Source organism: Pantoea sp. F_5 (assembly GCF_008631595.1).
GTDB classification, from domain to species: Bacteria; Pseudomonadota; Gammaproteobacteria; order Enterobacterales; family Enterobacteriaceae; genus Pantoea; species Pantoea gossypiicola.
The window spans coordinates 1-56,965 of record NZ_VWUO01000019.1; the positions used below are offsets into that span (position 1 = coordinate 1).

At 53.7% G+C, this 56,965-nt stretch carries 56 protein-coding genes, 3 tRNA genes and 1 pseudogene (1 of these 60 cut by a window edge); 31 read left to right on the forward strand and 29 right to left on the reverse strand.

Annotated features, from left to right (window positions below):
* The 7 genes and pseudogenes from F3I44_RS24185 to F3I44_RS23790 all read right to left on the reverse strand — a co-directional run.
* Window positions 1-124, reverse strand: a pseudogene (locus F3I44_RS24185) (IS200/IS605 family transposase); the annotation flags it as partial.
* 220 nt (window positions 125-344) lie between these two features.
* On the reverse strand, window positions 345-2,021 hold the full coding sequence (fadD, locus tag F3I44_RS19770) for a long-chain-fatty-acid--CoA ligase FadD (protein WP_150019572.1): 1,677 nt from the start codon (window positions 2,019-2,021) through the stop codon (window positions 345-347).
* A gap of 206 nt (window positions 2,022-2,227) precedes the next feature.
* The gene (locus tag F3I44_RS19775; protein ID WP_150014934.1) at window positions 2,228-2,824 is read right to left on the reverse strand and encodes a Slp family lipoprotein; all 597 of its coding nucleotides are present in this window, start codon (window positions 2,822-2,824) and stop codon (window positions 2,228-2,230) included.
* A gap of 60 nt (window positions 2,825-2,884) precedes the next feature.
* Window positions 2,885-3,583, reverse strand: coding sequence for a tRNA (adenosine(37)-N6)-threonylcarbamoyltransferase complex dimerization subunit type 1 TsaB (gene tsaB / locus F3I44_RS19780; RefSeq protein WP_150014937.1), 699 nt, complete (start codon window positions 3,581-3,583; stop codon window positions 2,885-2,887).
* Between the two features lie 44 nt (window positions 3,584-3,627).
* Complete coding sequence (locus F3I44_RS19785; protein WP_150014940.1) at window positions 3,628-5,544, reverse strand: ATP-dependent DNA helicase; 1,917 nt, start codon at window positions 5,542-5,544, stop codon at window positions 3,628-3,630.
* Window positions 5,545-5,781: 237 nt separating this feature from the next.
* Window positions 5,782-6,519 carry a carbonic anhydrase gene (locus tag F3I44_RS19790; protein ID WP_150014943.1) on the reverse strand — a complete coding sequence of 246 codons (738 nt, stop codon included), beginning with the start codon at window positions 6,517-6,519 and terminating at the stop codon, window positions 5,782-5,784.
* Window positions 6,520-7,158: 639 nt separating this feature from the next.
* Window positions 7,159-7,326 carry a hypothetical protein gene (locus F3I44_RS23790; RefSeq protein ID WP_190285981.1) on the reverse strand — a complete coding sequence of 56 codons (168 nt, stop codon included), beginning with the start codon at window positions 7,324-7,326 and terminating at the stop codon, window positions 7,159-7,161.
* Window positions 7,327-7,761: 435 nt separating this feature from the next.
* On the opposite strand from F3I44_RS23790, the gene F3I44_RS19795 reads away from it, so the two are divergent.
* Window positions 7,762-8,028, forward strand: coding sequence for a hypothetical protein (locus F3I44_RS19795; protein ID WP_223812969.1), 267 nt, complete (start codon window positions 7,762-7,764; stop codon window positions 8,026-8,028).
* 76 nt (window positions 8,029-8,104) lie between these two features.
* On the forward strand, window positions 8,105-8,449 hold the full coding sequence (locus tag F3I44_RS19800) for a RidA family protein (RefSeq protein WP_150014949.1): 345 nt from the start codon (window positions 8,105-8,107) through the stop codon (window positions 8,447-8,449).
* Between the two features lie 12 nt (window positions 8,450-8,461).
* Here F3I44_RS19800 and F3I44_RS19805 read toward each other — a convergent pair whose 3' ends face one another.
* Window positions 8,462-8,656, reverse strand: a complete 195-nt coding sequence (locus F3I44_RS19805) for a YoaH family protein (RefSeq protein ID WP_150014952.1) — start codon at window positions 8,654-8,656, stop codon at window positions 8,462-8,464.
* Window positions 8,657-8,766: 110 nt separating this feature from the next.
* On the opposite strand from F3I44_RS19805, the gene pabB reads away from it, so the two are divergent.
* The 4 genes from pabB to F3I44_RS19825 all read left to right on the forward strand — a co-directional run bounded on the left by pabB (window position 8,767) and on the right by F3I44_RS19825 (window position 14,032).
* Window positions 8,767-10,146, forward strand: a complete 1,380-nt coding sequence (gene pabB / locus F3I44_RS19810) for an aminodeoxychorismate synthase component 1 (protein WP_150014955.1) — start codon at window positions 8,767-8,769, stop codon at window positions 10,144-10,146.
* Window positions 10,130-10,693: a CoA pyrophosphatase gene (locus F3I44_RS19815; RefSeq protein WP_150014958.1), complete on the forward strand. Its 564-nt coding sequence runs from the start codon at window positions 10,130-10,132 to the stop codon at window positions 10,691-10,693. The genes pabB and F3I44_RS19815 overlap by 17 nt, the downstream gene beginning before the upstream one ends.
* A gap of 186 nt (window positions 10,694-10,879) precedes the next feature.
* Window positions 10,880-12,244, forward strand: a complete 1,365-nt coding sequence (locus F3I44_RS19820; protein WP_150014961.1) for an L-serine ammonia-lyase — start codon at window positions 10,880-10,882, stop codon at window positions 12,242-12,244.
* Between the two features lie 225 nt (window positions 12,245-12,469).
* Window positions 12,470-14,032 carry an EAL domain-containing protein gene (locus F3I44_RS19825; RefSeq protein ID WP_150014964.1) on the forward strand — a complete coding sequence of 521 codons (1,563 nt, stop codon included), beginning with the start codon at window positions 12,470-12,472 and terminating at the stop codon, window positions 14,030-14,032.
* A 136-nt stretch (window positions 14,033-14,168) separates the two neighbouring features.
* On the opposite strand, the gene F3I44_RS19830 is transcribed toward F3I44_RS19825, so the two are convergent.
* Entirely contained in the window at window positions 14,169-15,761 is a 1,593-nt protein-coding gene (locus tag F3I44_RS19830) for a TerC family protein (protein ID WP_150014967.1), read from the reverse strand.
* Window positions 15,762-16,270: 509 nt separating this feature from the next.
* On the opposite strand from F3I44_RS19830, the gene manX reads away from it, so the two are divergent.
* The 4 genes from manX to F3I44_RS19850 all read left to right on the forward strand — a co-directional run bounded on the left by manX (window position 16,271) and on the right by F3I44_RS19850 (window position 19,508).
* The gene (gene manX, locus F3I44_RS19835; protein WP_150014970.1) at window positions 16,271-17,233 is read left to right on the forward strand and encodes a PTS mannose transporter subunit IIAB; all 963 of its coding nucleotides are present in this window, start codon (window positions 16,271-16,273) and stop codon (window positions 17,231-17,233) included.
* A 63-nt stretch (window positions 17,234-17,296) separates the two neighbouring features.
* Window positions 17,297-18,097 carry a PTS mannose/fructose/sorbose transporter subunit IIC gene (locus tag F3I44_RS19840; RefSeq protein WP_033733019.1) on the forward strand — a complete coding sequence of 267 codons (801 nt, stop codon included), beginning with the start codon at window positions 17,297-17,299 and terminating at the stop codon, window positions 18,095-18,097.
* A 15-nt stretch (window positions 18,098-18,112) separates the two neighbouring features.
* Entirely contained in the window at window positions 18,113-18,958 is an 846-nt protein-coding gene (locus F3I44_RS19845; protein ID WP_033783289.1) for a PTS mannose transporter subunit IID, read from the forward strand.
* A gap of 91 nt (window positions 18,959-19,049) precedes the next feature.
* Window positions 19,050-19,508, forward strand: a complete 459-nt coding sequence (locus F3I44_RS19850; protein ID WP_150014973.1) for a DUF986 family protein — start codon at window positions 19,050-19,052, stop codon at window positions 19,506-19,508.
* On the opposite strand, the gene rlmA is transcribed toward F3I44_RS19850, so the two are convergent.
* From rlmA to F3I44_RS19875, 4 genes are all read right to left on the reverse strand, one after another.
* Entirely contained in the window at window positions 19,505-20,314 is an 810-nt protein-coding gene (rlmA, locus tag F3I44_RS19855) for a 23S rRNA (guanine(745)-N(1))-methyltransferase (protein ID WP_150015097.1), read from the reverse strand. The two genes, F3I44_RS19850 and rlmA, sit on opposite strands and share 4 nt — an antisense overlap.
* A gap of 137 nt (window positions 20,315-20,451) precedes the next feature.
* Window positions 20,452-20,661, reverse strand: coding sequence for a transcription antiterminator/RNA stability regulator CspE (gene cspE, locus F3I44_RS19860; protein WP_003852684.1), 210 nt, complete (start codon window positions 20,659-20,661; stop codon window positions 20,452-20,454).
* Window positions 20,662-21,308: 647 nt separating this feature from the next.
* Window positions 21,309-22,313 (reverse strand): MBL fold metallo-hydrolase, encoded by a 1,005-nt coding sequence (locus F3I44_RS19870; RefSeq protein WP_150014976.1) that lies wholly within the window; start codon window positions 22,311-22,313, stop codon window positions 21,309-21,311.
* Window positions 22,314-22,331: 18 nt separating this feature from the next.
* The gene (locus F3I44_RS19875) at window positions 22,332-22,604 is read right to left on the reverse strand and encodes a YebO family protein (protein WP_150014979.1); all 273 of its coding nucleotides are present in this window, start codon (window positions 22,602-22,604) and stop codon (window positions 22,332-22,334) included.
* 212 nt (window positions 22,605-22,816) lie between these two features.
* Between F3I44_RS19875 and F3I44_RS19880 the strand changes: the two genes are divergently transcribed.
* Window positions 22,817-23,053, forward strand: a complete 237-nt coding sequence (locus F3I44_RS19880; protein WP_150014982.1) for a YobH family protein — start codon at window positions 22,817-22,819, stop codon at window positions 23,051-23,053.
* 30 nt (window positions 23,054-23,083) lie between these two features.
* Here F3I44_RS19880 and kdgR read toward each other — a convergent pair whose 3' ends face one another.
* A complete protein-coding gene (kdgR, locus tag F3I44_RS19885) occupies window positions 23,084-23,875 on the reverse strand; it encodes a DNA-binding transcriptional regulator KdgR (protein ID WP_150014985.1) in 792 nt (263 codons plus the stop codon).
* Window positions 23,876-24,062: 187 nt separating this feature from the next.
* Here kdgR and F3I44_RS19890 point away from each other — a divergent pair, with 187 nt between their 5' ends.
* Window positions 24,063-25,433, forward strand: a complete 1,371-nt coding sequence (locus F3I44_RS19890) for an MFS transporter (RefSeq protein ID WP_150014988.1) — start codon at window positions 24,063-24,065, stop codon at window positions 25,431-25,433.
* Window positions 25,434-25,772: 339 nt separating this feature from the next.
* On the opposite strand, the gene htpX is transcribed toward F3I44_RS19890, so the two are convergent.
* The 4 genes from htpX to F3I44_RS19910 form a co-directional block, all read right to left on the reverse strand.
* Window positions 25,773-26,654, reverse strand: a complete 882-nt coding sequence (htpX, locus tag F3I44_RS19895) for a protease HtpX (RefSeq protein ID WP_003852678.1) — start codon at window positions 26,652-26,654, stop codon at window positions 25,773-25,775.
* A gap of 243 nt (window positions 26,655-26,897) precedes the next feature.
* The gene (gene prc / locus F3I44_RS19900; protein WP_150014991.1) at window positions 26,898-28,937 is read right to left on the reverse strand and encodes a carboxy terminal-processing peptidase; all 2,040 of its coding nucleotides are present in this window, start codon (window positions 28,935-28,937) and stop codon (window positions 26,898-26,900) included.
* Between the two features lie 19 nt (window positions 28,938-28,956).
* Window positions 28,957-29,658, reverse strand: a complete 702-nt coding sequence (proQ, locus tag F3I44_RS19905) for an RNA chaperone ProQ (RefSeq protein ID WP_150014994.1) — start codon at window positions 29,656-29,658, stop codon at window positions 28,957-28,959.
* A gap of 96 nt (window positions 29,659-29,754) precedes the next feature.
* Entirely contained in the window at window positions 29,755-30,255 is a 501-nt protein-coding gene (locus F3I44_RS19910) for a GAF domain-containing protein (protein WP_150014997.1), read from the reverse strand.
* Between the two features lie 214 nt (window positions 30,256-30,469).
* Between F3I44_RS19910 and yebS the strand changes: the two genes are divergently transcribed.
* Genes yebS through rsmF form a run of 3 tightly spaced genes read left to right on the forward strand, consistent with a single transcriptional unit; the run spans window position 30,470 to window position 35,828 of the window.
* Window positions 30,470-31,714: a membrane integrity lipid transport subunit YebS gene (gene yebS / locus F3I44_RS19915; RefSeq protein ID WP_150015000.1), complete on the forward strand. Its 1,245-nt coding sequence runs from the start codon at window positions 30,470-30,472 to the stop codon at window positions 31,712-31,714.
* Window positions 31,683-34,316 (forward strand): PqiB family protein, encoded by a 2,634-nt coding sequence (locus F3I44_RS19920; protein WP_150015003.1) that lies wholly within the window; start codon window positions 31,683-31,685, stop codon window positions 34,314-34,316. Before yebS ends, F3I44_RS19920 begins: the two co-directional genes overlap by 32 nt.
* 45 nt (window positions 34,317-34,361) lie before the next feature.
* Entirely contained in the window at window positions 34,362-35,828 is a 1,467-nt protein-coding gene (gene rsmF, locus F3I44_RS19925) for a 16S rRNA (cytosine(1407)-C(5))-methyltransferase RsmF (protein WP_190285980.1), read from the forward strand.
* A gap of 1 nt (window position 35,829) precedes the next feature.
* Here rsmF and F3I44_RS19930 read toward each other — a convergent pair whose 3' ends face one another.
* From F3I44_RS19930 to F3I44_RS19945, 4 genes are all read right to left on the reverse strand, one after another.
* Window positions 35,830-36,477 carry a metallophosphoesterase gene (locus tag F3I44_RS19930; RefSeq protein WP_150015009.1) on the reverse strand — a complete coding sequence of 216 codons (648 nt, stop codon included), beginning with the start codon at window positions 36,475-36,477 and terminating at the stop codon, window positions 35,830-35,832.
* Between the two features lie 288 nt (window positions 36,478-36,765).
* Complete coding sequence (locus tag F3I44_RS19935) at window positions 36,766-36,978, reverse strand: DUF1272 domain-containing protein (protein ID WP_150015012.1); 213 nt, start codon at window positions 36,976-36,978, stop codon at window positions 36,766-36,768.
* A 146-nt stretch (window positions 36,979-37,124) separates the two neighbouring features.
* The gene (locus tag F3I44_RS19940; RefSeq protein WP_150019573.1) at window positions 37,125-38,486 is read right to left on the reverse strand and encodes an MFS transporter; all 1,362 of its coding nucleotides are present in this window, start codon (window positions 38,484-38,486) and stop codon (window positions 37,125-37,127) included.
* Window positions 38,487-38,620: 134 nt separating this feature from the next.
* Window positions 38,621-40,651, reverse strand: coding sequence for a choline transporter (locus F3I44_RS19945; RefSeq protein ID WP_150015016.1), 2,031 nt, complete (start codon window positions 40,649-40,651; stop codon window positions 38,621-38,623).
* Window positions 40,652-40,905: 254 nt separating this feature from the next.
* Here F3I44_RS19945 and betI point away from each other — a divergent pair, with 254 nt between their 5' ends.
* The 8 genes from betI to F3I44_RS19985 all read left to right on the forward strand — a co-directional run bounded on the left by betI (window position 40,906) and on the right by F3I44_RS19985 (window position 47,855).
* A complete protein-coding gene (betI, locus tag F3I44_RS19950) occupies window positions 40,906-41,499 on the forward strand; it encodes a transcriptional regulator BetI (RefSeq protein ID WP_150015018.1) in 594 nt (197 codons plus the stop codon).
* Window positions 41,500-41,513: 14 nt separating this feature from the next.
* Entirely contained in the window at window positions 41,514-42,986 is a 1,473-nt protein-coding gene (betB, locus tag F3I44_RS19955; protein ID WP_150015020.1) for a betaine-aldehyde dehydrogenase, read from the forward strand.
* A 23-nt stretch (window positions 42,987-43,009) separates the two neighbouring features.
* Window positions 43,010-44,692, forward strand: a complete 1,683-nt coding sequence (gene betA, locus F3I44_RS19960) for a choline dehydrogenase (protein WP_150015022.1) — start codon at window positions 43,010-43,012, stop codon at window positions 44,690-44,692.
* Window positions 44,693-45,120: 428 nt separating this feature from the next.
* On the forward strand, window positions 45,121-45,471 hold the full coding sequence (gene mdtJ, locus F3I44_RS19965) for a multidrug/spermidine efflux SMR transporter subunit MdtJ (RefSeq protein ID WP_150015024.1): 351 nt from the start codon (window positions 45,121-45,123) through the stop codon (window positions 45,469-45,471).
* Complete coding sequence (gene mdtI, locus F3I44_RS19970) at window positions 45,458-45,787, forward strand: multidrug/spermidine efflux SMR transporter subunit MdtI (protein ID WP_150015026.1); 330 nt, start codon at window positions 45,458-45,460, stop codon at window positions 45,785-45,787. The genes mdtJ and mdtI overlap by 14 nt, the downstream gene beginning before the upstream one ends.
* A gap of 200 nt (window positions 45,788-45,987) precedes the next feature.
* Window positions 45,988-47,130, forward strand: coding sequence for an acyltransferase (locus F3I44_RS19975; RefSeq protein ID WP_150015028.1), 1,143 nt, complete (start codon window positions 45,988-45,990; stop codon window positions 47,128-47,130).
* Between the two features lie 162 nt (window positions 47,131-47,292).
* Window positions 47,293-47,553, forward strand: a complete 261-nt coding sequence (locus F3I44_RS19980) for a hypothetical protein (protein WP_150015030.1) — start codon at window positions 47,293-47,295, stop codon at window positions 47,551-47,553.
* 116 nt (window positions 47,554-47,669) lie between these two features.
* Window positions 47,670-47,855, forward strand: coding sequence for a hypothetical protein (locus F3I44_RS19985; RefSeq protein WP_150015032.1), 186 nt, complete (start codon window positions 47,670-47,672; stop codon window positions 47,853-47,855).
* A 94-nt stretch (window positions 47,856-47,949) separates the two neighbouring features.
* On the opposite strand, the gene F3I44_RS23795 is transcribed toward F3I44_RS19985, so the two are convergent.
* The 5 genes from F3I44_RS23795 to F3I44_RS20005 form a co-directional block, all read right to left on the reverse strand.
* Complete coding sequence (locus tag F3I44_RS23795; protein ID WP_167493426.1) at window positions 47,950-48,087, reverse strand: hypothetical protein; 138 nt, start codon at window positions 48,085-48,087, stop codon at window positions 47,950-47,952.
* 215 nt (window positions 48,088-48,302) lie between these two features.
* On the reverse strand, window positions 48,303-49,325 hold the full coding sequence (gene adhP, locus F3I44_RS19990) for an alcohol dehydrogenase AdhP (RefSeq protein ID WP_150015034.1): 1,023 nt from the start codon (window positions 49,323-49,325) through the stop codon (window positions 48,303-48,305).
* Between the two features lie 289 nt (window positions 49,326-49,614).
* On the reverse strand, window positions 49,615-49,899 hold the full coding sequence (locus tag F3I44_RS19995) for a hypothetical protein (RefSeq protein ID WP_150015036.1): 285 nt from the start codon (window positions 49,897-49,899) through the stop codon (window positions 49,615-49,617).
* A gap of 819 nt (window positions 49,900-50,718) precedes the next feature.
* Window positions 50,719-51,159, reverse strand: coding sequence for a hypothetical protein (locus F3I44_RS20000; RefSeq protein ID WP_150015038.1), 441 nt, complete (start codon window positions 51,157-51,159; stop codon window positions 50,719-50,721).
* Between the two features lie 17 nt (window positions 51,160-51,176).
* On the reverse strand, window positions 51,177-51,851 hold the full coding sequence (locus F3I44_RS20005) for a hypothetical protein (RefSeq protein ID WP_223811716.1): 675 nt from the start codon (window positions 51,849-51,851) through the stop codon (window positions 51,177-51,179).
* Window positions 51,852-52,013: 162 nt separating this feature from the next.
* Here F3I44_RS20005 and F3I44_RS20010 point away from each other — a divergent pair, with 162 nt between their 5' ends.
* The 8 genes from F3I44_RS20010 (at window position 52,014) to F3I44_RS20045 (ending at window position 55,383) form a co-directional block, all read left to right on the forward strand.
* The gene (locus F3I44_RS20010) at window positions 52,014-52,220 is read left to right on the forward strand and encodes a hypothetical protein (RefSeq protein WP_150019574.1); all 207 of its coding nucleotides are present in this window, start codon (window positions 52,014-52,016) and stop codon (window positions 52,218-52,220) included.
* A 366-nt stretch (window positions 52,221-52,586) separates the two neighbouring features.
* Entirely contained in the window at window positions 52,587-52,814 is a 228-nt protein-coding gene (locus F3I44_RS20015; protein ID WP_150019575.1) for a DUF333 domain-containing protein, read from the forward strand.
* A gap of 317 nt (window positions 52,815-53,131) precedes the next feature.
* Window positions 53,132-53,207 (forward strand) — tRNA-Ile (locus F3I44_RS20020).
* Window position 53,208: 1 nt separating this feature from the next.
* A tRNA-Thr gene (locus F3I44_RS20025) sits at window positions 53,209-53,284 on the forward strand.
* A gap of 4 nt (window positions 53,285-53,288) precedes the next feature.
* Window positions 53,289-53,362: transfer RNA gene (locus F3I44_RS20030), tRNA-Gly, on the forward strand.
* Between the two features lie 343 nt (window positions 53,363-53,705).
* Entirely contained in the window at window positions 53,706-53,948 is a 243-nt protein-coding gene (locus tag F3I44_RS24350; protein ID WP_150015042.1) for a glycosyltransferase family 25 protein, read from the forward strand.
* Window positions 53,949-53,977: 29 nt separating this feature from the next.
* Entirely contained in the window at window positions 53,978-54,541 is a 564-nt protein-coding gene (locus F3I44_RS20040) for a hypothetical protein (protein WP_150015044.1), read from the forward strand.
* 296 nt (window positions 54,542-54,837) lie between these two features.
* A complete protein-coding gene (locus F3I44_RS20045) occupies window positions 54,838-55,383 on the forward strand; it encodes a Rha family transcriptional regulator (RefSeq protein ID WP_150015046.1) in 546 nt (181 codons plus the stop codon).
* A 116-nt stretch (window positions 55,384-55,499) separates the two neighbouring features.
* Here the strand turns inward: F3I44_RS20045 and F3I44_RS20050 are convergent, their stop codons facing one another.
* Entirely contained in the window at window positions 55,500-56,033 is a 534-nt protein-coding gene (locus F3I44_RS20050) for a tail fiber assembly protein (RefSeq protein ID WP_223813140.1), read from the reverse strand.
* On the reverse strand, window positions 56,033-56,965 hold the 3' portion of the coding sequence (locus F3I44_RS20055) for a phage tail protein (RefSeq protein ID WP_150019577.1). The gene runs 543 nt beyond the window's last position; only the last 933 of its 1,476 coding nucleotides appear in the window; its start codon lies beyond the right edge, outside the window — the gene reads right to left on this strand; its stop codon occupies window positions 56,033-56,035. The genes F3I44_RS20050 and F3I44_RS20055 overlap by 1 nt, the downstream gene beginning before the upstream one ends.

Here is a 56,965-nt window from a genome sequence, read left to right on the forward strand (position 1 = left end):
ACTGCACATTTAACTCAACTATCTGGATTTTAAGCTGTTCGCTTAAAATCCAGATTTGCCGATAAACCTCTTTACCAACATTTCCTTTTAATATCCTGAAGCGACACTTTGGCGTCCAGACTATATGCTATTGACAATGCCACAGCACGTGGGAAGCTTTTTGAAACCTGCTCATGTTGAATTTCCTTATTAGTTGTGGGGACAACAGATGAGGAGTTTGACATGGGCAGGTCTTTACAGGCAGAGCCAGAACCGAGGCGATAACCACGTCCATAGGACGTGGTTTTAAGTTGGCAATAAAAACGCCGGACATGCCGGCGATCAACCTCAATTCTTATACAGATTCAGTTCGCGCCGGGCTTCGCCTCGTCGCGCAGCTCACGTCGCAGGATCTTGCCCACATTGGTTTTCGGTAGCTCATCACGAAACTCAATGATTTTTGGCACCTTATAACCGGTCAGCTGGCGGCGACAGTGATCGAGCACCTCTTCTTTGGTCAGCGACGCCTCTTTTTTCACGATGCAGACTTTTACCGCTTCGCCTGACAGGTCGCTGGGCACGCCAATAGCCGCGGCTTCACGCACTTTCGGGTGCTGCATCAGCACATCTTCGATCTCATTCGGGTAAACATTAAAACCGGAGACCAGAATCATATCTTTTTTGCGGTCAACGATGCGAATGAACCCTTCCTGGTCAAAGGTAACAATATCACCGCTATGGAGCCAGCCATTTTTCAGCACCTCCGCTGTTGCTTCCGGATGCTGCCAGTAGCCCAGCATCACCTGCGGACCGCTGATACAGAGTTCGCCCGGCTCCCCCGGCGGCACTTCGTTTCCGGCATCATCCAGAATGCGTACGTCGGTCGAAGGAACCGGCAGGCCAATACTGCCCGTGTGGCAACTGATGTCATACGGATTGACTGATACCAGCGGCGAACATTCGGTCAGGCCGTAGCCTTCCAGCAGATAGTGTCCGGTAAGCTTTTCCCAGCGCTCAGCTACCACTTTCTGTACCGCCATTCCGCCACCCGCAGAGAGACGCAGCGTTGAAAAATCGAGTTTATTAAACTGCTCATCGTTGAGCAGCGCATTAAACAGCGTGTTTACGCCGGTAATCGCGGTAAACGGCACTTTACCCAGCTCTTTAACGAAGCCGGGAATATCGCGGGGATTCGTGATCAACAGATTCTGACCACCAAGCTCCAGGAAGAGCAGGCCATTCACGGTTAAAGCGAAGATGTGGTAAAGCGGCAGCGCGGTGACCACAAATTCTTTTCCGTCACGCAGCACCTTACCGTAGGTCGCGCGGGTCTGCTCCAGATTCGCCTGCATGTTGCGATGGGTCAGCATCGCTCCTTTTGCCACGCCGGTGGTGCCGCCGGTGTATTGCAGGAAGGCGAGGTCGTCATTCGAGACCGTTGGTCGCTGATAATTGAGAGTGGCACCCACTTCCAATACCTGACGAAATGAAATGGCACCTGGTAAATGGTATTTTGGCACCAGCTTCTTCACATACTTGACGACAAAGTTAACCAGCGTGGCTTTTATCGGTGCCAGCTGATCGCCCATCCGGGTCAGGATGACATGCCGCACAGCGGTCTCCGCCACCACTTTTTCCAGGGTATGCGCAAAATTTGAGACAATAACGATGGCGCTGGCACCGCTGTCATTGAGCTGATGCTTCAGCTCACGCGGCGTATAGAGCGGATTCACATTGACCACCACCATACCGGCACGCAGCACACCAAACAGGGCCACCGGATACTGCAGTAAGTTAGGCATCATCAGCGCCACCCGGTCACCTGCTTTCAGGCCCAGCTGATGCTGGAGATAAGCAGCAAAGGCACGGCTCTTCTCTTCCAGCTGACGATAACTCATCTTCTGACCCATGTTCAGAAATGCAGGTTGATCGGCGTAGCGTTTTGCTGCCTGCTCAAACAGATCCACCAGCGAGGTGTATCGATCTGCGCTTATTTCGGCAGGCACATCTGCCGGGTAGCGTTTCAGCCAAACCTTATTCAAGGATCCACCCCGATAATTATGTTGTATTTCCATCGCTGCCTCAGCCAATCCGGTTTGTTAACAATATTTTAACTGATTGTACCAGTTTGCCTGTTTCGGCATGTCGAGGTTGCGAAGTGCATCACTAAATTTCGTGCCGGGAAAACAGGCCAATAAAAAGCCCGGTAGCGAGCACCGCGACCGGGCTGGATAAATCATGTTTACACTTATTCGGTCAGGATGGTCTGCACCTCTGAGGGCCCGGTGTTGACCATTCCCCAGTAGGGATTAGGTCCCCAGTATCCGCCACGATGACGGGTCGGACCATACCAAATCCAGGGATCCATCGGCTGTGGCGGTGCTGTTACCTGCTGGGCAATGCGCCAGCGCTGATAACCGCGCACATCAATGACCACAAATTTGTAATCAGCCTCACCAATTTTACCCTGTTCCGTGCCCTTCAGCGTTCCCAGCACGGTAACGTACTGGTTTCTGACATCTACCGGATCAACAAAGCCGTGAATGTCAGCATAAATCCGGCCAACCGAGGCCGCACCGAGGCGCGGTCTCGCGCTCTCATCCAGCGGCTGTGCCGCAATCTCAAGCCGGGTTTTGCCGTTCAGGTTAGTGACATTCACCACCTTGCCGCCAAAGCGCGATTCCTGCCCGACAAAGAGCGAAGGATCGCTCATCACCCGCGACAGATCCTGCTGCGGCTGAGGTGAGCTGCCCTGCAGCGTGTCAGGAATTGAGACACAACCGGTTAACGCCAGCACACAGGTCAGCAGCAGCCCTGAAAGCCCTTTACCACACATTGACGACATAGACGATCTCCCGTTAGGTAAAGACTTAGACTGGACGCATAACAATAAGTTGCGTGTATTTTACCGGCCTGGTAATTTTTTCCAGGCAACGTCATTGCGCAGATAAGTCGGCTCCGCCGTTTCCGGCAGCAGCGTATTCCCCTGCGACAGCGCAAGCGTCGCCAGTGGCAGCATATCCTGTGCCGCAGGCAGAGTAACATCACTGGCGGTCAGGGTCAGATCGTGACCCTGCTGCAGTGCCGGATAGGCCTGCCAGCCGGTACCCGCGGTCATCCAGTCACCAGAGAGGGCCTGCATCCGGGCGAGTGCTGCCTCAGGTGACAGCACACATTCGCTGGCTTCACCCTGCCAGGCACCCTGCTCATCACGCTGATATTCGGCCCAGTAAACCTCGCCCATCCGCGCATCGATAGCGGTTAACACCCGGGTTGCTCCGTGCAGACGCCAGGCCCCTTCCGCCAGCGTCGCCAGCGTGGAAACGGCGATCATCGGCAGTGATGCGCCCAGTGCCAGCCCCTGTGCAATACCAATACCGATCCGCACGCCGGTAAAACTGCCAGGACCCCGGCCAAAGGCGAGCGCGTCCAGATCGCTCAGTTCCAGCTGCTGCGCCAGCAGGAGCTCCTCGACCAGCGGTAAGATACGCTGGGTGTGATCGCGCGGAGCGATCTCAAATCGGGCATCAATCTGTTGCTGATTCAGCAAGGCGGCTGAACAGGCTTCTGTCGCCGTATCCAGCGCTAAAATTCGGGCTGACATGACTACCTCAGAAGAAAGAAAACGGCGCGCATCTTAGCATAAAATTACGCGTCTGGTTCGGGTTGCTGGCGGATAAAGGCGATGGCACGGGCAATGTCCCGGGTGCGCGGCGTCGGCGGCAGGCTATTGAGAAACAGCGCGCCATAAGGTCGTGACACCAGACGCTGATCGCAAATGACCAGCACACCACGATCGTCCGTATCACGGATCAGACGGCCTACACCCTGCTTCAGGGTAATCACCGCATCCGGCAACTGCACATCTGCAAAGGGATCGCCGCCGCGAATCCGGCAATCTTCCATTCGGGCTTTTAGCAGCGGATCTTCCGGTGAGGTGAAAGGCAGCTTGTCGATGATCACCAGCGACAGGGCATCCCCGCGCACATCCACCCCTTCCCAGAAGCTGCTGGTCGCCACCAGCAGGGCATTGCCCTTCTCAATGAACTGATTCAGTAACTGACCTTTGCTGGTTTCACCCTGCACCAGCACCGGCAGCGTCATCGAGGCGCGAAATTCTGCCGCCAGCTCACGCATCATCAGGTGCGACGTGCAGAGGAAGAAACAGCGGCCTTTATTGGCATCAATCAGCGGCTTCATCATCGCAGCCAGCTGGCGCGCGCCGCCGGGACGATTGGGTTCAGGCAGATTGCGCGGTACGCAGAGTAATGCCTGTTTCGCAAAGTTGAACGGGCTGTTCAGAATCAGGCTTTTTGCCGCATTCACACCCAGCCGCTCGGCGAAGTGAGCCATGTTCTCATCCACCGCCAGGGTGGCCGAGGTGAAGATCCACGCGGCCTTGCGGTTATCCATCACCTCACGAAAACGTTCCGCTACCGAGAGCGGCGTCAGCGCCAGGATAAAGTGACGTGAAGTGCATTCATACCAGTAGCTGTAGCCCGGCTCGTTAATCGCCCGTAACCGTTTTAACCGGGTACGATATAGTGCGGCCCGCTCAAAGGCGGCATCCAGCAGGGCTGAACGTCCCAGAGAGAGTTTAATGACGTCGTAACAAAGCTCCAGCGCATCATCCAGCAGGGTGAACATACGCAGTATCTGATTATCGCTGAGCAGTTCCCGCAGATTTCCGCGATAGCCGGGATCGCCTAATGCCAGGCGGAAATCCTGCGCGCATTGCGCCAGGCGGTCAGCGGATTTCTGCAACTGCCGGGCATCGCGCACTTCGGTACGGTAGGCGGTAATGATATCTTTGGCGAGATCGAGTAACTGACGGCTGGAGAGCTGCTGACCAAAATACTGACTGGCGATGTCAGGCAACTGATGGGCTTCGTCGAAGATCATCACATCCGCTTCGGGAATCAGTTCACCGAAGCCGCCCTCTTTCACCACCAGGTCGGCAAGAAAGAGATGGTGATTGACGACGACCACATCAGCGTCCATGGCGCGCTTGCGCGCTTTGACCACGAAGCACTCTTTATAGCGCGGGCAATCGGTGCCAAGGCAGTTATCGTTGGTGCTGGTGACCAGTGGCCAGACCGGGCTGTCCTCGGTGACGCCCGCGCAGCTGCTGATGTCACCATCTTCGGTCTGCGATGACCAGTTGCGCAGCGTGACCAGATCGGTCAGTGCCTGCACGGTGAGGTCTCCGCCCGCCATTGACTGCTGTTCCATACGTTCCAGACAGAGATAGTTGGAGCGCCCTTTCAATAAGGCGGTTTTACCGTTGAACTTCAGCGCCTTGATCATTGTGGGCAGATCGCGGCCATAGAGCTGATCCTGCAGCGCTTTGGATCCGGTGGAGACAATCACTTTTTTGCCGGCCCGCAAAGCGGGAGCCAGGTAAGCATAGGTTTTGCCAGTGCCGGTTCCGGCTTCGACCACCAGTTCACCCTGCTGTTTTACGGCTTCAGATACCGCCTCCGCCATCTCACGTTGTGCTTCACGCGGCTTAAAGCCTGGGATCGCCAGCGCCAGAGCGCCATCCACTGCAAAATCGTCTGCCACATACCCTCACTAAGAACGGCAAAAACACTGTAATTATGTCAGTATTGGATTAACAAAGCAAAATGGATATTAATCAGAATGTTAGCTGATTCTGACTGGCCTGAACGTGTGGATCAGAAACGCTTAATCGTCGCTGGCAGACGTTAAAAAGGCGGCTCATAGCCGCCTGAAGAGCAGTGGCAGTGTCGATAAACCTGTTGGCGAATCGATACCGCAGAGAGGCAGAAAGCGCGGTGATTACTCTACAATCATACGGCCATTGAGATGCTGTACTGGCCGATTATTGGTAGTTTTCAGCGCCTGTTTAAAGGCGTCGAGCTGTGCCTGAGATAGCGTGACCGGCTGTTTCATCACCAGCCAGCGAATACCTTCGCTGCACGGTGGCGTTGTCAGGGAGCCGCTGAAGCGATAATAGTGCAGATCTTCCGGGAAGAGATCGCGCAAATTTACCTGCCGATTAATGCTGACCTGCTGATTTTCCTTTTTCGGCATCGCGGCAATCAAGGGTGCCAGCGCCGGATTCTCTTTGCCGACTTTAAACATCACCGCGACAACGGCCAGATCGCCATCCTCTTTGCTGTGTACAAAGTGAGCTTCAAGGGGAAAGGTTTCTCCATTAATCTGGTTTTCACTCGGCGTATGGAAGTGATACTGACGCAGAGTGAACTTTTCACTGTCCAGAACAAAGTCATCTTCTTCATCAACGGTTACCTGAATCGTGTGACCGTTGTTAATCATTTTTTCAGCTGACGTATGGTAGGCCAGGTCGAGTGCCTGTAAATGTCCCTCAATCGGATTTGTAATATTAATGGGCGACTGAGATTTGCCTTCATGACAGATATGGAAGTCGCTGGTCAGTTCACTCCAGTGTTCCGGGCCGGCTTTACCTTCGTACGTCCAGTGCGGTTCTGCCGCACCCGCTACGCTGATAGACGAAAATGCCATAATCAGACTTAACATTTTTAATTGTTTCATTTTATCCCTGCTTAATAGGCTAGTGTGCGGCAGGCATACTATTACTCTCCGCTTTTCGTCAGCAAGATGACAAAATGCGGTTAATCAAAACAGGAATAAATAACGAGTTTACAATTTCAATCGATGTTAATTTAATAAATAGCACTTGTATAATATATATTAAAATAACAATTTTGGTGATAATTAAAATGAACCTCTGCATCAGGAAATGTATTCAGCAGCAAACCTGAAAAAATCGATTGGCAGACTCAGAGATAAAACAGCGTTTAAAGAGGCGAATCGGTGCAGGCTTTAGAAGTGAGAAACCGCAAAACTGCACAACTGGCGGTTTTGCGGTGTAAGGCTGAATCAGAAGAGAGACATTCCGACAGCGATCCCTTTCGGACGCTTAAACATCCTTTTCTGACGGATCGTCTTCCTCATCTTCTTCTTCATCTTCCGGATAGATCTCAGCATCATCTGGCAGCGGTTCATCATAATCAGGACGTTCAGACATAATTACCTCCGGTGATAAATAGCAGTGCTGCTATTTGAACTGAGCATAGTTAACCGGCACCTGAGGCCGCACATTTTTCGCCTGAAATGTGAGCAGGGCGAGAAATTACTGTAACAGTCTGAAAATGATCGGATTGCCTGGCGCTAGTGGTGTATGTAAAGCGCGCCCGCCAGCATAATGGCGAACAGTACAGCAAACGTAATCACGCCCTGCTTACTGCCTTTGGATAACCCCACAAACGCCGCAATAACAATAAACAGCAGCGTCAGTGCGCCAGCCATCACCCAAAACAGATACTGCGTATTCGCCATGTTCTCATCCTCAGCCTGTGGCGTTATCTTTGGGCGGATTTATACCATTTTTAAGCCATCAGCGCCTTCAATTCCGTGTCTGTGCCTGTCTGTTAACGTCATAGACTGGCGAGTCACTTGTGACCTCTTATTAAATTCTGCCAGGCCAGCAGTGTGATGCAGTTATCAAATGCAGAGGAACGCAGCAAGGAAATAACCGCCCGGATTATAATGATTAAATCAGCTTACCGTTGGGATGTGGCACCCGTAGGCTGACGAGCTGAGACTGGCTTAACATTGCCGTTCAGGCGGTGTTATGCAGATGGCCTTAATCCGACTGCCTGACTCAGGCGGAGGCATGTTATGAACTCTTACCGCATCGGCTCTCTGGCTTGCGTGCTGCTACTTTGCGGCTGCCAGGCTCCCACTCCTGATCAGGCTCGTCTGCAGCCACCCATGTTTCAGGGTCAAAGCATCCGTACCGTCCCTCAGCTCAGCGACTGTATTTATCGTGGCTGGTCCACCACCAACGTTATTGCCCGGGATAACACTACTCACACCCAGCCTGCTGGCAGCGAGATCAGCGTCTTTACCTGGGAAGATTCAATTTTTGCGGATGTCTCTCCCCATAGAAAAGGGGCTGAGGTGAAATATTTCACGACCTTCCGGATGGCTCCTCAGGTGATAGCAGACAGACAGGCGATTGTTGAGCGCTGCCTGTAAGGCGAGAGGGCCGTAAAGGGTGACAGCGATATCGGGAATGTGTCAGGCTAATGCGCACTTAACCAGGGAGAAACCGATGAGTATTACCCGCATTGACCCGGAACACCGTATGTCCGAAGCTGTGATCCACAACGACACCATCTACTACACCAGTGTGCCTGAGAATCTGGATGCCGACGCAGAAGCGCAGACCGCCAATGCGCTGGCGGTGATTGATACCATTCTGACCCGGCTCGGCAGTGATAAAAGTAAGATCCTGGATGCGACGCTGTTTCTGGTGGATAAAGCCGATTTCCCCGCCATGAACCGAGCCTGGGACGCCTGGGTCTCACCGGGCAACGCGCCGGTGCGCTGCACCGTTCAGGCCGGGCTGCTGAATCCAAAATACAAAATTGAAATTAAAATTATCGCTGCGCGCTAAGGATGTCGGGTGTTATTCCTCTTCGTTTTCGTCATCTTCGTCGTCGAATAACGCCCGAATCTGTTCGCCCTTGTGATTCTGACGGATTTCCTGCGCCACCTGGGCGATCGCTTCACCGCTCGATAAGCCACCCGTCATTAACTCCTGAATACGTTCGACGGCCTGCTGTTGCTGCTCATGTGAGAGAGCCGGTAATCCAATAAACATGTTCTACTCCTGCGTTGGGGCGGACAGTATCCCATGGGCAACTAACAGGTGCCAGTCGGGAAAAAATATGTCAGTCTGACCGCCTCTTTGCTTTCTGATTTGTCTGCCCGATGATTGTTGAAACCCTCACGCTTGATTATACCCCGGATGCGCTGACCCAGCGTTTTGCCACCCTTGCCCATCTGCCCTGGGCGATGCTGCTCTCCTCCGCGCAGGCCAGCCACAGCGACAACCGCTTCGACATTCTGACCGCCGATCCCCGCGCCACCCTGGTGACCCGGGGGCCCATCACGACCATCAGCGATGCGACCGGCACGTCCGAATCGACCGCAGATCCCCTGCTGCTGGTGCAGCAACAGTGTGATGCGCAGGGCGTGACGCCTGCGGTCTGCGAAGCCCTGCCGTTTCAGGGCGGTGCGCTAGGCCTGTTTGGTTATGACCTGGGCCGCCGGTTTGAGTCGCTGCCCCATCAGGCGCAGGCCGATCTCACCACGCCGGACATGGCGGTGGGGATTTATGACTGGGCCTTGATTGCCGATCATCATCAGCAAACCCTGACGCTGGTGGCACTGAAGAACGCAGAAGCGCGCGCCACCTGGCTGGCGCAGTGGCCCGCACGTGAAGTCGTGCCCTTTTCACTGACCAGCGGCTGGCGCTCCAGTCTGAGCTATGCCGATTACGCCGCACGCTTTGCCGCGGTTCAGGCTTATATTCAGGCCGGTGACTGTTATCAGGTTAACCTGGCGCAGCGTTTTCAGGCCAGTTATCAGGGTGATGAGTGGCAGGCGTTTACTCTGCTTAACGCGGCTAACCGCGCGCCGTTCAGCGCGTTTCTGCGCCTGCCGGAAAGTGCGATCCTCAGCCTGTCGCCGGAGCGCTTTCTGTCGCTGAATCAAAACCAGATTGAAACCCGACCGATTAAAGGCACCCGGCCACGCTGTGCCGATCCGGTTGCGGATGCGCAACAGGCTGAGGCACTGCGCCATGCGGAGAAAGATCGGGCTGAAAACCTGATGATTGTCGATTTGCTGCGCAACGATATTGGTCGCGTGGCGCAGCCCGGCTCGGTCACGGTGCCTGAACTGTTTGTGGTTGAACCCTTCCCCGCCGTCCATCATCTGGTGAGCACGGTGCGGGCGAAGTTGCCTGACACCCTGCAGGCCACGGATCTGCTGCGCGCCTGTTTTCCTGGCGGCTCGATAACCGGTGCGCCCAAGATTCGGGCGATGGAGATCATTGATGAACTGGAGCCGCAGCGGCGTAATGCCTGGTGCGGCAGTATCGGCTATCTCAGCCTGTGTGGCCGGATGGACACCAGCATCACGATCCGCACGCTGATCGCCGAAGGTCAGCAGATCTACTGTGCCGCCGGTGGCGGGCTGGTGGCAGACAGCGATCCGCAAGCGGAGTATCAGGAGACGCTCGATAAAGTCAGCCGGATTTTACCGGCGCTGGAACAGGCAGGAGGTTCAGTTGGCACTGACGCTTGAGGTTTTTCGTAGCCGTTTTCTGCTGCAGCAGCCGGCCCGCAGCACGCAGCGTCTTTCAGGACGTCATGCGGCGGTGCTGGTGCCGATTGTCGCCCGTCATGAACCGGGTCTGTTGCTGACGCAGCGCTCGCACGCCCTGCGCAAACACGCCGGACAGGTCGCCTTTCCCGGCGGAATGCAGGATGACACCGACGCCTCGCTGATCGCCACCGCCCTGCGTGAAGCGCAGGAAGAAGTCGGTATCAATCCGCAGCAGGTCGAGATATTAGGCGCGCTGCCCGCCGTCACCAGCAGCACCGGCTTTCAGGTGACACCGGTGCTGGGCATTATTCCGGCCGATCTGCGCTTGACGATTAATCCGGATGAGGTGAGCAGTGCCTTCGAGATGCCGCTGGCCGAGGCACTGCAGCTCAGCCGCTACAGCGCGCTGGAGGTGCATCGGGCCGGCGTTCGCCATCCGGTCTGGCTGTCGCGCTATCAGGATTATCTGGTGTGGGGCATGACAGCAGGGATTATCCGTTCACTGAGTACACAGATCGCCTTCTGAGTCCTTTTTCCTCTGTTTCCTCCCTTCAAGCCCGTCAGCGCCCAGTCGGGCTGCGCTATAATTTTTTTTATCTGTTTTGATAAGTTTATTTCATGCGAAAAGCTGCTCTTTTCCGGTGCATGACCATTACTATGGGCGCCATAAACTGCCCCGGCAGACTGAGAATAAATGTGAGGAGTGTCACCTGTGATTAGTGTTTTCGACATGTTCAAAGTGGGCATTGGTCCCTCAAGTTCGCATACTGTCGGCCCGATGAAAGCGGGTAAACAATTTGTGGACTTGCTGTGCGAACAGGAAAAGCTGCAGGAGGTCACCCGGATCGCCGTGGATGTTTACGGTTCTCTGTCGCTGACCGGCAAAGGGCATCACACGGATATCGCCATTATTATGGGGCTGGCTGGCGAATCGCCGGACACGGTGGATATCGATGCCATCCCCGCATTTATTAAGGATGTCGAACAGCGTGAGCGACTGCTGCTGGCGAAAGGCACACATGAAGTCGATTTCCCACGCGAAGGCGGCATGGTGTTCCGCAGTGAGAACCTCTCACTGCATGAAAATGGCCTGCGCCTGCTGGCATTCGCGGACGATCTGCTGATCCTGTCGAAAACCTACTACTCCGTGGGCGGTGGGTTCATTGTGGATGAAGAGCACTTCGGTCAGTCGGCACTGGATGAAGTTTCTGTCCCCTGGCCGTTTCACTCCGCCAAAGATCTGCTGGCGCACTGCCGCGAAACCGGTCTGTCGCTGTCGGGGCTGGTGATGAAAAATGAGCTGGCACTGCACAGCCGTGACGAGATTCATGCCTATTTCACCCGCATCTGGCAGACCATGCAGGCCTGCATTGACCGCGGTCTGAATACTGAAGGCGTGTTGCCAGGACCGCTGCGCGTACCCCGTCGAGCCGCCTCCCTGCGTCGCCTGCTGACCTCCTCCACCAAACACTCCAGCGATCCAATGATTGTGATCGACTGGATCAATATGTTTGCGCTGGCTGTCAACGAAGAGAACGCAGCGGGTGGCCGTGTGGTGACCGCGCCGACGAACGGTGCCTGCGGTATCGTGCCTGCGGTGCTGGCTTACTACGATCACTTTATTGAGCCGGTGACGCCCGATATTTTCCTGCGCTATTTCCTCGCCTCGGGTGCCATAGGCGTGCTGTACAAATTGAACGCCTCTATTTCAGGCGCGGAAGTGGGCTGCCAGGGTGAAGTGGGTGTCGCCTGTTCGATGGCGGCGGCCGGTCTGGCTGAGCTACTGGGCGGTAGCCCGGAGCAGGTGTGCGTTGCCGCTGAAATCGGCATGGAGCATAACCTTGGACTGACCTGCGACCCCGTGGCCGGTCAGGTTCAGGTTCCCTGTATTGAACGTAATGCTATCGCCTCGGTTAAAGCCATTAACGCGGCGCGTATGGCACTCCGTCGCACCAGTGAACCCCGCGTCTCGCTGGATAAGGTTATTGAGACCATGTATGAGACCGGCAAAGACATGAACGCGAAATACCGTGAAACTTCCCGTGGCGGTCTGGCGATTAAAGTTCAGTGTGATTAAGCGAAACGTTGAATTGTTTAAATAAGATGCAAACGTAATAAAATCCGCATCCTGCGCTATCTCAGCGCAGGTTTAAACGGTAGAGTGTTTTCCGCGCAGCCGTCCGGTCTGCGCAACTTTCCAGACCCGCTTTTCTGCATTCCGGCCTCAATATTGACCTGGCCGTGCCGATACTAACCCCGTTATTTATTGCTTTTTTTTGGCTTTTTGGGAAGGTGGATACTGATGTTTATGGCCCAGCAATTTGTTGGACAATTCAGACGCAAGCGTTTGCTGATCGCACTGTCAATCGCCACCGTAGTGCTGATATTAACGCTGGCCTTTCGTTATATCGAAGAGAAGTCACGTATTGAACAGCAGGCGATGGATTTCGCCGACAAAGCGATTATGCGGTTTGATCGGATGTTTTCACCACTGGAGGTTTCAGCCAGTAATACGCTGGGTCTGGTGGGTGCCCCCTGTCAGGACGTGCGTTTTCCGCTCATCGAAAAAATCTCTTCTCTGCAGACGGTACGTGCCATTCTGCTGGTCGAAAACGACATGCTCTACTGCTCCAGTATTTACGGCCCGCGCAACATCCCTTTCAGCCAGACTTATCCTGACCTTGCCTTCAACAGCCAGCGTATGACCCTGGCAACCGATGAATATCTGCTGAAAGGCTCGCCAATTTTACTGCTGTGGACGCCTAAAAGCCTGGATAACCGGTCGGGAATATTGCAGGTCATCAACATTGAAATGATGAGTAATTACCTGCTGGAACCCCAGTTGCCTTGGGTGGAACGCGCCGTATTTAACGTCAATGGTGAGAGCCTGGAATATGGCAATCCGCTGATAGAGCCAACGGTGCCGTCAGATGACGAAGTGAGCTACGAGCAGGGTTCGCTGCGCTACCCGTTTACGCTCACCCTCTATGGCCCTTCGCCGACACGGCTGGCGCTGGCGACACTGCCCTCACAGCTGCCGCTGGCGCTGCTACTAAGCCTGCTGATGGGCTACATTATCTGGCTGGCGACGGCAAATCGCATGAGCCTCAGCTGGCAAATCAGCTATGGCATTACGGCCCGTGAGTTTATGGTTTATTGCCAGCCGCTGATCAATAGCAAAAGCGGCGAGTGTGACGGGATAGAGTTGCTGCTGCGCTGGCATAACGCCCGCCAGGGCTGGATCACACCGGATGTCTTTATTCCGCTGGCCGAGCGCCAGAACCTGATCAAGCCCCTGACGCGCTTTGTGCTGAACGAGGTGGTAAGGCAGCTGCCGCAGTTGCCCGATGATTCCGCCTTTCATATCGCCATCAATGTTGCCGCCAGCCATTTCCGCGACCGCGCCATTCTGGAAGATCTGCAGAACCTGTGGTGGCCTGCCAGTCCGGTGCCGCAACTGGTGGTGGAACTGACCGAGCGGGATGCCCTGCCGGTCGTCGATCAGTCGGTGATTGCACAACTGCACGAGATTGGCGTCCGGCTGGCGATTGATGACTTTGGCACCGGTCACAGCTCGCTCTCCTACCTGAAAGATTTACAGCCAGACGTGCTCAAAATCGACAAGATTTTCACGGCGGCTATCGGTACGGATGCCATTAACGCCACGGTAACGGATATGGTGATTTCGCTGGCCCAGCGCCTGAACATCAGTCTGGTGGCCGAGGGGGTGGAAACGGCTGAACAGGCAGATTATCTGCGCGAACGCGGGGTGGATCATCTGCAGGGCTACTATTTTGCCCGCCCGATGCCGCTGGAAGATTTTCCAGCCTGGCTGACGCGGCATCAGGCTGATGCCCGCCGTTAACGGCCGCGTCAGCGCCGTATCGCCTTTGCCCGACTCCCTGCACACAAAAAAACAGCCGCGGCGTTTCAGCAGCGGCTGTCAGAGAGATTCGGCGCGGCCGGTGAGACTGGCAGCGCCTTAGCAACAACGTGAAGCGTTAACCCTCTTCCTCTTCGTCATGCGGTTTATCTTTGGTGACACGCACCAGATCGATACGGTAATCCGTCGCGTCGATAATCTGGAAGTGCAGCGGCGTGATATCAATCACCTCGCCGGGAAGCGGTAACCGCCCTTTCTGCTCAATCAGCAGGCCCGCCAGCGAGGCGTGATCTTCTGTCGGATCGACCAGCTCATGGAAGTCAAGTAACTGCTGCAGCGAGTGCAGATCGGTTCCGCCTTTCACTAACCAGCCATCGCCATCTGCAACAATATCAGGCGTTTCGTCTTCATCCGGGAATTCACCCGCAATCGCTTCCAGCACGTCCAGCGGCGTAATCAGACCCTGCACCACGCCAAACTCATTGGTGACGATCACGAAGCTACCTTTAGCACGACGCAGCACGCCAAGCAGGTTGATTGGATCCAGCGTCTCCGGCACCACAATGGTCGGTGTATTCGCCGCGAAGGTCGCCACATCAACACCCTGCTCCAGCGCCACCAGTAGCTCTTTGGCGCGCACCACACCAACAATTTCATCCAGTTCACCCCGACAGACCGGGAACAGGCTGTGAGGCGTATCCAGCAGCTGACCGCGAATCTCATCCACCGGACGATTTGCATCGACCCAGGAGATATCACCGCGTGGCGTCATAATGCTCCGAATCGAGCGGGAAGCCAGCGTCAGAACGCCATTAATCATGTAACGCTCTTCATCTTTAAACGCTTCCTGCGGCATTGCTTCTGTCAGCGCAGACTCTTCACTGGTGCTGATGTTACTGCTGCTATTGCCATTGCTGGACGTCTGCGCACGGTTACGGCCGCCCATCAGGCGCAGAATCGCCTCGGCGGTACGCTCACGCATCGGACGATTTGACTGGTGGCGGATAAAGTTACGACGTGCAATCTGGTTGAACAGCTCAATCAGAATTGAGAAGCCAATTGCCGCATAGAGGTAGCCTTTAGGAATATGGAAACCAAAGCCTTCTGCTACCAGCGACAGACCGATCATTAACAGGAAGCTCAGACAGAGCACCACCACGGTCGGATGCGCGTTAACAAAGTTGGTTAACGGTTTAGACGCCAGCAGCATCACACCCATGGCAATCACCACGGCAGTCATCATCACCGGCAGGTGGTTCACCATACCCACGGCGGTAATCACCGCATCCAGTGAGAAGACCGCGTCCAGCACCACAATCTGCAATACCACAGCCCAGAAACTGGCATATCCCCGATTTGCGGAACCATCAAGCTGACGGTTTTCCAGCCTCTCGTGTAGCTCCATGGTCGCTTTAAACAATAGGAAGAAACCGCCGAACAGCAGGATTAAATCGCGTCCGGAAAAGCTGAAACCGCCTACGCTGAAGAGAGGCGTGGTCAGCGTGACGATCCAGGAGATCAGCGACAGCAGGCCCAGACGCATCACCAGGGCCAGCGACAGGCCTATCAAACGTGCTTTATCACGCTGCTTTGGCGGCAGTTTGTCGGCCAGGATAGCAATAAATACCAGGTTATCGATACCGAGTACGATTTCCAGCACGATAAGCGTCAGTAAACCCGCCCAGATTGAGGGGTCGAATAAAAATTCCATTATTTATGACTCCAGAACAGGGAACAGATCGAGCCGGTGCCTGTCAGCGCAGCGAAGCGTGACATCCGGGTAGTCGGGAAAGCGATGAAAACGCCGCGAGGCGAAGGGTGACGCGCCAGCAGGCGCAAAGAACAGATTAAGCGACGTCGGTGACGATCCATAAAGGTGGGCTGAAGCCCGTTACTCCTGAGCAATAAACAGAACGTTAATGTATCAGGTCGGTAAATTGCGTCAAAAAATTTTCTTATTTTTACAATCTGCATAACGGATGATCGGGCGCATAAAAAAGGTAAAGCGCCACTTCACGGGATGAATAGCTGACAGACATCACAAAATTTATTTTTTCGATCACTAAAATAAATCGCGACTTTACCGCCCTGATGAAGTTAACCCCTGTTTTTTCGACGCTATATCAGAAAGTCGAATGACCGGGTTAAACGGATAATCAAAACATGTCTCAATACAGTTCATTTACTCAGATGAGCATCTCTAGCGAACGGAGGTAGCACGTGACCATTGCGATTGTAATTGGTACACACGGCTGGGCAGCGGAACAACTGCTGAAAACAGCAGAAATGCTGTTAGGCGAGCAGGAGAATATCGGCTGGATAGACTTTGTCCCCGGTGAAAATGCAGAAACGCTGATAGAAAAATATCAGGCAAGACTGGCAGAACTGGATACCAGCAAGGGGGTTCTTTTTCTGGTCGATACCTGGGGCGGCAGTCCGTTCAATGCGGCCAGCCGCATTGTTGTCGACAAGCAACACCATGAGGTTATTGCCGGGGTCAATATTCCGATGCTGGTTGAAACGCTGATGGCGCGCGATGACGATCCCGGATTTGACGAACTGGTCGCCGTGGCGGTGGAGACCGGTCGTGAAGGGGTTAAAGCCCTGAAAGCTAAAGAGGAAGTACCGGCATCGTCTGCGGTGAAACCGGCCGCGGCGGCGCAACCAGCTAAGCCGATGGCCCCCGGTGATCACATGAAAATCGGGCTGGCGCGCATTGATGATCGTCTGATTCATGGGCAGGTCGCGACGCGCTGGACTAAAGAGACAAACGTTCAGCGTATTATCGTGGTCAGCGATGAAGTGGCCAACGATCATGTGCGCAAAACCCTGTTGACGCAGGTCGCGCCGCCCGGCGTGACGGCTCATGTGGTGGATGTCGACAAAATGGTCCGGGTATGGAACAACCCGAAGTATGGTCAGGATCGCGTCATGCTGCTGTTTACCAACCCTACCGATGTCCTGCGCGTAGTTGAACAGGGTGTCGATATTAAAACGGTCAACATCGGTGGTATGGCGTTCCGCCAGGGGAAAACCCAGGTCAATAATGCGGTCTCGGTAGATGAAAAAGATATCGCCGCATTCCGCAAACTCAATGAACGTAATATTGAACTGGAAGTGCGTAAAGTTTCCAGTGACCAGAAACTGAAAATGATGGATCTGATTGCGAAAGTAAACGCGTAACAGAAGCACTTCTGCGCCTGCGTTTCCGGGCTCCTGATTATCCTGCTGAGGACAAGAAGTATGATGGAAATAACCTCGCTACAAATTATTTTGATTTTTATTGTCGCCTGTATTGCCGGTATGGGGTCGATTCTGGATGAATTCCAGTTTCACCGTCCACTGGTGGCCTGTACGCTGATTGGTATCGTACTGGGTGATATGAAAACCGGCATTATCATCGGCGGTACGCTGGAGATGATTGCGCTGGGCTGGATGAACATCGGTGCAGCAGTTGCCCCTGATGCTGCCCTCGCCTCAATCATCTCGACTATCCTGGTCATCGCTGGGGGTCAGAGTGTGGGTGCCGGTATCGCGCTGGCGATTCCGCTGGCCGCTGCCGGACAGGTACTGACCATTATCGTGCGTACACTGACCGTGGCCTTCCAGCACGCGGCTGATAAAGCCGCCGAGAAAGGCAACCTTACGGCCATCTCCTGGATCCATGTCTCTGCCCTGCTATTACAGGCGATGCGTATCGCCATCCCGGCGCTGATTGTGGCGATTTCGGTCGGTACCAGTGCCGTTCATGCGCTACTGAGTTCCATTCCTGAAGTGGTCACCAACGGCCTGAATATCGCCGGCGGCATGATTGTGGTGGTTGGTTACGCGATGGTCATCAATATGATGCGCGCCGGCTATCTGATGCCGTTCTTCTACCTCGGCTTTGTTACCGCAGCCTTCACCAACTTCAACCTGGTGGCGCTGGGCGTAATTGGCGTGGTTATGGCGGTGCTCTACATTCAGCTCAGCCCGAAATACAACCGTGTGGCGGGAGCACCTACAGGTGCTGCAACCGCAAACGATCTTGATAACGAACTCGATTAAGGAACAGGTGATCACATGGTTGATATGACAAAAGTTGAAAAGAAACTGACCCCCGGTGATGTCCGCGCCGTCTTTCTGCGCTCTAACCTTTTCCAGGGTTCATGGAACTTTGAGCGTATGCAGGCGCTGGGCTTCTGCTTCTCAATGGTGCCGGTCATCCGCCGTCTCTATCCTGAGAATAACGATGAGCGCAGGCAGGCGATAAAACGTCATCTGGAGTTTTTCAATACCCATCCTTATGTCGCCGCGCCGGTACTGGGCGTCACCATGGCAATGGAAGAGCAGCGTGCCAACGGCGCACCTATCGACGACGGTGCGATTAACGGCCTGAAAGTCGGGCTGATGGGACCGCTGGCCGGGGTTGGCGACCCGATTTTCTGGGGTACGGTACGTCCTGTGTTTGCCGCACTGGGTGCCGGTATCGCCATGAGCGGCAGTCTGCTGGGTCCGCTGCTGTTCTTTGTGCTGTTTAACCTGGCTCGCCTGCTGACCCGCTACTACGGCGTGGCGTATGGCTATCGCAAAGGGATCGACATCGTCAGCGACATGGGCGGCGGTTTTCTGCAGAAGCTCACGGAGGGCGCCTCGATTCTGGGGCTGTTTGTCATGGGGGCGCTGGTCAACAAGTGGACGCACGTCAACATCCCGCTGGTGGTGTCGCGCATTACTGACTCCACCGGCAAAACTACCGTCACTACGGTACAGTCGATCCTCGATCAGCTGATGCCAGGCATTGTGCCGCTGCTGCTGACCTTTGGCTGTATGTGGCTGTTACGCCGCAAAGTGAATGCGCTATGGATTATCGTCGGCTTCTTTGCTATCGGTATCTTTGGTTACTGGATCGGCCTGCTCGGTCTGTAATGTCATCCTGCCGGGAGCTTCTGCTCCCGGCTTTTAAGCGTGGTGAGCTGAGCCACAACCGGCTGAGCTCACCCTGTTTGAGGTAGAAGTGATGTCTTTAACTGACGCGTTGATTGCGTGTTGTATCGCCGCCCTGATGGGATTTGCCGTTTACCATGAGGCGATTCTGCCACGGCGGCACGGGCCGACCCGCTTACGGGTAACACTCCGCCGGCAGCATAAACTCGACAGTCTGATTTTCATCGGCCTGCTGCTGATTTTGCTCTGGAACAATGTCAGTCATCATGGCCCACAGCTCACCACCTCACTGCTGATGGTGCTGAGTTTTCTGGCGTTCTGGCTCTTCTGGCTGCGCAAACCCACGCTGCTGATGAAGAATGCGGGATTGTTTTACGCCGGTGTCTGGATCGATTACCGGCGGATTCAGGGCATGAATCTTTCTGAGGATGGCATTCTGGTCATCCAGCTGGAACAACGCCGGTTGCTGATTGCCGTGCAGCAGCTCGACGACCTGGAGCGCATCTACAATACGCTGGTCGACGCGCGCTAGTCGCGCTGCCACATCGTCAGGGTAAAATCAGCATCGCAGCTGAACTGCTCACTCTGCTGTAGCGTTTGCCAGACGTCTTCACGCGCCCGCCAGGCAAATGGCGTCATCTGCAGCAGTGTCGTCGCCGCTGTACCGGTTAATGCCATCGGGTAACGCAGGGCATGCTGAGCTACCTGCCGGAAGCCGGGGTAATCTTTCTGTTCCGGCACATGCAGCTGGACTTCGCGGTAAATCAGTGCCTTAAACTGCTGCAGATGGTGCGGACCTGGGGTGACCGTCAGCACCAGGCCACCCGGCTTCAGCACGCGGGCCAGCTCCGCTTCGTTGCAGGGTGCGTAGATGCGTACAATCGCATCCAGTGAGCGATCAGCAAAGGGTAAGCGCTGACTGGAGGCAACACAGAAGCGCACGGCAGGATAGCGCTTAGCCGCCAGCCGGATGGCCATTCTGGCAACATCCAGGCCATAAATCTGAGCATCTCTGTCAGCCGCCTCTGCCAGTGCAGCAGTGTAGTACCCTTCACCACAGCCGATATCCAGGATTTTGCACTCTGACTGATTCAGCACCGGCGCAAGCAGGCTGACCACCTGCTCACGCAACGGCTGATAATAGCCTGCCTCAAGAAATTCCCGTCTTGCCTGCATCATCTCTGCACTGTCACCCGGTTCACGTGACCGTTTATGCTGAACGGGCAGCAGATTGACATACCCTTCTTTCGCCTGATCGAACTGATGGCGGTTTTCGCAGCACCAGCTGCGGTTGGTGAGGGTCAATGGAGAGTGACAAAGAGGGCAAATCAGGGACATCATGTGCTCCGGCATCAGATAACGCGGCGCAGTGTAACCTTAACGTTTCCGCATCGGAAGCATAAAGAAAGCCCCGGCTGTAGAGCCAGGGCTTTAAGATTCCGTGTCAGGATGCAATGCACCGAGGCGGAGTCGAATCAGATAGCAGTGACGTTAACAGCTGCCGGGCCTTTCTGGCCGTCCTGAATTTCGAACTCAACGCTCTGGCCTTCAGCCAGGGTTTTAAAACCGTTGCCCTGAATAGCAGAGAAGTGTACGAACACATCTTTGCTGCCGTCAGCAGGAGTGATAAAACCAAAACCTTTAGACTCGTTGAACCACTTAACCTGACCTTTAATCTTTGCCATTTTGCAAATTCCTTTAGATGTTTATTTAGCCCGAAAGCTGTCTACAGAAAAACCAGAGACATTACTGCATGAGGCACTAATTAAGGTTCGGCAAGGAAGCGGTATTCAACGTCAACGTCTTTACTCGTACTTCTTTACTGAAGATGCCATGCATAAACAGAACTGTACCTCGTTTAACCCACGAATTGTTATCACATATCCCCAAAATAATGGCAAGCCATTTTTAAAGCACTGGCGCGCCTGCGCACATATTTGCCAGAAGGCTCACATTGCCTGTTCAGTGGGGTTTACAACTGTGCCTGAGAATAAAGTAAGCGCGCGGTCAGCGCCCTCGTCCGACTATGTTGCCAGGTTCAATCCGATGGATACCATAAGAAATTAATATTTCACAAATATGGCAATGGCGAAATGAATAAGCGAAGCGGTAACGGTTGAAGATATCCTAAATCTGACGTCAATCCTGTACAGCGCCTTTTATTTCGTACAAATAACGCTTTTTGTGCACCAAAAGCAGGAGCCAGCCATTAGCCTTGCTCCAAATAAAAGCAACGATGCGGGTTTTACTTATTAAGAATTTAACTTTCGATTTGAAAAATTGATGTCTGATAAAAACCCCCCGGCTTTTAATTATACCGGGAGCTTTAGGATTATTCCTGGGTGCAATTATTCAGACTGCGACCTTCGCCTATTCGCCAGGGAGCGAAGCGGCCATTATGTTCATCTGCCCGCGCTAGCGCATTCGCCAGTTCCTGTGGTGGCGCATCCAGCGACTCATCGGCCAGTTCAAACACGCCCCAGTGAACAGGCAGCGTCAATGGCCTGCCTGCGGCCTGCCATAACGCCACCGCCTGATCGGGATCCATATGCTGGCTTGCCATGAACCATTTGGGTGCATACGCGCCAATCGGCAACGCAGCCACGCTGAACGGGCCAAGCCGGGCCGGAATCTCTAGCAGGCTATCGCTATAGCCACTGTCGCCCGAAAACCAGAAACGCAGGGAGGAAGAGCGCACGACCCAGCCGCACCAGAGTGAACGGTTGCGATCGCGTGGCGTTCGCATACTCCAGTGACGGGCTGGCACCGCATCAAAACAGAGATCACCGAGCGTTACCTGCTGCCACCAGTCGAGCTGGTGCACCTGTTTCACGCCCTGCGCCCTGCACCACTTCGCCAGTCCCAGCGGCACAATAAAGGTCGCCTGCGGAAAACGCCGGATAATCGCTTTCACCGTCGGTTTATCCAGATGATCGTAATGGTTGTGTGAAATCAGCACGATATCAAGCCGCGGCAGATCAGCGATGCTGATGGGCGCGGGTGTTTTACGCTGTGGTCCCGCAAACGCCAGCGGCGAGGCGCGTGAGCCGAGTGCCGGATCGATCAGGATATAGTGTTCATTCAGCCGTAACAGTACGGCAGCATGTCCGAGCCACCAGATACGATCGTCACTGCCGCTGATATCCGCGGGCTGCCACCATTGCCTGGTAAACGCCGCATAACCCTGCTGGGGTGGTGCCGGCAGCGCCTGTGCTTTACGCTCCCTGCGCCAGCGTTTCAGATCACCCGGCCTGCGCTGTTCCGGTTCAGGATTACGGAATCCCTCTGGCGTGTGATGCGCTTTGCTGCTGTCATACCACGGATTTTTCCAGGCCATTCCGTCTCTCTGCTGTGATTAACGTTCCGGGATTAACCGGATAAAGTCGCGCTTCTCCCGATCGTCTTCGGTTTTCTTACTTTCTGCCCCAGGCTGCATCTCAATCAGACGGCGCAGCAGCTGATTCTGTTTCTTCTGCTCTTCCAGTAAGGATTCCAGTAAACGGATTTGCTCACCCGCGCGCACGCTGGCCCGGTTAACAAAGAACCAGGCGATAAACGCCACAATCAAAATAATGACCAGCAGGCCATAGCTGACCAGGGGGCCAGAATTTGCGGCTAACTCATTCATAACTGCCTCGTAAAACTCAGTGTAAACGCCAGAACATGGCAACCACCTATTCTACCTGTAGCTATCGCAAAAGATAATGGGAGATACAGCAATGCAGAATTTGCCGTTTCAGTTATCTCTGATCGATCCCGCCAGAAAAGCAAGGCATGCTGATATCATCATAACCGGCAGCACCAGGTGGCGCGCTGAGTTATCTTTCACAAGGAGGCACAATGAAACTGTTTATTCGCACAATAGGCTTGCTGGCGGTGATCTGGCTGGCAATGCTGCTTACCGGCTATGGCGTGTTAACCGGCAGCACTAAAAATGCCGCCGGACTTGGCCTGCAGTGTAGCTATCTTACCGCTCGCGGCGTCATCAGCGCGCAGTATCTGCATACCGACAGTGGCGTGGTGGGCGTGACGGAGTGTCCGTTGCTGAAGAAAAGCGGAGAAGTGATCGATAACTAGTGATAAAGCGGGCCGGATGGCCCGCGTTGTTCAGAATGGGTAGTCGTGATAGCCCATTTCGGCTGAGAGCGTACGCGCCGCCCGATGCAGCATCGCCACATAATCCTGGCGTGCATCTTCCGAAAAACGAATGGTGGGAAATGAGATACTGAGTCCCGCAATCACTACGCCAAAGCGATCGAACACCGGCACAGCAAGGCAGCGTAATCCCTCTTCCTGCTCTTCATTATCTTCGCCATAACCCTGTGCTCTGACCTGATCCAGCGTCGTAATCAGTGCCTGCGCGCTCAGCAGCGTATTGGCCGTGCTGCGTTTGAACTCCACATCCCGCAGAATCTCCTCAACATCGCTACGATCGCGCCAGGCGAGCAGGACTTTACCAATCGCGGTGGTATGCAGCGGGTTGCGACGGCCAATTCGCGAATACATGCGCAGGTTGTAAAGCGAGTCGATTTTATGGATGTAGACAATGCTGTCCTCTTCCAGCGCCCCCAGGTGAATCGTCTCTTTGGTCAGACGCGACAGCTCACGCATCTGCACATCCGCACTGCGGATCAAATCGACGTTTTGCAGCGCCTTAGCACCCAGTTCAAACAGCTTCAGCGTCAGTGAGTACTTCTCGCTCTCACCTTCCTGTGTCACATAGCCCAGCGATTTCATGGTTTGCAGGAAACGGTAGACGGTACTTTTTGACATCATCACGCGCTGCGCAAGCTCGGTTATACCGTGATCGCGCTCTTCACCCAGCGCCTGCAGAATGCCGAATACTTTAAGAACCGAAGAGACGGAATCGGGCTGTTTATCATTTTCAGCAGAGGACATTGCGCACCTTGTTAAACCTGTTTCAAAAAAAATGGAACGGACTGTCAGTATAGAGTGATGCACAGGACGGCAGCAATGTTTTAACCATTGGATCATATTTTAAGACAGTTTTTTATCCGGTCTGGCGCTGCTTTTCAGCGCTGATTTCATTAGCATGTTGATATTCACCCTCTTTAGTAATTAACTTATGACACTCTCTCCTCCTCAGGATGGATTACCCACGCGTCAGCGCTATATGGCTATCGTCACCATTGCGCTGGGACTGACCATGGCGGTATTAGACGGCGCAATTGCCAATGTCGCGTTACCGACCATATCGCGTGAACTGAATGCCAGCCCGGCGCAGTCCATCTGGATTGTAAATGCCTATCAGATTGCGATTATCGTCTCGCTGCTGTCACTTTCGTTTCTTGGCGACATGCTGGGTTATCGCCGCGTCTATCAGGCGGGCCTGGCACTGTTTATTGCGACATCCTTGTTCTGCGCCTTTTCGACCACGCTAACCATGCTGACCTTTGCCCGTGTGCTGCAGGGGTTAGGCGGCGCGGCGCTGATGAGTGTAAATACCGCGCTGATACGCATTATCTATCCACAGCGTTATCTGGGACGCGGCATGGCGATCAACTCGCTGGTGGTGGCGGTGTCAACTGCGGCTGGTCCGACGGTAGCGGCAGCAATACTCTCGGTCGCCAGCTGGAAATGGCTGTTTCTGATTAATGTCCCGCTGGGTGCCATTTCGCTCTGGCTGGCGTTGCGAACGCTGCCTGATAACCCGCAGAAAGCCACATCACAAAAATTCGATGTGCCCAGCGCGATCATGAACGCCCTGTTCTTCGGCCTGATCATCTCCGCTCTGAGCGGTTTTGCCCAGGGACAAAATCATCTGCTGGTGCTCTCCGAGGTCGTTGCGCTGCTGGTCATTGGCTGGTTCTTTATTCGTCGTCAGCTCAACATGGCGGTACCGCTGCTGCCGGTTGATCTGCTGCGTATCCCGATTTTCAGCCTGTCGATGGGGACATCGGTCTGTTCGTTCTGCGCTCAGATGCTGGCGATGGTTTCTCTGCCCTTCTTTCTGCAGAACGTCCTGCAGCGTAATGAGGTGGCAACCGGTCTGTTGCTGACGCCCTGGCCGCTGGCAACGATGGTATTTGCGCCGATTGCCGGCCGCCTGATTGAACGGGTACATGCCGGGCTGTTGGGGGGAATCGGACTGGCGATGTTCGCGCTGGGGCTGTTCCTGCTCGCCTGGCTGCCGGTAAACCCGGATGATGGCGATATAATCTGGCGCATGATGCTGTGCGGTGCCGGTTTCGGACTGTTCCAGTCACCCAACAACCACACGATTGTCACCTCTGCTCCGCGTAACCGCAGCGGTGGTGCCAGCGGCATGCTGGGTACTGCGCGTCTGCTGGGCCAGAGTATGGGAGCCGCGCTGGTCGCGCTGATGTTTAATCTGTTTGATGAACGTGGTACGCACGTTTCGCTGCTGCTGGCGGGCAGCTTTGCCGCCGTGGCGGCGCTGGTGAGCGTGTCACGCATGACGCAGACCCGCGCCTGATAGCTGTGAAAAAGGCGAACTCCTGACAGAATGTGACCCGATTCGCTGTATGGTCGAGCCTGCACAGGGAACCCTGTCAGATCGGAAAGACGACTGTCATCCATGACGGTCGTCCCGCACCATTACGCACCTCATCCCTGAGGTGCGTCCGTAAACGGGCCAACGCTTTGCGTTGTTTAAAAACGCTCCCGGCGTTTTTATCCAGGCGTCGGGACGCTTTCCTCCTCTGCCTGGGTTCTCTGCTCGTTGAGCTAAGATATTGCTGTCAGATTCAATCTGATGCTGATTTCTAAAACAGAAAAGGCGACCCGAGGGTCGCCTTATTTGCTCTGCTTAACGCTACTTCAGATACTGACCGCTGCGCAGTGCTTCAATACGCTTATCTAACGGCGGGTGCGACATAAACAGCTCGCTGAACGATTTACCTTTACCGTTGATACAGAATGCCATCATGCTGCTCGGCTCCTGCGGTTCGTAGCTGGTTTTCAGGCGCTGCAACGCCGCAATCATCTTCTCACGACCGACCAGCTTCGCTGAACCGGCATCGGCGTGGAACTCACGATGACGCGAGAACCACATGGTGATGATGCTGGCAAGAATACCAAATACCAGCTCCAGCACCATCGACACCGCGAAGTAGACCAGCGGATTGCCGTTGCTGCTCTCTTCACCATCACGGTTACCGGACATAAAGCCCGCCGCAATCTGTGCCAGAATACGTGAAACGAAAATCACGAAGGTGTTCACCACACCCTGGATCAGCGTCATGGTGATCATGTCACCATTAGCGATATGCGACACTTCGTGTGCCAGTACCGCTTCCGCCTCATCACGGCTCATGTTCTGCAACAGACCGGTCGAGACAGCAACCAGTGAGGCGTTACGACGCGCACCCGTCGCAAAGGCATTGATATCAGGTGCGTGATAGATCGCGACCTGTGGCATCGCAATGCCCGCCTGTTGGGCCTGACGGCCAATAGTATCCACCAGCCAGCGCTCAGTTTCATTGCGTGGCTGTTCAATCACTTCACCGCCAACCGAACGCAGCGCCATCCACTTCGACATCAGCAGTGAAACAAACGCACCGCCGAAGCCAAACAGGCCTGCCATGATCATCAGGCCCTGAACACTGCTTGACTGGATCCCTGTCAGGCTGAGAATCAGCCCGAATACCAACATCACAGCCAGGTTGGTCATCAGGAAAAGAGCAATACGCATCATTTTTGTTAATCTTCCTCAGTAGTTCACGCGCCTATACGCGGATACATATCCTATGAGCATTGGGCGGCTTTTCAAGCAACCTTAACGTTTAAGTGCCTAAAAAGACATAACTTTACATTCTGACACGTCTGCCGGGCGGCACGGCCTGCAGACGGGTTAACCATTCCTAATCATTGGTTACTGGAAACTTTTCCGCGTGCAAAAAAAAGCACCGCTCTGCGGTGCTTTTCTGGCAGCAGCGGATTATTTCGCCGCTGGCGCATCTGGCTGTGATTTCTCCAGTTGCGCAAGATCGTTCGCGATCTTCACCGTCTCGTCGAGATAGGGATCCGGTTCTTTATAATCTTTCGGCAGCTCATCCAGGTTTTTCAGCGGTTTTTTGCCTTCGGCCTGATAGCGCGCGTTGATTCGCTCCAGTCGTGACGCATCATCTTCGTGGTTCTCTTTCTCGCGCTGAGCAAGGTTAAGTGACACGATGTTGCGCTTATCTTTCAGGGCATTGTAACGGGCAATGTCCTTCATAATGTACTGGAACTCGCGATCCTGAGCGATACGGTCAGCATGCTGCTTCGTCAGCTGCGCAACCAGCGGTTTAACATCACCTGTTTTGGTATAGTTTGCCGCTTTGATGCTGTCCCACGGCAGCGCGTTATCCTCAAATTTCTCACCGGTTTCAGCCGCTTCAACGCCGGTTGGCATCAGCAGATCCGGCGTGACGCCTTTACGCTGTGTGCTGCCGCCGTTAATGCGATAGAACTTCTGGATGGTATAAGAAACGGAGCCTAAAGCTGGCCATTCCGGACGTAGCATCTGATCGTAGATGCGGTTCAGCGAGCGATACTGCTGAACAGTGCCTTTACCAAAGGTTGGCTCGCCGACAATCACTGCACGCCCGTAGTCCTGCATCGCGGCAGCAAAGATCTCAGAGGCGGAAGCGCTGAAGCGATCAACCAGCACCACCAGCGGACCTTTGTAGTAGACCACGCCGTCATTATCGCTGTCTTCACGTACCCGACCATTATTGTCGCGAACCTGCACCACCGGACCACTCGGAATAAACAGGCCGGAAAGTGAGACCGCTTCGGTCAGCGCACCACCGCCATTGGTACGGAGGTCAATCACCACACTGTCGACGTTCTGTTTCTGCAGTTTCTGCAGCTGGACTTTCACGTCATCGGTCAGACCAACATAGAAGCCAGGAATGTCGAGCACGCCCACTTTCTGTTTACCGACATTCTTGATGCTCATTTTGACAGCGCGATCTTCAAGACGGATTTTCTCACGCGTCAGCGTCACGGTGCGGGTTTTGGTACCCTTACCGGCAGGCAGGATCTCAAGGCGCACTTTGCTGCCTTTCGGTCCTTTGATTTTCGCCACCACGTCATCCAGACGCCAGCCAATCACATCTTCCATCGGCTTGCCGGGCTGACCGACGCCGACGATGCGATCGCCCACCGTGATGGCTTTGCTTTTCGCTGCCGGTCCACCCGCAACCATCGAGTTGATGACGGTGTAGTCGTCATCCATCTGCAGCACGGCACCGATCCCTTCCAGAGACAGGCTCATCTCGGTGTTAAACTGCTCGGTGTTACGTGGCGACAGGTAGCTGGTGTGCGGATCGATTTCGCGGGCAAAGGCGTTCATCACCAGCTGGAAAACATCCTCACCGTTGCTCTGGGCGAGACGGCGAATCGCGAAGTTATAACGCTTGGTCAGAACGTCGCGAATCTCCTGGTCGGTTTTACCCGCCAGCTTCAGGCTCAGCTGGTCATATTTGACCTTGGCATCCCAGAGCGCATTCAGCTCAGCCTGATCTTTCGGCCAGGGCGCTTTGGCGCGATCGATGTCGATAGTGTCATTGCCACTGAAATTCATCGGACGCGCCAGCACCGTCAGCGCATACTGATAGCGCTCAAAACGGCGTTTCTGCGCCAGATTATAAATATCGTAAAAGAGATCCAGCTTGCCACTGCGCAGCTCATCGCCGACGGTGGTTTTTTTGCTGGCAAACTGCGCCACATCGGACGCCAGCAGCACATTGTGGCTGTAGTCGAGCATGTTCAGATAGCGATCAAAAATTTTCGCGGAAAAGTTCTGATCCAGATCGAACTGGCGGTAGTGGGAACGGGTAAAGCGCGACGTGACGCGCTCACTGACCGTCGGATCCTGCGGGTCTTCGTGAAGCTGGGGAATCTGATCGGCGCGGGTAATATTCTCTGCGCCGAAGGTTGGGCCTGCTAACAGCAGGCCCGCAATAAGTCCAACTTTAAAAAGGGTGTTCATGCCGGGGTTAGCCTCCGTTTCAGAACTGCAAGTGTTCTGCGCGCACAATCATTGCCATGCCGGAAGCGAGCTGGACCCGAACGCCGTCTTTAGAGACTTCCAGAACGGTAGCGTCCATCGCACTTTTGCCTGCTTTAACTTTAATACTCTGGCCGGGTTGCAAAGTTGAGGTATCAGTGATGGGACGGGCTTCCTGCTCCGGACGTGGGGCTGGCTTGCGATGCTGTGAGGCAGTCGCACGCGGAGCAGTCGTCTGCGGACGTGGTTTACGTGCTGCATCGCCTTCTGCAGGCTTACGTGCCGCGGGCTTGCGTGGACGACGCGGTGCGGCACCCTCTTCACTTTCACCCGCTTCACGACGTGCAGCACGCTGCTGGTCACGCTGCGCCTGAACGCGCGCTTTGGCTTCTTCCAGCTGCTTGCGGGCATGCTCAACGTGCTGTTCATCCAGCATGCCACAGGCGTTGCCGTCGAGATCGACACGAATCGCACCGGCTTTAATGCCGTACAGATAACGCCAGCTTGACGTATAAAGACGCAGCGCGGAACGCAGCTGCGTTTTGCTCAGACCCATTTCGCCCTGAACACGCTCGACCAGATCCTGAAAGATACCGATTTTGAGCGGACGCGCTTCACCTTCAGCGCTAAAGCAGTGCGGAAAGCGCTCCGCCAGAAAAGTGATGACTTCTTTACTGCTATTCAACTTAGGTTGATTTTCCATGAAATTTCCTGATTACAACGGGTTTGCCGACCAGCGCAGGCATGAACAGGCGACATTATAATGACAACATCGCTAAATGCCATGTGATCCAGTCGATTAGCTGCGCGTCAGCTGCAGATATTTTTCTAAGTCGCTGTTCGCAAGCACTTCACAAAGCCCATCAGTCAGTGTGACCAGCCCCGATTCGTCGTCGCTGTCAAAGCGATTGTACTCAACGCTGTCGATGTCCAGCACCCCAACCACAGTGCCATTCACTTTCAGAGGAATCACAATTTCAGCATTACTGGCAGCGTCACAGGCGATGTGGCCCGGGAAAGCATGCACATCATCAACGCGTTGCACTTTTTCTTCTGCCAGCGCCGTGCCACACACACCTTTACCGACCGGAATGCGCACACAGGCGATTTTACCCTGGAACGGGCCAAGCACCAGCGTATCGGCTTCCGTCAGCAGGTAGAAACCTGCCCAGTTCACGCCATCGAGACGTTCGTACAGCAGCGCGCTAAAGTTTCCCATCGCGGCGAAGAACGCCGTTTCTCCCGCCAGCAAGGCGCGCATATCCCGATTCAAATCGGCGTAAAAGGCAGTTTTGTTCATTATTTGACCGTTACCAATGACATCTGAACGGGGCAATAGAGACCGTTCGTTAAAAATAAGTTTTAAATATCCAGAGCCACAAGGTGAATCATAGCGTTAGTTGCTATACCCTTAGCATTCTGTGGATCGAAGCGTGATGCCCGAGACAGGCACACAGACAATGTCTTAATGACCGATATCTGTTCCCTCTGAAGAGCGAAAATTGCATCACCCTATGAAAATTCACGCTATCAGCCAGACATTGCCTCACGCACGTTATCAGCGTTGCCCGCAATGCGATACCCTTTTTTCCTTACCGGATGTGAAATCGCATCAGTCGGCACACTGCCCGCGCTGCAACGCCGAGATTCTCAGTGGTCGCGACTGGTCCATGACCCGTCTTATGGCGATGGCCGCCACCATGATCGTGTTAATGCCCTTTGCTTTCTCCCTGCCGCTGGTGGATATCCGCCTGCTGGGTATGCGCATAAATGCCAGCGTGCTGGAAGGGGTGATTCAGATGACCCAGCAGGGTGATGTGCTGACGGCCTCAATGGTGGCGTTCTGCACCATCGGTGCGCCGGTGACGCTGGTGGCCGGCATCTGTTATCTCGGCATCGGCAATCGGCTCGGTATGAATCTGCGACCGGTATTGCTGATGCTGGAGAAGCTCAAAGAGTGGGTGATGCTCGATATCTATCTGATCGGTATTGCCGTGGCGTCGATTAAAGTGCAGGACTATGCTTCGCTGGAAATTGGCTACGGTCTCGGGGCTTATATCGCCCTGACGGTGCTGAGCGTGCTGACGCTGATCCACCTGAATATGGAGCAGCTGTGGGAGCATTTTTACCCGCAAAGCCCCGGCAATATGGCACGTGACGATATGCAGGTCTGTCTGAACTGTCACAACACCAGCATACCGGACGAACGGGGCCGCTGCCCGCGCTGCCATACGCCGCTCGACTTCCGACGCCGCCACAGCCTGCAAAAATCCTGGGCCGCGCTAATCGCCTCAATTGTCCTGCTGATTCCCGCGAATCTGATGCCCATTTCCGTGGTTTACCTGAATGGTTCACGGCGCGAGGACACCATCTTCTCTGGCATCCTGGGGCTGGGTGAAGGCAACATTCCGGTGGCAGCGATTGTGTTTATCGCCAGTATTCTGGTGCCGTTCACTAAGGTGCTGGTCATGCTGACGCTGCTGCTCAGCATTCATTTTCGCTGTGAACAGGGATTGAGGACCCGTATCCGGTTGCTGCGGTTTGTGACCTGGGTTGGCCGCTGGTCCATGCTCGATCTGTTTGTCATTTCGTTAACCATGTCGCTGGTCAACCGTGATCAGCTGCTGGCTTTTACCATGGGACCGGCTGCGCTGTTTTTTGGCGCGGCCGTCATCCTGACCATTATGTCTGTTGAGTGGCTGGACAGCCGCCTGCTCTGGGATGCACATGCAACAGGAAACGCCGACTACACCGACTAACGCAACGCTGCGTAATAAGCGCAAAATTTCGCCCTTCTGGCTGCTGCCGGTCATTGCGATGCTGATCGCCTGCTGGCTGCTCTGGACCAATTATCAGGAGCGCGGCACCACCATTACCATCAATTTCCAGACGGCAGATGGTATCGTGCCGGGTCGCACCCCGATCCGTTATCAGGGCGTGGAAGTGGGCACCGTGCAGGGTATTAATCTCAGCGACGATTATCGCAGCATCCAGATTAAAGCCAGCATCAAAAGCGACATGCGCGACGCGCTGCGTGAGGATACGCAGTTCTGGCTGGTGACGCCCAAAGCCTCACTGGCGGGCGTATCGGGTCTGGATGCGTTGGTCGGCGGTAACTACATCGGGATGATGCCGGGTAAAGGTAAACCCAGCGAAGCCTTTACCGCACTGGATACGCAGCCTAAATACCGGGTGAATACCGGCGAACTGATGATCCATCTGCATGCGCCCGATCTCGGCTCACTCAACACTGGCTCGCTGGTATACTATCGCAAGATCCCGGTTGGCCGGGTCTATGACTACAGTATTGATAATAAAGCCGATGGCGTGGCGATTGATGTGCTGATTGACCGTCGCTTTATCAATCTGGTGAAGACCAACAGCCGCTTCTGGAACGTGTCGGGCGTCAATGCGGACGTCAGCCTGAGCGGGGCTAAAGTCCAGCTGGAGAGTCTGGCGGCGCTGGTTAATGGTGCGATTGCGTTTGACTCACCGCAGGGGGCAGAAACCGCCAAAGCGGAGCAGAACTACCGGCTCTATCCCGATCTGGCGCACAGCCAGCGCGGCGTACAGATTACGCTTGATCTGCCCAACGGTAAAAATCTCAAGGCCGGCAGCACGCCGCTGATGTACCAGGGCCTGGAGGTCGGTACGCTGACCAAACTGAACCTGCTGGATGGCGGTAAGGTGACCGGCGAGTTGACGATTGATCCTTCTGTGGTCGGCCTGATGCGCAGCGGTACCCGCATCGAGATGCACAGCCCGAAAATCAGCCTGACCGATACCAGCCTCAGCGCACTGCTGACCGGTAACACGCTGGAGCTGGTGCCGGGTGAAGGCGAGCCGCAGCAGCACTACACCGTGCTGGCGTCGAACGAGACCCTGCTGCAGAAACCCAACGTGCTCACGGTCAAACTCAGCGCACCAGAGAGCTACGGTATCGATCAGGGCCAGCCGCTGATGCTGCATGGCATGCAGATTGGTCAGGTGATGTCGCGTTCACTGGATGAAAATGGCGTCAACTTCGTGGTGGCAGTCAATCCTGAAAATCGCAATCTGGTGCATGGCGACAGCAAATTTATCGTCAACAGCCGCCTCGATGTGAAGTTTGGTCTGGATGGCATGCAGGTATTAGGTGCCAGCGCCCGTGAGTGGGTGGATGGCGGCATCCGGCTGGAGCCTGGCAAAAAAGGCGAGCCGAAAACGGCCTATCCGCTGTTTGCCGATGCTGAAAAAGCGGACGAAGGGATCACTGGTGATGGCCCGTCCACGACGCTGATGCTGACCGCCAACAGCCTGCCTGACGTGCAGGCCGGTTCGGTCGTGCTTTACCGTAAATTCCAGGTGGGCGAGATTGTCAAAGTGACGCCGCGCGCTGACGCGTTTGATATCGCGGTGCATATTCGGCCGGAATATCGCAAGCTGCTGACCAGCGAAAGCGTGTTCTGGGCTGAGGGTGGCGCACGCGTCAGTCTTAACGGCAGCGGCCTGACAGTGCAGGCTTCGCCGCTTAACCGTGCGCTGAAAGGCGCAATCAGCTTCGACAATATGAGTGGTGCGCAGTCGGTGAAAGGGGCCAAACGCATGCTCTACTCCTCTGAAACCGCCGCCCGCGCGGTGGGCAGTCAGATTACGCTGCACACCTATGACGCCAGCAAACTCTCTGCCGGGATGCCGATTCGTTATCTGGGTATCAACGTCGGTCAGGTGGAATCACTGTCGTTAAGCAAAGATAACAATCAGGTCGTGGCAAAAGCTGTGCTTTACCCTGAGTATGTGAATGATTTTGCCCGCCTCGGCAGCCGGTTCTCGGTGGTTTCACCGGAGATTTCCGCTACCGGCGTGAATCATCTGGAGACCCTGTTACAGCCGTACGTCAACGTTGATCCGGGCAAAGGCGGTGCCGCACGCACCTTTGAATTGCAGGAGAGCACCATTACCGATTCGCGCTACCTCAATGGCCTGAACATCTATGTTGATGCCACTGAGGCGGGTTCGCTGTCGCTGGGTACGCCGGTGCTGTTCCGGGGTGTGGAAGTGGGTACCGTCACCGGCACGTCACTGGGAAATATGGCGGACCGCGTGCAGATCGCCCTGCGCATCAGTAAGAAGTATCAGCATCTGGTGCGGAATAACTCGGTGTTCTGGCTGGCGTCCGGCTACAACCTCGACTTCGGTCTGGTGGGCGGCGTGGTGAAAACCGGGACCTTCCAGCAGTTTATTCGCGGCGGTATTCAGTTTGCCACCCCGCCAACGGTGCCGCTGGCTCCGCAGGCGACGCCGGATAAACACTTCCTGCTGCAGGACGAAGCGCCGAAAGAGTGGCGTAACTGGGGAACGGCGATTCCGTCTCCGCGCTAATTCACACTCTCAAACGGGCAGCCTGGCTGCCCGTTTTCTTTCCTCATGGTACACTGCCGCCTTTGCCTTAACTGGAATGTGCCCGTGTCAGATGCTTCTTCGCTTTTCCCCGCCGATTTTCTCTCGTTAATGCGTCAGAGCCTGCCCGATGAGGCGAGCTTCGCGCAGTTTATCGCTTACAGTCAGCAACCCCTGCGCCGCAGTATTCGCGTCAACACCCTGAAGATCAGCGTGGCTGACTTCCTGAGCCAGACCGCCGGGTATGAGTGGCAGCTGACGCCGGTGCCGTGGTGCGAAGAGGGATTCTGGATCAGCCGGGAAGATGAGAGCCTGCCGCTGGGCAGCGTGGCTGAACATCTCAGCGGCCTGTTTTACATCCAGGAAGCCAGCTCCATGCTACCCGTAACCGCCCTGTTTGATGCTCAGCCACAGGTCAGCGCCGTCATGGATATGGCGGCGGCACCGGGTTCCAAAACTACCCAGATTGCGGCGCGCATGGGCAATCAGGGCGTAATCCTGGCAAACGAATTCTCCTCCAGCCGGGTCAAGGTGCTGCACGCTAATATCAGCCGCTGCGGCGTCAGCAACAGTGCCCTGACGCACTTTGACGCGCGGGTCTTCGGGCCAGCCCTGCCGGAACAGTTTGATGCCATCCTGCTGGACGCCCCCTGCTCCGGCGAAGGCGTGATGCGTAAAGATGCGGATGCACTGAAAAACTGGTCGCTGGCGAGTACCAAAGAGATCGCCGCGACCCAGCGCGATCTGCTCGACAGTGCCTTTCACGCACTCAAACCCGGTGGCACACTGGTTTATTCAACCTGCACCCTGAATCAGATTGAGAATCAGCAGGTGATTGACTGGCTGCTGCAGCGCTATCCGGACGCGGTTGAGGCCGTGCCGCTCGACAGGCTGTTTGAGGGTGGTGATCAGGCCGCGACGCCCGAGGGCTATCTGCATGTCTTCCCGCAGATGTTCGACAGCGAAGGCTTTTTCGTGGCGCGTCTGCGTAAAACGGCATCAGTCGAGCCTTTACCGCTGCCGGGCTACAAAGTGGGTAAGCTGCCCTTCTCCCATCTCAGCCGTCAGCTGGAAAGTGAGATCGTACAGGCCGCCGCCGCAGTCTCTCTAAAATGGAATGACTCGCTGGAACTCTGGCAGCGTGATAAAGAGATTTGGCTGTTCCCTAAAGCCGTCACCCCGCTGCTGGGCAAAGTGCGCTTCTCGCGCATTGGCCTGAAGCTGGCAGAAACCTTTCCTAAAGGCTATCGCTGGCAACATGAAGCGGTGATAGCACTTGCGCAACCTGATGCGACGCAGACCTTTGAGCTCACGGCGGCCGAAGCAGAAGAGTGGTATCGCGGGCGCGATATCTATCCGGAAACCGCCCCGGCAAACAATGAGATGATTGTTACCTGGCAGCAGCAGCCGCTGGGGCTGGCGAAGAAAGTCGGCAGCCGCATCAAGAACAGCTATCCCCGCGAACTGGTGCGCGACGGACGCCTGTTCCGCTGAGTCACTTGAGTTGCAGCATCGTCAGATGATTGCCAAACACTGCGCCGGTATCAATGTAATGCAGATTAGCAATCGTCAGCGGCTGTTTCAGCGGTGTATGACCAAAGTAAAAGGCATCTGCGCCACGGATGCCCGCCTGCTCCCCTGACGCCATACCCTCCAGCCGCTGACGGCTCCAGACCACCTTTTGCCAGTCGAGTGGCTTATTCAGCGCGTATTCACGGGCCGGATAATCCGCATGGGCAATCACAACAGTGCGCTCACCCAATTGCAGATGCAGTATCAGCGGCAGTTCACCACAGCGCCGCAACGCATGACGTGCCACGATTAACGCCGCGCTCCGCAGCCGGAAGAACCAGTCGCCGCCGTTCATCCGCCAGAGCGCCATATCCTGACCCTGTAACGCGGACAGCGCCATCTCCTCATGATTCCCACGCACGCAGCGAAACCACGGCTCGTCCAGCAGGACCAGACAGCCCAGACTGTCTGGCCCGCGATCGATGATGTCGCCAACCGAAATCAGTAAATCCTGCTGTGGATTAAACTGATGCTGCTGCAACAGCGCATCCAGTTCACGGCGACAGCCATGAATATCACCCACCACCCAGATCCGTCGCCACTCTGCGCCATTCAGGACGTGATAATACATCGGTGCATGTGCCTCTCTGTGCCGAAAATATCCTGAGAGTATAAGTGCTGGCCATGAAGAGCATGAACAAGAGGAAGGAGATAGAAAGCAGAGTGCAACGAAGGCTGCCAGCAAAGGCGTCACGCTGTCGGTGGATGAGAAATTTAACGCGTCTGAAAAGTGCGTCCCTCCCGGCGCTTATCTCCGGCACTCAGTTAAGGTGGTAGCTCTGTCAGGGACGAAATTCATCATAACGACATTGTGTCACGCAGGCTATTCTGCCCCTGATGTATTCGTCGTCATTTGAGATCAGCTGCGCATTTTAGCCGGATATTTCTGTAACTTTTCTGCCGGACGCACCGGACGGCGCACCAGTTCACCACCGCAGTTGGGACAAACATGCGCGAAATGCTCATCGCAGTCAGCGCAGAAAGTGCATTCAAACGAGCAGATACGTGCCGCCAGAGAGGATGGCGGCAGATCGACGTCGCAGCGTTCACAGTTAGGGCGCAGTTCCAGCATGGCGTGACTCCTGAAGAAGCGGGTTACCCAGCATCGCCGCTGCTGGCCCGGATGTCGAGCCAGCGACCGGACAGAAGTGAGCCAGATCAGGACATCATGCATTTAATCCCGCAGAGAGGGGCGAACAACGTGCTGCCCTGTCGCGGCTATTTATGACGCGGATCTTCGCGAACATCACCTGGATGAGCATCGGGCAACACCTCTTCGTCAGCCGTTTCAGCATCTTCATCGCTCTTTTCTTCCGGCTCCTGCCCGCCCATTGACGCCTGAATCACCTCCTCTTCCAGCGTCGGAATCAGTGCAGCACCCAGTGGCGAGGTCGCCAGACTGTCAGGCATGACCACATGTGGCAGCGGCACTTCGGTTGTGGGAAGCGGACCTGGCGCACGGACAAAACTGAGTCCGCCAATCACCAGCGCACAGAGCGCAAAGAAAAGATAGAGCATATTGCTGCCCAGCGGCTGCATCAGCGCACCCACCACCAGCGGGCCGATACTGGCACCTATACCAAACGCCATCAGCAGACAGGCGGTTAACGATACGCGGCGCTCGGCGGCAACCTGATCATTGGCCAGCGCCACCTGCAATGGATAGAGCGCGAACTGCATCATGCTGGCGGCAAAGGCGATGCCGATCATCCAGTCAAACGTCAGATGCGGCAGCAGGATCAGCGGGACGCAGATGACGGCGAACAGCATCGCGATGATAAACAGCAGTCGCTGACGATCGTAACGGTCAGAAAGCCAGCTCAGCGGAAACTGCGACACCAGCCCGGCAAAAATCGTAAGACTCATAAAATAGCCTGTCTGGCTGGTGGTGAAGCCTTTGCTGCTGCCATAAACCGGTGCCAGACCGTAGAAGGCACCAATTACCATGCCGGTGACCAGCGTGGTGCCGAGCAGTTTGGGGATGGTGCGGATAAAATAGCCCAGTTCCATGGGTGCGGGTGTCATCGGCCTGACATGGGTGCGGGTGGTCAGCGCGATGGGTACCAGACAAAGCGCGAAGCAGAGTGCGACAATCAGCAGCGTACTTACACCAAATCCGGTCTGCAGGCTCAGTATCACCTGTCCGCCACTGAGTCCAAGGTAGGTGGCGACCATATATAAGCCGAAAATCATGCCACGCTGCGACGATTCCGCCTGATCGTTGAGCCAGCTCTCCAGCACCATGTACTGGCACATCATGCAGAGTCCGATAATCAGACGCAGAAAGACCCACAGCGGAATAAAGTCCGTCAGGCCGTGACCCACTACAGAGGCGGTAATGATCCCGGCGCAGGCGACGTAGGCGCGGATATGGCCGACGCGGGCGATCAGGTTGTGCCCCACCTTGCCGCCAATGACCAGCCCGATATAGTTTGCCGCGATAATTGCACCAATCAGCGCGCCGTTAACCTGCTCGCTGGCCAGCCGTAGAGAGACATAGGTGGTCAGCAGACCGGAACCGAGCAGCATCAGCAGCGTGGTGGTGTAGAGCGGCAGAAACGTACTGAATATTTTTCCCATATGACTCCCTGTCTATACCCTTCAGGCATCAGGCCAGCAAAGCCCTAAAGATAGTCGATATCGGCAGGCCACGGAGCATTGCACTCAGCCGATGGCAAAAAAAAGCCCGCCAGCACACTGCTGACGGGCCTGGCTTACACGCTCGGGAAGCTGATATTGCTGCCCGGCGCTTCACGGTTGAGATGGATAAAGTTCAGGTGTCGCTCATACTGATCCAGTATGTCGATGATCACCTGCTCTTTGCTGTAATCCATCAGGTCGTTACCCTGGCTGCCTTCCATGAGGAAGGTTTCCAGTCGATAGTAGGTCGACTTACCGCTGCGGGCGCGATAGGTAAAGCCCGGAATCGAATATTGCTGCGGCCAGACCTGATAGATGAAGTCCTGCTCTTCGCCCAGATGGACGCGCAGATCCAGATAGCCAATCGGGTTCGCCTCATCTGCCTCGACGCTTTCCAGCGTGACGCGGGCATCACGCAGTTCCAGCTCTTTCGCCACTTCCTGCATCGCCGGAAAAATGGTCTTTTCCATCATCTGCTGGGTATAACGCGAACCCGGGTAGTTCATCAGGCGTGACAGACGCTTCTTCCAGGTCAGGCGGTCGGTCGCATGCGCCAGATAGGGCGCGGTGTCGCGCGTGGCGCTGGCACGGCGGTGATCCTCAATCTTCAGCGATTTAAACAGACCCGCCATCACAAAGAAGATCACAAAGCTGAACGGCAGTCCCATGATCACCGTGGTGTTCTGCAGGGCAGTGACACCGTTGGCCATCAGCATGCTCAGTGTCAGCACCCCAATCGCCACGGACCAGAAGATGCGCAGCCAGTTCGGCGCATCGCTGTTGATGTCTTTCAGCCGCGAGGTGAAGTTACCCAGCACCAGCGAGCCGGAATCCGCAGAGGTCACGTAGAACAGCATGCCGGTGATGGTGGCAACCGATGCACTGAGTTTAAACGCCGGATACTGTGCCAGCAGGCTGTAGAAGCCACGCTCAGCATGGTTCATCACTTCCTGCGCAAATTCCGTATTGCCGTGAATGATCTGATACAGCGCGGCGTTACCGAACACGGACAGCCACAGCAGCGTAAAGGTGAACGGAATAATCAGCGTGCCCAGCACGAACTCACGGATGGTACGACCGCGTGAGATACGCGCCAGGAACAGGCCGACAAACGGCGACCAGGCCACCCACCACGCCCAGAAGAAGAGCGTCCAGCTATTCATCCATTGGGTTGGACGATCAAAGGCAAAGGTATTGAGCGTCATCCCCATGAAGCGGTTAATGTAATCGCCAACGTTCAGCACCAGCGCATTCAGCAGGAACTCGGTGTTGCCGAAGAACAGCACAAACAGAATCAGGCCCAGCGCCATGATCACGTTGAGTTCGGAGAGGAAACGAATCCCTTTATCAACACCCGACGTCACAGAGATGGTGGCGATTACTACGGAGAGAACAATCAGCGCGGTCTGCGCGGTCAGGCCTTCCGGGATATCAAACAGCACTTTCAGGCCGTAGTTCAGCTGTACGACCCCTATCCCTAATGTGGTGGCGATACCAAAGATGGTGCCGACCACGGCTGCGATATCTACCGTGTGACCAATCGGGCCATAGATGCGTTTACCGAAGATGGGATAGAGCGCCGAACGAATAGTCAGCGGCAGATTATAACGGTAGCTGAAGTAGCCCAGCGCGATGCCCATCAGCGCATACATCGACCAGCCGGTCAGTCCGTAGTGGAATAGCGTCCAGACCATCGCCTGGCGGGCGGCTTCCAGCGTCTGCCCTGCTCCTTCCGGCGGCTGCATATATTGTGTCACCGGTTCGGCGACAGAGAAGAACATCAGGTCGATGCCGATCCCGGCGGCAAACAGCATGGCGGACCAGCTGAGCACGCTGAATTCGGGTTTTGAGTGCTCCGGCCCGAGCTTAATAGAGCCAAAGCGTGAGCAGGCCATATAGAGCACAAAGACAATATAGAGCGTGGCAGCCAGCATGTAGTACCAGCCGAAGGTGGCGGAAACCCAGTTGACCGCCTTGAGGATCCAGCTCGCGGCCAGTTCACTGTAGAGAATCGTCACAAGTGAAAATGTCAGAATCAATCCGGCAGAGGTATAAAATACAACGGGATTGAGTCTGTCTTTTTCACCGGTAGGTGGATTATTCATCGATTACCTCTGGTTAATGTCCTGAAAATACGCAATGGATACGTCTTGCCGCTCACGGATTTCAGGCCGTGCGGCTCTGTTTCGTTCTGTCACTTCCTGTTAATCGCTATGACAACCAGCCTATTTTAGCACTCATTGCCGTTTCGCTTACGCTACATTTAAAAAACAGCATCCTAACAAATTTTCTTTTTATATTGAACGTGCAATCAAAAAAAGATTAAATAGAGGTTCGATTTGAGGGTGGAGCTGGAGCTATGCCAAAGGTAGGGATGCAGCCGATACGTCGTCGGCAACTGATTGATGCGACCCTGAGCACGATTAATGAAATGGGGATTAATGATGCCACGATTGCCCAGATCGCCCGGCGGGCGGGGGTCTCAACCGGCATCATCAGTCACTACTTCAAGGACAAGAACGGTTTACTGGAAGCTACGATGCGCGATGTGACGCGTCAGCTACGCGAGGCAGTCCTGTTGCGGCTGAAACCGCTGGCCGATGCCTCCGCAGAACAGCGGCTGTGTGCCATTGTTGATGGAAATTTTGATGAAACACAGGTGCACACGGCGGTGATGAAAGCCTGGCTCGACTTCTGGTCCAGTAGTATGCATCAGCCCCAGCTTAACCGCCTTGAGCGGGTCAGCAGCCGTCGGCTCTACTCGACGCTGGTGGTCGAATTCCGGCGTGAACTGCCGCTGGATAAAGCACGCCTGGCCGCGCACGGCCTGGCTGCCCTGATCGATGGTCTGTGGCTGCGCGCCGCGCTGAGCGGTAAGCCATTCGATCCCGCTATCGCCCTCACACTGACCACCCAATTCATCCGTCAGCAACTGGCTGGCGAGCACGAATAACGGAAGGAGAAAACATGTCCCGATTCACCGAGCAGAAACTCTACATCGATGGCGCTTATGTTGCCGCAGCGTCTGGCGAAACGTTCCAGACGATTAACCCGGTCAACGGCGAGGTCCTGGCAGAGGTTCATGCCGCCGGCCAGGAAGATGTCAATCGCGCCGTTGCTGCCGCCAGAAAAGGCCAGAAGGTCTGGGCCGCGATGACCGCCATGACGCGTTCACGCATCCTGCGTCGCGCCGTCGATATCCTGCGTGAGCGTAATGATGAGCTGGCGGAGTTGGAAATGCTCGATACCGGTAAGCCTTACAGCGAAACCTCAGCGGTCGATATCGTCACCGGTGCAGACGTGCTGGAGTACTACGCGGGTCTGGTTCCGGCGCTGGAGGGTCAGCAGATCCCCCTGCGTGAAACCTCCTTTGTTTATACCCGCCGCGAACCCCTGGGCGTGGTAGCGGGCATTGGTGCCTGGAACTACCCGATTCAGATCGCCCTGTGGAAATCCGCACCTGCGCTGGCTGCGGGTAACGCGATGATTTTCAAACCCAGTGAAATGACTCCGCTTACTGCCCTGAAGCTGGCAGAAATCTACACCGAAGCGGGCCTGCCGGATGGCGTATTCAACGTGCTGCCGGGCATCGGTTCGGTCACGGGTCAGCAACTGACTGAGCATCCTGGCATCGATAAAGTCTCCTTTACCGGCGGCGTTGTCAGCGGAAAAAAAGTGATGGCCAATGCAGCGGGTTCAACGCTGAAAGAGGTCACCATGGAGCTGGGCGGTAAATCACCGCTGATTATCTTTGATGATGCCGATCTCGATCTGGCCGCTGACATCGCCATGATGGCGAATTTCTACAGCTCCGGTCAGGTCTGCACCAACGGCACCCGCGTCTTTATCCCTGCAAAACTGCAGGCGGCGTTCGAGGCCAAAATCAGCGAACGCGTTGCCCGTATTAAAGCAGGCGATCTGCGTGATCCGGCTACCAACTTTGGTCCGCTGGTCAGCTTCAGCCATCGCGACAACGTGATGCGCTACATCGAATCCGGCATTGCTGAAGGCGCACGCGTGCTGTGCGGCGGTAAACGGCTGACCGGTGGTGATTTCGACCAGGGTGCCTGGGTGGCACCAACCGTGTTCACCGACTGCCGTGATGAGATGAAGATTGTCCGTGAAGAGATCTTCGGGCCGGTGATGTCGATCCTGAGCTATGAAACCGAAGAAGAAGTGATCCGCCGCGCCAACGACACCGAATTTGGTCTGGCCGCCGGACTGGTGACGCAGGACCTGAATAAAGCGCACCGCGTGATTCATCAGATCGAAGCCGGTATCTGCTGGATCAACACCTGGGGCGAGTCCGCCGCAGAGATGCCGGTGGGTGGCTACAAGCACTCCGGCATTGGCCGCGAGAATGGCCTGATGACGCTGCAGAGCTACACCCAGGTGAAGTCCGTGCAGGTTGAGCTGACGCGTTTTCAGTCTGTCTTTTAATCACTTAACCTGAGGAACGACGAATGGAATTTGATTACATTATTATTGGAGCCGGATCCGCAGGTAACGTTCTGGCGACCCGTCTTACCGAAGAAAGCAACGTGAGCGTCCTGCTGCTGGAAGCGGGCGGCCCGGATTACCGTTTTGATTTCCGCACCCAGATGCCTGCGGCCCTTGCCTTCCCGCTGCAGGGCAAACGTTATAACTGGGCATATGAAACCGAGCCAGAGCCTTACATGAACAACCGTCGCATGGAGTGTGGTCGCGGCAAAGGCCTGGGCGGTTCATCACTGATTAACGGCATGTGCTACATCCGCGGCAACGCGATGGATCTGGACAACTGGGCCAGCGAACCTGGCCTGGAGAACTGGAGCTATCTGGACTGCCTGCCCTACTACCGTAAAGCGGAAACCCGCGACATCGGCCCGAACGATTTCCACGGCGGCGATGGCCCGGTGTGTGTCGCAACGCCGAAAGCGGGCAACAACGTGCTGTTTGAAGCGATGATTGAGGCAGGTGTACAGGCGGGTTATCCGCGCACCGACGACCTGAATGGCTACCAGCAGGAAGGTTTCGGTCCGATGGATCGTACCGTGACGCCAAACGGACGCCGTTCCAGCACCGCGCGTGGCTATCTCGACATGGCCAAAGGCCGCCCCAACCTGAAGATCATTACGCATGCCACCACCGATCGCATCATCTTCGACGGCAAGCGCGCGGTTGGCGTGGAGTATCTGCAGGGCGACAGCAATACGATTAACAAAGTGACCGCTCGCCGTGAAGTGCTGCTGTGCGCGGGCGCTATCGCCTCGCCGCAGATCCTGCAGCGTTCTGGCGTCGGTTCGCCTGAGCTGCTGAAGCAATTCGACATCCCGCTGGTTCACGATCTGCCGGGCGTGGGTGAAAACCTGCAGGACCATCTGGAGATGTATCTCCAGTATGAGTGTAAAGAGCCGGTTTCTATCTATCCGGCCCTTAAGTGGTGGAACCAACCGAAAATCGGTGCAGAGTGGATGTTTAACGGCACCGGTATCGGCGCCAGCAACCAGTTTGAGGCAGGCGGCTTTATCCGCAGCCGTGAAGAATTTACCTGGCCGAACATTCAGTATCACTTCCTGCCGGTCGCGATTAACTACAACGGGTCTAACGCCGTTGATGCCCACGGCTTCCAGTGTCACGTCGGCTCAATGCGTTCGCCAAGCCGCGGTCATGTGCGCCTGAAGTCACGCGATCCGCGTCGTCATCCGGCTATTCTGTTCAACTACATGTCGCATGAGCAGGACTGGCATGAGTTCCGCGATGCAATCCGCATTACGCGCCAGATCATCAACCAGCCAGCGCTGGATAAATATCGTGGCCGTGAAATCAGTCCGGGTCTGGATTGTCAGACCGATGAGCAGCTGGACGAGTTCGTGCGTAACCACGGCGAAACCGCCTATCATCCGTGCGGCACCTGTAAGATGGGTAATGACCCGATGGCCGTCGTGGATGGCGAAGGACGTGTGCATGGATTGCAGGGATTACGCGTGGTGGATGCGTCAATTATGCCGCTGATCATCACCGGTAATCTGAACGCCACCACCATCATGATTGGTGAGAAGATTGCCGATAAGATCCGAGGCCGCGAGCCGCTGCCACGCAGCACCGCCTCTTACTATGTCGCGGGTGACGCGCCGGTTCGCACGGTGCCGCAGCGCGCAGAGTAATTTGTGACGGTGTCACGTAATAATGGCCGGGCACACTGTTGCCCGGCTTTTTTTATGCAGGGTTTTAACGATTCCCCTTTTCCATACATCCTTTTACATAGACTTCCTTTCTCAAACCATCAAACCTTAACCTGCGTCAAATAAAGCAGTATCTGCTGTTGATTTCATGATGTGCAGAATGCTATAAATCCGGCGTGTATTTAACCGGAGGCATTATCCCGTCCACTGATGAGAAGCAACAATGTGGATGCGTTGTAAATTTTATGAGCAGAATGTTCATGTCACATCTTACCCCCACCTTCCTTTCTGGCTGGAACGTCGCCGATCAGCACTGGCGTAACGCCCTGTAGTCCCCTCACCACTTCGACACTGTTCTGAGTCTGCCTTGTCTGTGGCAGGTCGTCATTTATCGTTGCTGGAGAGCACCCATGCGCGCCTGGGTTTTACTATCACTCGCTATTGTTACTGAAATTATTGGTACCCTTTTCATGAAGTGGTCCAGCCTCAATGGCAGCCATTCAGGCTATCTGATGATGCTGGGCATGATCGCCTGTTCCTATATTCTGCTGAGTTTCGCCATCAAACGTATCGCCCTGGGTGTGGCTTATGCCCTGTGGGAAGGGATTGGTATCATGCTGATTACGTTATTCAGCGTACAGTTGTTTGGCGAAGCGCTGTCAGCGCTGAAAATCTGCGGTCTGGTCACGCTAATCGTCGGGATTGTGCTGATCAAGACAGGCACCCAATCATCAGCGGAGGTTAATCATGGTCATCGCTGATTTTGTTCATGCCGCCTGGCTGGCACTGGCTATCGTGCTGGAGATTGCCGCCAACATATTCCTTAAATATTCTGATGGGTTTAAGAAACCGCTGCACGGCGTGCTGTCGCTCTGCTGTGTCCTGCTCGCATTCAGCGCACTGGCCCAGGCAGTCAAAGGTATTGATCTGTCGATTGCCTATGCGGTCTGGGGCGGTTTTGGGATTATCGCTACTGTCGCGGCGGGATGGGTGCTGTTTGGCCAGCGACTGAACCGCAAAGGCTGGGCCGGTCTGACTCTTCTGCTGGCTGGCATGATCCTGTTAAAGCTGGCCTGATGGCTCATCTCAATCAGTAATTCCGGTCAAGGGTGTACGCGTGTACGCCCTTACCTTTGCGTGCTTTCCCGCCCTTTTGCAGTTGATTTTTTCCTTATCTCCGTGCTCGGAATCCTCTTACTTTTGTAAAGGCCCGTTTACATATCTTTTGCCTTAAGGCTTAGTGAGCGCCAAAAGCCGGATAAAAACGAGGAAAAGTTATGTCTGCAACACGAGGTTGGTCAACGGAGCTGGAAGGATTACGCGGCATTGCCTCTCTCTGGGTACTGGTTGGCCATATCAGCTTACTGGTTCATTGCCATATCACGCTGATTTCATCACCGGGCATCGGGGTCGACCTGTTTATTCTGTTATCGGGTTATCTGATGGCGAAAAACTACGTCGAGCGCCAGCAGAAAGAGCCATGGCAGAGCGCGGAGACGATTAAGAAGTTCTGGGTCCGCCGCTTCTTCCGTATCGCTCCGCTCTACTATCTGCTGTTAATCATTGCCCTGATTTATGGCCCGTGGTTTGGTGAGATGCGTGACACCATTGCGCATTTCTATTCCGGCACCGCCACGGAGTCGTCGCGTTACAACGACCAGTCGCTGGCTAACATCCTGACTCACGTCAGCTTCCTGTTCGGCATGTTGCCCGAGTATGGGTTTAACACCGTGCTGCCAGACTGGAGTATCGGGCTGGAGATGCAGTTCTATCTGTTGTTCCCGTTCATCATGCTGGTCACGCTGCGCTTTGGTTATGCCGCCTCGCTGATTGGCATCATGGCGCTCTGCTGCGCCGGTCGGTATGTGCTGGCCGATTATTATGAGGCGTTTGAGATGCCTTCGATGATCCTGATTAAGCTGAACATGTTCCTGGCAGGAATGCTGCTGGCCGAAGCGATTCGCCGTAAATCCCTGCTCTATGTCGGCTATGCGCTGCTCGGCCCGGTCGTCACCGTGGCGATTGGCATGGATGCGATCAAACTGCAGGTGATAATGGAGGCGCTGATGATCGTTGGTATGGCGGCGATTCTGTGGCAATACCCGCAGAGCAGCATGATGGCTCAGCTGATTGCCCTGCCGCGTAAGCTACTGAACAACCGACTCAGCACATGGCTGGGCGACGTCTCGTTTTCGGTCTACCTGCTGCACCTGCTGATTGTGATCCCGTTGATCGCCCAGCTGCTCACTCATACTGACTTTGAGTTTAAGAGCGACGCGATACGCTTCCTGATCGTCTGCATCTCTGCTATTCCACTCACCTATGCGCTGGCCTCTTTACTCTACAAGTATGTTGAGAAGCCCGGCATTCAGATGGGTAAACGCATGCTGAAGCCGAAATTGGCCGATCAGACCAGCTAAGTTTCAGACCACTCATTTCTTAAAAGCCCCTCTCGGGGCTTTTTTATTGCCTCTGACGCCGTTAATCAGCCCTCCACAGGCATTGATTACGCGCTCTCGTCAGCACGCCTGCTGAGGTGAACTACACTTTCCCGGTTAGCAATCTGATGCAAAGGAGAGAACATGAGCATTCAGCATCTGCTGCTATCCAGTGACGGTGGCGCGGTGATCATTGAAGCAGAACAACTTGAAAGTGAGCTGGTAATCCCGCCCCATCTGCAAACACCGAACGGCGGTGAAGCTGACAGCGATACGGGCCATCGGGTGGCGGTCACGAAGCACTACTGTAAGGGACGTTACTACGCGGTTGCCTTGGATCGCCACGCAGCCAGCAATGAAATCGATGACGTAATTGACCTGCTGCATCCTGCCCCGCTTGATTAGCCTTTGTCGGCCACGCTGCGTTTAAAGGCAGGTTCCGCTGAGGATCCTGCGAAAGAACGGCTTGTTAAGGCATTATCGCCACGCGGCTTTACTATTTTCAGAAGAGGAAAAGCATCATGGAAAAGAAGAAGTGGTTTGTTTCCTACGTGATTAAGCCAAAGGGTGAAAATCATGTTACGACGCACGCTTTTATAGAAGGCGATGATGTTGAAGAGGCGCTTGAAACCTTTATGTTCGAAACCAAAAAAAGCCTGTCGCTGGAAACTGAAGAGCTGACGCTGCTGTCAGTAAGTCTGGTGTAACCTCTGATTAACCTCGCGATAGCGGGGTTTATCCCTTCGAGAGGGAAAGGTTATCTATTTATATTATTTATAATTTCCCTGGTGCCGCACTTAGTTACTTAGTGGGATAAGGCCAGGCGTGATCCATGCCCGTTGATGACATCAGACCGGTCACAGCCAGATACGCCAGTATCAGGACAAACAGTACAATTGCAGCAATTTCAATGGATTTAAGTAAGTGATGCTTCGCCATAAATAACACTCCTTCGGTTGTGTGTAATCATGCCTTCCTCTCATAAACTATAATGTTACCGGTAAAGTGCAAGTGAAAATCACACAATGAAACATAAAGCAGAGCTTATTAATGTTTGTGGCGAACAGGTGTTAAGGCATTCACATGGCAGAAACAGGCTGTGCAGACATAAAAAAGCCCGCAATGCGCGGGCCTTAGTGACGCTCAATTGGGTTTTAACTGGCAGACTGACCGGTAAAATCGATCACCATCCTGCCGCGGATTTTGCCGTGAATCATCTCATCGAAGATGGCATTAACCTCACCAATCTTCCTTTTGGTCACTTTCGGCACCACCTTGCCTTCTGCCGCAAACTGGAAAGCTTCCGCCAGATCGTTGCGCGTTCCGACCAGCGATCCCACCACCTGGATGCCATCAAGTACCAGTCGCGGGATATTCAGGCTCATTGCTTCCGGCGGCAGTCCGACTGCTACGACCCGACCTCCGGCTCTGACCGCATCCACCGCCGAGTTAAAGGCCGCTTTGGCGACGGCTGTGACCACAGCAGCATGTGCCCCACCGGTTTTCTCCTGAATAAAGCGTGCCGCATCTTCGCTGGCAGAGTTGACGACCAGATCGGCTCCCATCTCTTTCGCCAGCGCCAGCTGTCCGTCACTGACATCAATTGCAATCACTTTGGCGTTGAAGACGTTTTTCGCATACTGAAGCGCGAGATTTCCCAGTCCGCCAAGACCATAAATTGCCAGCCACTGCCCCGGTTTGACCTCTGATACTTTTACCGCTTTGTAGGTGGTGACACCGGCGCAGGTGACGCTACTGGCGGCAAAGGGATCAAGCCCGTCGGGAACTTTGACCGAGTAATCTGCAACGACGATGCACTCTTCAGCCATGCCGCCATCGGCGGTAAAACCGGCATTGATGACGTCCCTGCAGAGCGTTTCGTTACCGGAGTTACAGTATTCACAGTGTCCACAGCCCTTGAAGAACCAGGCGACGCTGGCACGATCGCCCGGCTTGAGCGAGGTGACATCCGGCGCGACCTCCTCGACAATACCAATCCCTTCGTGGCCCAGCGTGACGCCGGTCTTATCACCAAAATCACCGTTCTTCACATGTAAATCGGTATGGCATACACCACAGCATTCCATCCTGAGCCGCGCTTCGCCGGTTTTGAGAGGACGCAGCGTCTTCTCAACCACTTCAACCTGGTGTTCACTATTAGCAATTGCCGCTTTCATAAACGTTCCTCCTTTTGACTGGAGATTAAGAATAAGCCAAACGGAGATGATGACAAGATGACAGGTAAGGTTTAGGTGCTTGCTGCGAGAGTTGTTGTGACTTTTGCGAGTGGGGTCGGTTTTTTAGGGATCGTGTTTAACGGCAACGCTTCGTCAGGCTTACGTTCTCTGTCGGGTAGAGATGAAGCGCGCTTACTGAACAATTTGGTCAGGTGAACATTGCCTGTTAAAAGGGGCGATTAAGCCCCTGTCGCTTCAGATGATTTCGTACTGATTGCTCAAACGCCTCTTAAGAGTGCCAGCGGTGGATGCCACTGTCAGCGGGTGGCGGCCCCATATGCTGTGCGGCACTATCCGGCGCTGGCGGTGGTCCCATATGCTGAGAAGCATTGTTTGCTGACGCAGCAGGTCCGGCATGCTGACTCCAGCTGGTGTCGTTATGCCGGTTTTCATGATGACGATGCCAGTCAGAAGATGGGCCATGATGATGACCGCCCTCAGCCATCACACAGCCTGACATTGCGGCACTTGCCAGCGCTACAATTACACATGGGATAACTTTTTTTAAGAACATAACAGATCCTGTTTGAATATGACCGGGGCAGGTTACGACTGAGTTTTTATACGGTGGGTAAACATGGTGAGGGGTCTGGGGAGGATGTTGGGAGAGGTTGATTGAGGTCAATTTTGGGGTGGAGTTGGCGTGTAGGAAGGCTATTTTCTACGGTTGTGCTGGCAGTAGTAAGGCGATTGAGAATTGAGAATTGAGAATTGAGAATTGAGAATTTAAGACTGATAGTGAATCTCATGAACGGATAGGCTTTGTTAGCTTCAATCAGAGGTATCCCGTTGATATAATCGCTAAATGGCAGCCAAAAACTCTTTTTAAGCACATTATTTATAATTGGTTTTATCAGGATAAATTAAGTATTCTTTTCGAAACACCAATTCAACTAACATCTTGAATAAAATTTCACATATACATAAGAAACAGCGATTATCCATACCAAGCAAGGAAGCGCCACATGCTCAGGAATAAACTGTGTAATAAAATATAAGCCTGTCACCATGACTGCTAAAAAACACAATCAGAAAAAGATTTTATCAGCCACAGTATGACTTCCTTCATTTTAGCCATTCCCCATAAAATGCAACTTCGACACTCCATCAGTATTATCCACAGCATCTTCCTGACAGGGTGTCATAGCCATTCTGACATCAATGTTTTGCAAGGATAAAGAATATCTAAAAGAACATCCTTTCAGAATGTAAAATACGCGTAAAATGTCCAGGCGGTTAGTCTTACAGGAACTCCATGTTTTAAATGGCCAAAAAGCCGGTCTGAATAAGCCACCACCCGGCAGTTTTATACAAAATGATAAACAACCAGGGCTTAATTCTGCCATTGGATCATTTCATCTAGTCGCTTCAAAATGTCTGGGAAATAGCTTTCATCAAGGCCAAAACCACCTTTAACCTGTACGCTGTCGGCATGTGGTTCCGGGCGAATATCAAACTCCACTATAACACCATCTTTACCCGTCGCTTTTCTGATAACCATATTGAGTTGGCCGCGTTCGCTGCGAAAATTAAAAGGTTTTAATTCACGCTGCGAGATGATTGCCTGGTAATGTTCGAAAAACTCATCCTTTAAAATCTTTAGTTCGCCGATGGTAAATTCAGTTTGAAACTGCATTTTGAGGCCGCTAACAGAGAACTCAATCCAGGACTGGATCCAGTCCCATAGATGCCCAACCGGGTCGGCCTCATCGTCTGAGATTCTTTCAAAAGGAGAAATCACAAATGTGAAATCTTCATTGCGTAAATCAAACATACAAGTTTTCCAGTCAGTTAGTCCATGTATTTAAAATGCGATATCGTCCAGTCTGACTCACGCACGACGACTTCGAGTGTGTATTCTTTATATTCATATTCTATTGTTTGCTTATTAAAGCGTAGTTTAAACATTCTGGTCTCATATCTGAACATACCTTCACCTTTGCGGGGATCTGCCATCCGCCTGCCATAGCGAATCGCTCTTTCCTGAATTTGCAGAGGGACATAGCGCCCCGGTTCATGCATGTGTTTTGCAGCAGCCTCAGTCATTTTAAGGTTGCGTGCATGCAGCCCGACTTTAAGTCTGCTGCGCAGAAAGGATATAGTGGACTGACTGAGCTTCGCATAAATAGCGGCACGTGCCCCTGATTCAAACAGCACCCGCCCTGTACGCAGGATACGAAAAATACCCAAGCCAAACAGGGCAATATCCGTGGGATCAATCAGAGGTGTTTCAAGTGGCGCTTCTTCCAGCCTGACAAAACGCCCCTCAACATCATAAATCTGCCACAACCCCGGAGCCTGTGCGACCGAATAACCGATACACATACCGCTGGTTTCATCTGTTACGGGCCTGGCATTTCGGGGCAAATGGCCGGGGCGAATCTCAAAAAAAACGCCGTGAGGCAGTCTTGACTCAAATGTGTAGTAACGTCCGGGTTCCTGTTTTGCTGCTGTGCCTGAAATCATTCTCGATCCCTCGTTTATGATAATAGCTGCTTTATTGTGCCACAGGATGATAAAACAATCATTCTCCGATAGCTCCCCATCCGTCTGACAGCTAAGTACAAAGTCATGCATTCCTCTGCACGAGTAGTGTCCCTGAACAGACCTTCACTTAATGGGCACCGAATGATTGATTATCGTAACTGTGTCCCCGTCATCAAAATAAATAACGGCATGCTTGTCATGAAGATTTTAACCAACGTAATGACCCGGATACATAGATGGGAGGTATTTGCCGAAGTGCGCGGAATGAGCGGTCAGAAATACGTAATGGAATGGAATGGAATGGAATGGAATGGAATGGAATGGAATGGAATGGAATGGATATTATGATTTCAGGATAGTTAGTAACAATCACCGTAAAAATTTATAAATCGTAAAAACAAAAAAAGACCGAATACGATTCCTGTTGTCGCCACCCTCAAGAAATCCACTTTAAAATCAGAAAATTAAGTCATCTAAAGCTCGATTTTTAATCAAAAAAGCGTGCTAATTCACCTCATTTAAATCAAATACATATCATTTTTTTCGTATAAGTTCGTGGAAATTTCGTTGCTATTAGTGACTTGCCGCAAAGGTTCAGCGGTGCGTTTTGAGTCAGAATGCAACTCTACGTAGCCTAATGACTAAACCAGACTAGCAGATAGATCTATACTCAGTTTAAGATCGGCATAACCGCCTCAAGATATAAGGATTGTAATGAAAATTCTCACCCTGATTGCCTCCACTACATTACTGGCGGCCTGCACAACTCACAACGATAAGCCCCAACAGATTGGCATGGCCAACCCTGCCTCAGTGTATTGTGAAAAAATCGGCGGCAAACTGGACATTGTGAAGGGTCCGGATGGTGAGACAGGCTACTGTACCCTGCCGAGCGGGGAACGTATCGAAGAGTGGGCGCTGTACAGAAGAGATAATAAGTAACTGAAGTGAACCGAGCGGTTTACTTGATATAAATCAACCAGCCGCTACGCTTAATCTGTGGCTGTCTATCCTTAGCAGCTACAAACCCAGCGATGTTTATTTGGCAGGCATCCTCTGCTATGTACCCCGCCTCTTTCGTGAGTGGCGGGCTTTTTTATTTATGGCAGGTTGAAAGGTTGTTGAAGCGTCCGCCGCTATGCTCCCTTCGCTGCGGTGAATCCCCCTGTGCGGCGGGGCTTAAGCTGAAAGTGCAGAATACTAAGCGGGTCGGTCTGGCTTTGCCGATCTACCGGGAGGCACCCGGCACCGCAGCATCCGGCCCCTTGGCTCAGCGGTCAGAGCGTGCGACTCATAATCGCCCGGTCGCTGGTTCAAATCCAGCAGGGGCCACCATGCCGATTTAGCTCAGATGGCAGAGCAGCTGATTCGTAATCAGCAGGTCACCAGTTCAATTCCGGTAATCGGCACCATTTCGCGGCCATCGTATAATGGCATTACCTCAGCCTTCCAAGCTGATGATGTGGGTTCGATTCCCGCTGGCCGCTCCAAATGTCAAACACAACAAATATTGATAAGAATCAATATATTCAGCATCCCAACCCATTCCGTTTAACTAATATTGCTTTTAATCATCGCATAATCCCTCTTGTGAGAGCGACCTCACGATACAACTATATAAACTCTATGCTAATTGCATCGGTATTCGGTGACGCCCTGCGATTGGGCGTTTTTTTGAGTTTGTATGCTGTCTCGTGATGTTGTGTAGCGCTTTGAGGCAATTCCTGTTTATCCTCGTGCTGACCATGCCTCAGTGGTTGCCAACGTTTTGAAGCGCTTCGTTGGTAGCCTTCTTTTCTTTCTCCCTTCGAACCACATAAAGGACTATCTGTGATGAAGATATTCGTCATTAATCTGGCGCGATCCCCCGAGCGTAGGGCTTCTATGGAACAACAACTATCTCGCCTTAATCTTCAATACGAAATAGTTGAAGCTGTTGACGGATCTCAGCTCTCATATACAGACATCATGAAAGAAACCAGACCTCTGAACTACGCACTTAGCTGTGGTGAAGTGGGCTGTGCGCCCGCGTTTATAACTGCTATTGGCAGATCAGAAATAATTAACTATCAATGAATTAACAACGGATTAATATAGGTGGATTGATGTTCAGTAGATTTGATAAATATATCCTTGTCCTAATATTTTTTTCAGCGCTTTACTTTTTCGGACAGCCGAATGAGCCAGAAGATAGTAGACCTAAAGATGAAAAAGAATTCATTAGCATTGTAAAGGAATCAATTAATAGTAATGACGAGGCCAATGATTTACAGAGAGAGGACGTAAGAAATTTACGAGACGAAAAAATATGCAAATCCCTTCCTAAAAACCACCACATTCAGAACTGGCAAGGCACTGTTGAAAACATTGGATCAACTTTGAAAGACAATGCAACTCTCGAAGTAAAACTACCATACAATATAAGCATAGAAACATATAACAATGCGCTTTCGGATATAAATGAAAAAACTACAATACCCAAAAATAGCCAACTGTACAAACAAATATATGACTTACACAAAGGTGATGTAGTTACATTTTCTGGTGAATTCATTCCTTATAAAAACACTTGTGCAAGTGAATTAAGTTTAACTTTATACGGTGGTTTATCTGAACCATCTTTTTTATTCAGGTTTGATAGTATTTCAAAGACCTCGAATGAAAAATAAGGATATTTTAACCGCAAGCTATGGCATTCTTGGGCTGGTGATTAGGGCGGCACAAGCACCTTGATTTTAAAATCAAAATTTTATAAAGTTGTCTCCGGTGCTCAACACACCTTCTCAGAGCGGTTACCGCGCCCGGCAGACTTGCGGTTTTTTTGTGTCCAGATTTCATTGAACAATGGTCGGGTGGCGCGTAGCACATATAACACCTCTCAGGATGGGAGGGAAAACTACGGGCCGTCTCTGAGCGGTGTTGAAGCACCCGACCACCATTCAACGAAACTCAGAGGATACAAACCATGTTAGAATCTATTTCAACCAAAATTCCCCAAATTAGCATCCGTGAAGGTCACCTAGTTACAACTTCGTTAGATGTAGCTGACTTTTTTAACAAGCAGCATAAAGATATCCTCCGCAAGATTGACTTACTTGATTCCTCACCAGAATTCAACCGGCGCAATTTTGCGCCCGTCAAGTATACCGACGCAAAGGGTGAGCAACGGCCAGCCTACGAAATCACGAAAAACGGCTTCGTCTTCCTGGTCATGGGATTTGCCGGCAAAAAAGCGGCGGCGTTCAAAGAGGCTTACATAGCCGAGTTTGATCGCATGGAAGCCGAACTCCACCGCTCCGAATCCCGCGACATCATCCAGGGTGATGGCCACTCTCTTCTGATCCACTTCGACGAACATCACCAGATCAGCTTTACTGAAAAAGTCCCTGCCAATGCAGTTGTGGCTACAATGGAAAAAGTGCACTGGTGGGCGGCACAGAACGGGTATATGTGCGTATCCCAGGAAGAACTTAAAAATATGACGCTGGCACAGCTGCTGGCGCTGAAGTAAACGCCCATGTTTAACCATCCCGGCTATAATAATTAAGTTCTACCTCGTCCTTGCTCTCTGAGCGATGCTATAGCCGCCGCACGCATGCCGACACCAGCAATTGTGCGGCGGCTTTTTTATGGCTCTTCCGGCCAGACAATCGCGTTATACCCTGCCTCATCGCTGACGCTGCTGAGATCCACCGCCTTAAGCGCTTTGATATAGGCCATCCACTTGACCAGGCTGGCTTTGTCTTCGTCACTGATGGTGTCCAGCTGAAGTTCTGTGCGCCAGTCGGCGGTGGCGGCGTTAGCTGCGGTGAGAAGGTTCTGACGCTGTGCTTCCGCTCTCGCCTGCCACTCTTCGGCGGTATAGGTACGCGGCACAATATTTTTGCCGTCAAACATCCAGTTGCCGGTAATATCGATTCCTTCAGGCACATCTGCTGCGGCGACTTCTGCGACAGAATTATCTACCGGCCACAACGTTGACACATCATAATTCATTGAAACAATGATGCCCGAACTGTCGAAAACAACTTTCAGTGTTTCATCGTCAAACAATTTCTGCGACTCATACCAGTCACGACCGGCATCGTCCTTCAGAAACAGCACGGAATTACCGGCAATCATTTCGGCGTTATACACGTGCAGATTTTTCATTAAGACCATTACGCTAATCCTATTGTCATCCAGTTGCCATTAACGAGAATTTGCTGGGCAGCATATAAAAGGCTCATGTTCGCCACGTCTGAACTTCCGTTATTTCTGGCACCTATCACTACGCAGCCAGCTGGCACCTGTAGCCCAGCCCCACCGCCAACTTTCCCAGACCACGTGGCGGATGCCTGACGCGAACTGTTTACAAAGTTCTGACTCACCCAGGTCTGTACTGCCCCTACCTGCGCTGAAATCTGACCCGCTATCCAGTTATTGAGAAATCCACCCCATACAGAGCCATAGATATTGCCGTCTGTAGCTAAACGGCTGGCTCCACCTCCACTGTAAACATTGCCGCCCGCACTGAAATCATGCCCGGTTGATAGTTTACCTGTTGCAAAATCAGCAATGAGTGGGCGCAGATCGTTAAAGCCACCATGAGGATCGCCATCATTAGTGAACATCAGATACATGTTGCTACTGTCAAACCGCCAGAACGCGCCCCGGTTGCCTGCAACTAAACGATAGTTATTATCAACCGCAGACCACACCTCTCCCTCTACCTCTCCACCCGATAATGGATAGGCACCTGTCTGTGCTGCTGTAGGCGGATTCTTCTCGTAAAACAGAGCGCCCATTTGAGTAGAGTCAACCTGAGCAATCAGTTTTGTGCCACTCCAGCCCAAATAGACCTTATTATCTTTCATGCCGGTGCCACCGCCCTGCTGTACGGCGCTTACGTCTTCAGGTTTAAGCGTTACAGCCCCTTTATCATTGGGCAGGATCTTATTTACGCTGCGCACCAGCCCTTTATCCAGGGAATAGACCTTCACCGGGTTTATCACGCTGAAGAATGTTTTACTCTTATCCAGCAGGCACGCGATCGGAATATCAGCGATGATATCGCCTGCCTCGAGTTCAGCTTTATTGCCCTTATAAAGCGG

Coding starts and splice junctions, on each gene's coding strand:
- yebS (WP_150015000.1), top strand. CDS start 30,470: ATGAAAATTCACGCTATCAGCCAGACATTGCCTCACGCACGTTATCAG.
- prc (WP_150014991.1), bottom strand. CDS start 28,937: ATGAACACCCTTTTTAAAGTTGGACTTATTGCGGGCCTGCTGTTAGCA.
- F3I44_RS20000 (WP_150015038.1), bottom strand. CDS start 51,159: ATGTTTGATTTACGCAATGAAGATTTCACATTTGTGATTTCTCCTTTT.
- F3I44_RS19800 (WP_150014949.1), top strand. CDS start 8,105: ATGAGTATTACCCGCATTGACCCGGAACACCGTATGTCCGAAGCTGTG.
- F3I44_RS19930 (WP_150015009.1), bottom strand. CDS start 36,477: ATGTATTATCACGTCCTGAATGGCGCAGAGTGGCGACGGATCTGGGTG.
- F3I44_RS19775 (WP_150014934.1), bottom strand. CDS start 2,824: ATGTCGTCAATGTGTGGTAAAGGGCTTTCAGGGCTGCTGCTGACCTGT.
- F3I44_RS19850 (WP_150014973.1), top strand. CDS start 19,050: ATGTCTTTAACTGACGCGTTGATTGCGTGTTGTATCGCCGCCCTGATG.
- F3I44_RS19935 (WP_150015012.1), bottom strand. CDS start 36,978: ATGCTGGAACTGCGCCCTAACTGTGAACGCTGCGACGTCGATCTGCCG.
- betA (WP_150015022.1), top strand. CDS start 43,010: ATGGAATTTGATTACATTATTATTGGAGCCGGATCCGCAGGTAACGTT.
- F3I44_RS20040 (WP_150015044.1), top strand. CDS start 53,978: ATGTTCAGTAGATTTGATAAATATATCCTTGTCCTAATATTTTTTTCA.
- F3I44_RS19840 (WP_033733019.1), top strand. CDS start 17,297: ATGGAAATAACCTCGCTACAAATTATTTTGATTTTTATTGTCGCCTGT.
- F3I44_RS20005 (WP_223811716.1), bottom strand. CDS start 51,851: ATGATTTCAGGCACAGCAGCAAAACAGGAACCCGGACGTTACTACACA.
- F3I44_RS19945 (WP_150015016.1), bottom strand. CDS start 40,651: ATGAATAATCCACCTACCGGTGAAAAAGACAGACTCAATCCCGTTGTA.
- mdtJ (WP_150015024.1), top strand. CDS start 45,121: ATGCGCGCCTGGGTTTTACTATCACTCGCTATTGTTACTGAAATTATT.
- mdtI (WP_150015026.1), top strand. CDS start 45,458: ATGGTCATCGCTGATTTTGTTCATGCCGCCTGGCTGGCACTGGCTATC.
- rsmF (WP_190285980.1), top strand. CDS start 34,362: ATGGTACACTGCCGCCTTTGCCTTAACTGGAATGTGCCCGTGTCAGAT.
- F3I44_RS19920 (WP_150015003.1), top strand. CDS start 31,683: ATGCAACAGGAAACGCCGACTACACCGACTAACGCAACGCTGCGTAAT.
- F3I44_RS19845 (WP_033783289.1), top strand. CDS start 18,113: ATGGTTGATATGACAAAAGTTGAAAAGAAACTGACCCCCGGTGATGTC.
- kdgR (WP_150014985.1), bottom strand. CDS start 23,875: ATGTCCTCTGCTGAAAATGATAAACAGCCCGATTCCGTCTCTTCGGTT.
- adhP (WP_150015034.1), bottom strand. CDS start 49,325: ATGAAAGCGGCAATTGCTAATAGTGAACACCAGGTTGAAGTGGTTGAG.
- F3I44_RS20050 (WP_223813140.1), bottom strand. CDS start 56,033: ATGGTCTTAATGAAAAATCTGCACGTGTATAACGCCGAAATGATTGCC.
- F3I44_RS24350 (WP_150015042.1), top strand. CDS start 53,706: ATGAAGATATTCGTCATTAATCTGGCGCGATCCCCCGAGCGTAGGGCT.
- F3I44_RS20010 (WP_150019574.1), top strand. CDS start 52,014: ATGATTGATTATCGTAACTGTGTCCCCGTCATCAAAATAAATAACGGC.
- F3I44_RS19830 (WP_150014967.1), bottom strand. CDS start 15,761: ATGGAATTTTTATTCGACCCCTCAATCTGGGCGGGTTTACTGACGCTT.
- proQ (WP_150014994.1), bottom strand. CDS start 29,658: ATGGAAAATCAACCTAAGTTGAATAGCAGTAAAGAAGTCATCACTTTT.
- F3I44_RS19910 (WP_150014997.1), bottom strand. CDS start 30,255: ATGAACAAAACTGCCTTTTACGCCGATTTGAATCGGGATATGCGCGCC.
- F3I44_RS23790 (WP_190285981.1), bottom strand. CDS start 7,326: ATGGCGAATACGCAGTATCTGTTTTGGGTGATGGCTGGCGCACTGACG.
- F3I44_RS19985 (WP_150015032.1), top strand. CDS start 47,670: ATGGAAAAGAAGAAGTGGTTTGTTTCCTACGTGATTAAGCCAAAGGGT.
- F3I44_RS20015 (WP_150019575.1), top strand. CDS start 52,587: ATGAAAATTCTCACCCTGATTGCCTCCACTACATTACTGGCGGCCTGC.
- F3I44_RS19980 (WP_150015030.1), top strand. CDS start 47,293: ATGAGCATTCAGCATCTGCTGCTATCCAGTGACGGTGGCGCGGTGATC.
- F3I44_RS20045 (WP_150015046.1), top strand. CDS start 54,838: ATGTTAGAATCTATTTCAACCAAAATTCCCCAAATTAGCATCCGTGAA.
- cspE (WP_003852684.1), bottom strand. CDS start 20,661: ATGGCAAAGATTAAAGGTCAGGTTAAGTGGTTCAACGAGTCTAAAGGT.
- F3I44_RS23795 (WP_167493426.1), bottom strand. CDS start 48,087: ATGGCGAAGCATCACTTACTTAAATCCATTGAAATTGCTGCAATTGTA.
- F3I44_RS19790 (WP_150014943.1), bottom strand. CDS start 6,519: ATGAAACAATTAAAAATGTTAAGTCTGATTATGGCATTTTCGTCTATC.
- F3I44_RS19805 (WP_150014952.1), bottom strand. CDS start 8,656: ATGTTTATTGGATTACCGGCTCTCTCACATGAGCAGCAACAGCAGGCC.
- F3I44_RS19870 (WP_150014976.1), bottom strand. CDS start 22,313: ATGGCCTGGAAAAATCCGTGGTATGACAGCAGCAAAGCGCATCACACG.
- htpX (WP_003852678.1), bottom strand. CDS start 26,654: ATGATGCGTATTGCTCTTTTCCTGATGACCAACCTGGCTGTGATGTTG.
- betB (WP_150015020.1), top strand. CDS start 41,514: ATGTCCCGATTCACCGAGCAGAAACTCTACATCGATGGCGCTTATGTT.
- F3I44_RS19875 (WP_150014979.1), bottom strand. CDS start 22,604: ATGAATGAGTTAGCCGCAAATTCTGGCCCCCTGGTCAGCTATGGCCTG.
- rlmA (WP_150015097.1), bottom strand. CDS start 20,314: ATGTCCCTGATTTGCCCTCTTTGTCACTCTCCATTGACCCTCACCAAC.
- F3I44_RS19890 (WP_150014988.1), top strand. CDS start 24,063: ATGACACTCTCTCCTCCTCAGGATGGATTACCCACGCGTCAGCGCTAT.
- betI (WP_150015018.1), top strand. CDS start 40,906: ATGCCAAAGGTAGGGATGCAGCCGATACGTCGTCGGCAACTGATTGAT.
- F3I44_RS19825 (WP_150014964.1), top strand. CDS start 12,470: ATGTTTATGGCCCAGCAATTTGTTGGACAATTCAGACGCAAGCGTTTG.
- F3I44_RS19995 (WP_150015036.1), bottom strand. CDS start 49,899: ATGTTCTTAAAAAAAGTTATCCCATGTGTAATTGTAGCGCTGGCAAGT.
- tsaB (WP_150014937.1), bottom strand. CDS start 3,583: ATGTCAGCCCGAATTTTAGCGCTGGATACGGCGACAGAAGCCTGTTCA.
- F3I44_RS19975 (WP_150015028.1), top strand. CDS start 45,988: ATGTCTGCAACACGAGGTTGGTCAACGGAGCTGGAAGGATTACGCGGC.
- pabB (WP_150014955.1), top strand. CDS start 8,767: ATGATTGTTGAAACCCTCACGCTTGATTATACCCCGGATGCGCTGACC.
- F3I44_RS19795 (WP_223812969.1), top strand. CDS start 7,762: ATGTTTCAGGGTCAAAGCATCCGTACCGTCCCTCAGCTCAGCGACTGT.
- F3I44_RS19940 (WP_150019573.1), bottom strand. CDS start 38,486: ATGGGAAAAATATTCAGTACGTTTCTGCCGCTCTACACCACCACGCTG.
- F3I44_RS19880 (WP_150014982.1), top strand. CDS start 22,817: ATGAAACTGTTTATTCGCACAATAGGCTTGCTGGCGGTGATCTGGCTG.